Annotated in this window: 52 protein-coding genes and 1 pseudogene (1 of these 53 running past the window's edge); 21 read left to right on the forward strand and 32 right to left on the reverse strand. The window is 62.4% G+C overall.

The window, feature by feature from the left end; all coding sequences use genetic code 11:
* On the forward strand, positions 1-2,556 hold the 3' portion of the coding sequence (gene mutS, locus AC2FMD_RS14610; RefSeq protein ID WP_496795168.1) for a DNA mismatch repair protein MutS. Its footprint begins 60 nt before the window's first position; only the last 2,556 of its 2,616 coding nucleotides appear in the window; its start codon lies beyond the left edge, outside the window; it ends in the stop codon at positions 2,554-2,556.
* 58 nt (positions 2,557-2,614) lie between these two features.
* On the opposite strand, the gene AC2FMD_RS14615 is transcribed toward mutS, so the two are convergent.
* Together AC2FMD_RS14615 and hrcA are read right to left on the reverse strand one after the other, a co-directional pair.
* Positions 2,615-3,178 (reverse strand): nucleotide exchange factor GrpE, encoded by a 564-nt coding sequence (locus AC2FMD_RS14615; RefSeq protein ID WP_496681609.1) that lies wholly within the window; start codon positions 3,176-3,178, stop codon positions 2,615-2,617.
* Between the two features lie 10 nt (positions 3,179-3,188).
* Positions 3,189-4,253, reverse strand: a complete 1,065-nt coding sequence (hrcA, locus tag AC2FMD_RS14620; protein WP_496681612.1) for a heat-inducible transcriptional repressor HrcA — start codon at positions 4,251-4,253, stop codon at positions 3,189-3,191.
* Between the two features lie 113 nt (positions 4,254-4,366).
* Here hrcA and rph point away from each other — a divergent pair, with 113 nt between their 5' ends.
* Genes rph through AC2FMD_RS14640 form a run of 4 tightly spaced genes read left to right on the forward strand, consistent with a single transcriptional unit; the run spans position 4,367 to position 7,191 of the window.
* Positions 4,367-5,080 (forward strand): ribonuclease PH, encoded by a 714-nt coding sequence (gene rph / locus AC2FMD_RS14625; RefSeq protein ID WP_496681615.1) that lies wholly within the window; start codon positions 4,367-4,369, stop codon positions 5,078-5,080.
* Positions 5,077-5,691 (forward strand): RdgB/HAM1 family non-canonical purine NTP pyrophosphatase, encoded by a 615-nt coding sequence (rdgB, locus tag AC2FMD_RS14630; protein WP_496742743.1) that lies wholly within the window; start codon positions 5,077-5,079, stop codon positions 5,689-5,691. The genes rph and rdgB overlap by 4 nt, the downstream gene beginning before the upstream one ends.
* On the forward strand, positions 5,681-6,835 hold the full coding sequence (gene hemW, locus AC2FMD_RS14635; RefSeq protein WP_496795155.1) for a radical SAM family heme chaperone HemW: 1,155 nt from the start codon (positions 5,681-5,683) through the stop codon (positions 6,833-6,835). Before rdgB ends, hemW begins: the two co-directional genes overlap by 11 nt.
* A gap of 2 nt (positions 6,836-6,837) precedes the next feature.
* On the forward strand, positions 6,838-7,191 hold the full coding sequence (locus AC2FMD_RS14640; protein WP_496681622.1) for a YbaN family protein: 354 nt from the start codon (positions 6,838-6,840) through the stop codon (positions 7,189-7,191).
* On the opposite strand, the gene AC2FMD_RS14645 is transcribed toward AC2FMD_RS14640, so the two are convergent.
* From AC2FMD_RS14645 to AC2FMD_RS14675, 7 genes are all read right to left on the reverse strand, one after another.
* Positions 7,181-8,077 (reverse strand): ParB/RepB/Spo0J family partition protein, encoded by an 897-nt coding sequence (locus tag AC2FMD_RS14645; protein WP_496681624.1) that lies wholly within the window; start codon positions 8,075-8,077, stop codon positions 7,181-7,183. The two genes, AC2FMD_RS14640 and AC2FMD_RS14645, sit on opposite strands and share 11 nt — an antisense overlap.
* A 20-nt stretch (positions 8,078-8,097) precedes the next feature.
* A complete protein-coding gene (locus AC2FMD_RS14650) occupies positions 8,098-8,901 on the reverse strand; it encodes a ParA family protein (RefSeq protein ID WP_490360036.1) in 804 nt (267 codons plus the stop codon).
* The gene (gene rsmG / locus AC2FMD_RS14655; protein ID WP_496742741.1) at positions 8,894-9,517 is read right to left on the reverse strand and encodes a 16S rRNA (guanine(527)-N(7))-methyltransferase RsmG; all 624 of its coding nucleotides are present in this window, start codon (positions 9,515-9,517) and stop codon (positions 8,894-8,896) included. Before rsmG ends, AC2FMD_RS14650 begins: the two co-directional genes overlap by 8 nt.
* Positions 9,514-11,382: a tRNA uridine-5-carboxymethylaminomethyl(34) synthesis enzyme MnmG gene (mnmG, locus tag AC2FMD_RS14660; RefSeq protein ID WP_496742740.1), complete on the reverse strand. Its 1,869-nt coding sequence runs from the start codon at positions 11,380-11,382 to the stop codon at positions 9,514-9,516. Before mnmG ends, rsmG begins: the two co-directional genes overlap by 4 nt.
* A 12-nt stretch (positions 11,383-11,394) precedes the next feature.
* Positions 11,395-12,681 carry a tRNA uridine-5-carboxymethylaminomethyl(34) synthesis GTPase MnmE gene (gene mnmE / locus AC2FMD_RS14665; RefSeq protein ID WP_496742739.1) on the reverse strand — a complete coding sequence of 429 codons (1,287 nt, stop codon included), beginning with the start codon at positions 12,679-12,681 and terminating at the stop codon, positions 11,395-11,397.
* Between the two features lie 30 nt (positions 12,682-12,711).
* On the reverse strand, positions 12,712-13,983 hold the full coding sequence (gene rho / locus AC2FMD_RS14670) for a transcription termination factor Rho (RefSeq protein WP_496711024.1): 1,272 nt from the start codon (positions 13,981-13,983) through the stop codon (positions 12,712-12,714).
* A 135-nt stretch (positions 13,984-14,118) separates the two neighbouring features.
* Complete coding sequence (locus AC2FMD_RS14675; RefSeq protein WP_170342619.1) at positions 14,119-14,568, reverse strand: CopD family protein; 450 nt, start codon at positions 14,566-14,568, stop codon at positions 14,119-14,121.
* A 403-nt stretch (positions 14,569-14,971) separates the two neighbouring features.
* Here AC2FMD_RS14675 and AC2FMD_RS14680 point away from each other — a divergent pair, with 403 nt between their 5' ends.
* From AC2FMD_RS14680 to dnaQ, 4 genes are read left to right on the forward strand one after another with little or no spacing between them, the layout of a single operon-like run.
* Entirely contained in the window at positions 14,972-15,571 is a 600-nt protein-coding gene (locus AC2FMD_RS14680; protein WP_496711025.1) for a Maf family protein, read from the forward strand.
* Positions 15,568-16,401 carry a shikimate dehydrogenase gene (locus AC2FMD_RS14685; RefSeq protein WP_496681639.1) on the forward strand — a complete coding sequence of 278 codons (834 nt, stop codon included), beginning with the start codon at positions 15,568-15,570 and terminating at the stop codon, positions 16,399-16,401. Before AC2FMD_RS14680 ends, AC2FMD_RS14685 begins: the two co-directional genes overlap by 4 nt.
* Positions 16,398-16,991, forward strand: a complete 594-nt coding sequence (gene coaE, locus AC2FMD_RS14690) for a dephospho-CoA kinase (RefSeq protein ID WP_496681641.1) — start codon at positions 16,398-16,400, stop codon at positions 16,989-16,991. Before AC2FMD_RS14685 ends, coaE begins: the two co-directional genes overlap by 4 nt.
* The gene (gene dnaQ / locus AC2FMD_RS14695; RefSeq protein ID WP_496687869.1) at positions 16,984-17,706 is read left to right on the forward strand and encodes a DNA polymerase III subunit epsilon; all 723 of its coding nucleotides are present in this window, start codon (positions 16,984-16,986) and stop codon (positions 17,704-17,706) included. Before coaE ends, dnaQ begins: the two co-directional genes overlap by 8 nt.
* Before the next feature lie 23 nt (positions 17,707-17,729).
* On the opposite strand, the gene secB is transcribed toward dnaQ, so the two are convergent.
* On the reverse strand, positions 17,730-18,230 hold the full coding sequence (gene secB / locus AC2FMD_RS14700) for a protein-export chaperone SecB (protein ID WP_496742738.1): 501 nt from the start codon (positions 18,228-18,230) through the stop codon (positions 17,730-17,732).
* A 54-nt stretch (positions 18,231-18,284) separates the two neighbouring features.
* Entirely contained in the window at positions 18,285-18,776 is a 492-nt protein-coding gene (locus AC2FMD_RS14705; RefSeq protein ID WP_496681654.1) for an FxsA family protein, read from the reverse strand.
* Positions 18,777-18,884: 108 nt separating this feature from the next.
* Between AC2FMD_RS14705 and AC2FMD_RS14710 the strand changes: the two genes are divergently transcribed.
* Genes AC2FMD_RS14710 through AC2FMD_RS14720 form a run of 3 tightly spaced genes read left to right on the forward strand, consistent with a single transcriptional unit; the run spans position 18,885 to position 21,168 of the window.
* Positions 18,885-19,544: a Tim44/TimA family putative adaptor protein gene (locus AC2FMD_RS14710; RefSeq protein ID WP_496687874.1), complete on the forward strand. Its 660-nt coding sequence runs from the start codon at positions 18,885-18,887 to the stop codon at positions 19,542-19,544.
* Positions 19,541-20,581: a murein transglycosylase A gene (mltA, locus tag AC2FMD_RS14715; RefSeq protein WP_496795156.1), complete on the forward strand. Its 1,041-nt coding sequence runs from the start codon at positions 19,541-19,543 to the stop codon at positions 20,579-20,581. Before AC2FMD_RS14710 ends, mltA begins: the two co-directional genes overlap by 4 nt.
* A complete protein-coding gene (locus AC2FMD_RS14720) occupies positions 20,581-21,168 on the forward strand; it encodes a Smr/MutS family protein (RefSeq protein WP_496795157.1) in 588 nt (195 codons plus the stop codon). The genes mltA and AC2FMD_RS14720 overlap by 1 nt, the downstream gene beginning before the upstream one ends.
* On the opposite strand, the gene AC2FMD_RS14725 is transcribed toward AC2FMD_RS14720, so the two are convergent.
* The 4 genes from AC2FMD_RS14725 to hslV all read right to left on the reverse strand — a co-directional run bounded on the left by AC2FMD_RS14725 (position 21,165) and on the right by hslV (position 25,515).
* Entirely contained in the window at positions 21,165-22,385 is a 1,221-nt protein-coding gene (locus tag AC2FMD_RS14725; RefSeq protein WP_496742736.1) for an MFS transporter, read from the reverse strand. The genes AC2FMD_RS14720 and AC2FMD_RS14725 overlap by 4 nt on opposite strands.
* Positions 22,382-23,479 (reverse strand): alpha/beta hydrolase, encoded by a 1,098-nt coding sequence (locus AC2FMD_RS14730; RefSeq protein ID WP_496742735.1) that lies wholly within the window; start codon positions 23,477-23,479, stop codon positions 22,382-22,384. The genes AC2FMD_RS14725 and AC2FMD_RS14730 overlap by 4 nt, the downstream gene beginning before the upstream one ends.
* Positions 23,480-23,581: 102 nt before the next feature.
* Positions 23,582-24,889, reverse strand: a complete 1,308-nt coding sequence (gene hslU / locus AC2FMD_RS14735; RefSeq protein ID WP_496795158.1) for an ATP-dependent protease ATPase subunit HslU — start codon at positions 24,887-24,889, stop codon at positions 23,582-23,584.
* 68 nt (positions 24,890-24,957) lie between these two features.
* Positions 24,958-25,515, reverse strand: coding sequence for an ATP-dependent protease subunit HslV (hslV, locus tag AC2FMD_RS14740; RefSeq protein WP_149774117.1), 558 nt, complete (start codon positions 25,513-25,515; stop codon positions 24,958-24,960).
* 197 nt (positions 25,516-25,712) lie between these two features.
* Between hslV and AC2FMD_RS14745 the strand changes: the two genes are divergently transcribed.
* On the forward strand, positions 25,713-25,907 hold the full coding sequence (locus tag AC2FMD_RS14745; protein ID WP_496687885.1) for a DUF1127 domain-containing protein: 195 nt from the start codon (positions 25,713-25,715) through the stop codon (positions 25,905-25,907).
* Positions 25,908-26,034: 127 nt separating this feature from the next.
* On the opposite strand, the gene trxA is transcribed toward AC2FMD_RS14745, so the two are convergent.
* The 8 genes from trxA to regB form a co-directional block, all read right to left on the reverse strand.
* Positions 26,035-26,355 (reverse strand): thioredoxin, encoded by a 321-nt coding sequence (gene trxA, locus AC2FMD_RS14750; protein WP_490361043.1) that lies wholly within the window; start codon positions 26,353-26,355, stop codon positions 26,035-26,037.
* Between the two features lie 60 nt (positions 26,356-26,415).
* On the reverse strand, positions 26,416-29,775 hold the full coding sequence (addA, locus tag AC2FMD_RS14755) for a double-strand break repair helicase AddA (protein ID WP_496795159.1): 3,360 nt from the start codon (positions 29,773-29,775) through the stop codon (positions 26,416-26,418).
* Positions 29,772-32,699, reverse strand: a complete 2,928-nt coding sequence (gene addB / locus AC2FMD_RS14760) for a double-strand break repair protein AddB (RefSeq protein WP_496795160.1) — start codon at positions 32,697-32,699, stop codon at positions 29,772-29,774. Before addB ends, addA begins: the two co-directional genes overlap by 4 nt.
* The gene (locus AC2FMD_RS14765; RefSeq protein WP_496795161.1) at positions 32,692-33,378 is read right to left on the reverse strand and encodes a nucleotidyltransferase family protein; all 687 of its coding nucleotides are present in this window, start codon (positions 33,376-33,378) and stop codon (positions 32,692-32,694) included. The genes addB and AC2FMD_RS14765 overlap by 8 nt, the downstream gene beginning before the upstream one ends.
* Positions 33,375-34,379, reverse strand: coding sequence for an aminoglycoside phosphotransferase family protein (locus AC2FMD_RS14770; protein ID WP_496711036.1), 1,005 nt, complete (start codon positions 34,377-34,379; stop codon positions 33,375-33,377). Before AC2FMD_RS14770 ends, AC2FMD_RS14765 begins: the two co-directional genes overlap by 4 nt.
* A complete protein-coding gene (gene tsaE / locus AC2FMD_RS14775; protein ID WP_496683638.1) occupies positions 34,376-34,846 on the reverse strand; it encodes a tRNA (adenosine(37)-N6)-threonylcarbamoyltransferase complex ATPase subunit type 1 TsaE in 471 nt (156 codons plus the stop codon). Before tsaE ends, AC2FMD_RS14770 begins: the two co-directional genes overlap by 4 nt.
* 41 nt (positions 34,847-34,887) lie before the next feature.
* The gene (locus tag AC2FMD_RS14780) at positions 34,888-36,396 is read right to left on the reverse strand and encodes a PAS-domain containing protein (protein WP_496711037.1); all 1,509 of its coding nucleotides are present in this window, start codon (positions 36,394-36,396) and stop codon (positions 34,888-34,890) included.
* Positions 36,397-36,462: 66 nt separating this feature from the next.
* A complete protein-coding gene (gene regB, locus AC2FMD_RS14785; protein ID WP_496687904.1) occupies positions 36,463-37,860 on the reverse strand; it encodes a sensor histidine kinase RegB in 1,398 nt (465 codons plus the stop codon).
* A gap of 90 nt (positions 37,861-37,950) precedes the next feature.
* On the opposite strand from regB, the gene AC2FMD_RS14790 reads away from it, so the two are divergent.
* Together AC2FMD_RS14790 and AC2FMD_RS14795 are read left to right on the forward strand one after the other, a co-directional pair.
* Complete coding sequence (locus tag AC2FMD_RS14790; protein ID WP_496742729.1) at positions 37,951-38,574, forward strand: SCO family protein; 624 nt, start codon at positions 37,951-37,953, stop codon at positions 38,572-38,574.
* Between the two features lie 79 nt (positions 38,575-38,653).
* Positions 38,654-39,208 (forward strand): ActR/PrrA/RegA family redox response regulator transcription factor, encoded by a 555-nt coding sequence (locus AC2FMD_RS14795; protein WP_496683628.1) that lies wholly within the window; start codon positions 38,654-38,656, stop codon positions 39,206-39,208.
* 101 nt (positions 39,209-39,309) lie between these two features.
* Here AC2FMD_RS14795 and AC2FMD_RS14800 read toward each other — a convergent pair whose 3' ends face one another.
* Both AC2FMD_RS14800 and AC2FMD_RS14805 read right to left on the reverse strand, forming a co-directional pair.
* Entirely contained in the window at positions 39,310-41,214 is a 1,905-nt protein-coding gene (locus tag AC2FMD_RS14800) for a DUF3604 domain-containing protein (RefSeq protein WP_496795162.1), read from the reverse strand.
* A 186-nt stretch (positions 41,215-41,400) separates the two neighbouring features.
* Positions 41,401-42,033: pseudogene (locus AC2FMD_RS14805) on the reverse strand (tyrosine-type recombinase/integrase).
* 370 nt (positions 42,034-42,403) lie between these two features.
* Between AC2FMD_RS14805 and AC2FMD_RS14810 the strand changes: the two are divergent.
* Complete coding sequence (locus AC2FMD_RS14810) at positions 42,404-43,435, forward strand: AraC family transcriptional regulator (protein WP_496795163.1); 1,032 nt, start codon at positions 42,404-42,406, stop codon at positions 43,433-43,435.
* A gap of 92 nt (positions 43,436-43,527) precedes the next feature.
* Positions 43,528-45,627 carry an alkyl/aryl-sulfatase gene (locus tag AC2FMD_RS14815; RefSeq protein WP_496795164.1) on the forward strand — a complete coding sequence of 700 codons (2,100 nt, stop codon included), beginning with the start codon at positions 43,528-43,530 and terminating at the stop codon, positions 45,625-45,627.
* A gap of 388 nt (positions 45,628-46,015) precedes the next feature.
* On the opposite strand, the gene AC2FMD_RS14820 is transcribed toward AC2FMD_RS14815, so the two are convergent.
* A complete protein-coding gene (locus AC2FMD_RS14820; RefSeq protein WP_496711042.1) occupies positions 46,016-46,609 on the reverse strand; it encodes an HD domain-containing protein in 594 nt (197 codons plus the stop codon).
* Between the two features lie 207 nt (positions 46,610-46,816).
* Between AC2FMD_RS14820 and AC2FMD_RS14825 the strand changes: the two genes are divergently transcribed.
* Both AC2FMD_RS14825 and ahcY read left to right on the forward strand, forming a co-directional pair.
* Positions 46,817-47,131 (forward strand): hypothetical protein, encoded by a 315-nt coding sequence (locus AC2FMD_RS14825; RefSeq protein ID WP_496684099.1) that lies wholly within the window; start codon positions 46,817-46,819, stop codon positions 47,129-47,131.
* Between the two features lie 96 nt (positions 47,132-47,227).
* Positions 47,228-48,616 carry an adenosylhomocysteinase gene (gene ahcY, locus AC2FMD_RS14830; protein ID WP_496684096.1) on the forward strand — a complete coding sequence of 463 codons (1,389 nt, stop codon included), beginning with the start codon at positions 47,228-47,230 and terminating at the stop codon, positions 48,614-48,616.
* Between the two features lie 55 nt (positions 48,617-48,671).
* On the opposite strand, the gene AC2FMD_RS14835 is transcribed toward ahcY, so the two are convergent.
* Positions 48,672-49,319: a DUF899 family protein gene (locus AC2FMD_RS14835; protein WP_496742725.1), complete on the reverse strand. Its 648-nt coding sequence runs from the start codon at positions 49,317-49,319 to the stop codon at positions 48,672-48,674.
* A gap of 187 nt (positions 49,320-49,506) precedes the next feature.
* Here AC2FMD_RS14835 and AC2FMD_RS14840 point away from each other — a divergent pair, with 187 nt between their 5' ends.
* Positions 49,507-49,848, forward strand: a complete 342-nt coding sequence (locus AC2FMD_RS14840) for a DUF2853 family protein (protein WP_149774134.1) — start codon at positions 49,507-49,509, stop codon at positions 49,846-49,848.
* A gap of 218 nt (positions 49,849-50,066) precedes the next feature.
* On the opposite strand, the gene AC2FMD_RS14845 is transcribed toward AC2FMD_RS14840, so the two are convergent.
* From AC2FMD_RS14845 to tsaD, 4 genes are read right to left on the reverse strand one after another with little or no spacing between them, the layout of a single operon-like run.
* Entirely contained in the window at positions 50,067-50,489 is a 423-nt protein-coding gene (locus AC2FMD_RS14845; protein WP_496684088.1) for an EVE domain-containing protein, read from the reverse strand.
* Positions 50,489-50,758 (reverse strand): YciI family protein, encoded by a 270-nt coding sequence (locus AC2FMD_RS14850; RefSeq protein WP_005979743.1) that lies wholly within the window; start codon positions 50,756-50,758, stop codon positions 50,489-50,491. Before AC2FMD_RS14850 ends, AC2FMD_RS14845 begins: the two co-directional genes overlap by 1 nt.
* A gap of 1 nt (position 50,759) precedes the next feature.
* Positions 50,760-51,722 carry an NAD(P)H-dependent glycerol-3-phosphate dehydrogenase gene (locus tag AC2FMD_RS14855; RefSeq protein ID WP_496742724.1) on the reverse strand — a complete coding sequence of 321 codons (963 nt, stop codon included), beginning with the start codon at positions 51,720-51,722 and terminating at the stop codon, positions 50,760-50,762.
* Positions 51,719-52,816 (reverse strand): tRNA (adenosine(37)-N6)-threonylcarbamoyltransferase complex transferase subunit TsaD, encoded by a 1,098-nt coding sequence (gene tsaD / locus AC2FMD_RS14860; RefSeq protein WP_496742723.1) that lies wholly within the window; start codon positions 52,814-52,816, stop codon positions 51,719-51,721. Before tsaD ends, AC2FMD_RS14855 begins: the two co-directional genes overlap by 4 nt.
* Positions 52,817-52,913: 97 nt before the next feature.
* Here tsaD and AC2FMD_RS14865 point away from each other — a divergent pair, with 97 nt between their 5' ends.
* Entirely contained in the window at positions 52,914-53,627 is a 714-nt protein-coding gene (locus tag AC2FMD_RS14865; RefSeq protein WP_496742722.1) for a uroporphyrinogen-III synthase, read from the forward strand.
* Here AC2FMD_RS14865 and AC2FMD_RS14870 read toward each other — a convergent pair.
* On the reverse strand, positions 53,624-53,921 hold a 298-nt coding region (locus tag AC2FMD_RS14870; protein ID WP_496795165.1), incomplete at its 5' end, for a hypothetical protein. The genes AC2FMD_RS14865 and AC2FMD_RS14870 overlap by 4 nt on opposite strands.

A 53,921-nucleotide genomic window follows, 5' to 3' on the forward strand; every position in this document is an offset into this window, starting at 1 on the left:
ATGGGCGATTTCTACGAAATGTTCTTTGAAGACGCCGTGAACGCCGCCGAGGCGCTGGACATCGCCCTGACCAAGCGCGGCAAGCATAATGGCGAAGACATCCCGATGTGCGGCGTGCCGGTACATTCGGCCGAGGGCTATCTGCTGACGCTGATCCGCAAGGGCTTTCGCGTCGCCGTCTGCGAACAGATGGAAAGCCCGGCCGAAGCCAAGAAAAGAGGCTCTAAGTCAGTGGTAAAGCGCGATGTGGTGCGCCTTGTCACCCCCGGCACCCTGACCGAAGACGCCCTGCTGGAGGCGCGCCGCCACAACTTTCTGGCCGCCTATGCCGAGGTGCGCGACGAGGCCGCGCTGGCCTGGGCCGACATCTCGACCGGGGCGTTTCACGTGATGCCGCTGACCTCGGTCCGGCTGAGCCCCGAGTTGGCCCGGCTGGCCCCGTCCGAGCTGATCGTGGCCGATGGCGCCGAGTTTAATCTGCGCGACACGGTCGAAGATCTTGGCATCGCGCTGACCCCCGTCGGGCGGGCCAGTTTCGACAGCACTGCGGCAGAAAAACGCATCTGCGGGTTGTTTCACGTGGGCACGCTGGACGCGTTCGGCAGCTTTGGCCGGGCCGAGATCTCGGCTATGGGCGCGCTGATCGACTATCTGGAAATCACGCAGAAGGGCAAACTGCCGCTGCTGCAGACCCCGATGAAGGAATCCGAGGATCGCGTCGTGCAGATCGACGCGGCCACCCGCCGCAACCTTGAACTGACACGGTCCTTGTCGGGCGGACGGGCCGGATCGCTGCTGTCAGTGGTGGATCGCACGGTGACCCCGGGCGGTGCGCGCCTCTTGGAACAACGCCTGTCCAGCCCCTCGCGCAATCTGGACGTGATCCACGCGCGGCTGGATGCCGTCGATTTTGCCGCCCAGGACAGCCTGATCGCCGCCGATCTGCGCGAAGCCTTGCGCAAGACGCCCGATCTGGACCGCGCCCTGTCGCGCCTGTCGCTGGAGCGCGGCGGCCCACGCGATCTGGCCGCAATCCGCAATGGGCTGACCCAGGCGCAGGCGATTGCCGAGATCTGCGCCGGTCAGGACCTGCCGGTGCTGCTGGCGACCGCGGTGCAGAACCTCGTGGGTTTCGACGACCTGCTCAACCTGCTGGATCAGGCGCTGGTCGCCGACCCGCCGTTGCTGGCGCGCGATGGCGGCTTCATCGCGCCGGGTTTCGACGCCGAACTGGACGAAGCCCGCACCCTGCGGGACGAGGGGCGCTCGGTTATTGCCGGGTTTCAACAGAAATACGCCGAACACACCGGCATCGCCTCGCTGAAGATCAAGCACAACAACGTGCTGGGCTATTTCATCGAAACCACGGCCACCCATGCCGAAAAGATGCTGAACCCGCCGTTCAGCGAGACCTATATCCACCGCCAGACCACCGCCAACCAGGTGCGGTTCACCACGGTTGAGCTCAGCGAGATCGAAACCCGCATCCTGAACGCCGGCAATTTGGCATTGGAGATCGAAAAGCGGCTCTATCAAAGGCTTTCTGACGAGATTCTGGCGCAGGCCGCCCGCATCAACCAGGCCGCGCGCGGGCTGGCCGAGCTGGACCTGACCACCGCGCTGGCCGATCTGGCGCGGGGCGAGAACTGGTGCCGCCCACAGGTGGACGGCTCGCGCGCCTTTGATATCGTCGCAGGCCGCCACCCGGTGGTGGAGCACGCGCTGCGCCAGCAGTCGGGCGATGCCTTCATCGCCAATGACTGCGACCTCAGCGCCGAGGGTGGCGCCGCCATCTGGCTGCTGACCGGCCCCAACATGGCCGGTAAATCGACCTTCCTGCGCCAGAATGCGCTGATTGCGCTGCTGGCACAAATGGGCAGTTTCGTTCCGGCCGAGCGCGCGCATATCGGGCTGGTCAGCCAGCTGTTCAGCCGCGTCGGCGCCTCCGACGATCTGGCGCGGGGGCGATCGACCTTCATGGTCGAGATGGTGGAAACCGCGGCCATCCTAAATCAGGCCGATGACCGGGCGCTGGTGATCCTCGACGAGATCGGTCGCGGCACCGCCACCTATGACGGCCTGTCCATCGCCTGGGCCACGCTGGAACATCTGCACGCCGCCAACCGCTGCCGCGCGTTGTTCGCCACGCATTACCACGAGCTGACCGCGCTGGCCGGCAAGCTGGAGGGCGTCGAAAACGCCACCGTCGCGGTCAAGGAATGGGAGGGCGAAGTGATCTTCCTGCACGAGGTCCACAAGGGCGCCGCCGACCGCTCCTACGGCGTGCAGGTCGCACAACTGGCGGGTCTGCCAGCTTCGGTCGTCGAGCGCGCGCGTGTGGTTCTGGACCAGTTGGAGAAGACCGAGCGCGAGGGCGGCAAGCAGAAGGCGCTGATCGATGATCTGCCGCTGTTTTCCGCCGCACCGCCCCCGCCGCCACCGTCTGCGAAGGCCTCACCGGTCACCGATATGCTGGACCAGATCCTGCCGGACGACCTAACCCCGCGCGAAGCGCTGGACCTGATCTACAAACTGAAAGAGGCGGCCAGATCCTGACCGCCCCTTCATCTTTTCCCAAATACTCTCGCCGAAGGCATGCGCCCTAGGGCTCGTTTCAGCTCGCCGGCGTGGAAGACACGCCAACCTGCGCCGGACGCAGCAGGCGGTCATGCAACATGAATCCTTCGGCTGAAACCTGGATGATCTCGCCCGCCTTGGTGCCCGGCACCGGGGCCTCGAACATGGCTTCGTGCACGTTCGGATCGAACTTGTCGCCAACCTCGGGCGCGATCACCTCGATCCCGTGTTTCTTGAACACGTCCTTGAGCATGCGCATCGTCAGCTCGACGCCTTCGATCAGACCGGCGGCAACTTCGCGCTGCTCGTCGCTCGCGGCCTCGAGCGCGCGCTTCATGCTGTCATAGACCGGCAGCATGTCACGCGCCAGCTTGGACCCGCCATACTGTTCCGCCTCGCGGCGGGCCTTGTCGCCGCGCTTGCGTGCGTTTTCCGCATCCGCCAAGGCGCGCATGAACTTGTCGCGCAGCTCGTCGCGCTCGGCCTTCAGGGCATCCAGTTCCAGCGCTTCCTCGCTGATCTCGGCCAATTCCTCGGCCAGTTCTTCCGCCTCGGCAGTTGCAATGTCGTCCAGAAATTCTTCGTTCTTCGGCTCTGCCATCTTTTATCCTCTAGCTCCGGTCGGAAATCAGCTTGCCGACCAGCTGCGCCGTATAGTCCACGATCGGCACGATCCGCCCATAGTTCAGACGGGTCGGCCCGATCACGCCAACGGCGCCGATTATCTTTCGATCAGCGTTCATATAAGGAGACACCACCAAAGAGGAACCCGAAAGTGAGAAAAGTTTGTTCTCGGAACCTATAAAAATGCGCACGCCTTCACCTTCTTCGGTCAATTCCAGGAATTCGGCGATATCGCGCTTGCGCTCAAGATCGTCGAATAGGACCCGAATCCGCTCCAGCTCTTCCTCCTGACCGGTATCGCCCAGCAGATTCGCCCGCCCGCGCACGATCAGCCGCGCCGAGTCCGTCTCGTCGCCCTCCCAGGCCGCAAGGCCGCTTTCGACCAACTCACGCGCCAGCACGTCGATCTCCTGGCGGCGCGCGGCAATCTCGGTCTGGATCATGCGGCGCACATCGGACAGCGTGCGGCCCTCGATCAGGGCGTTGAGGAAATTGGCCGCCTCGCGCATCGAGCTGGGCGTCTGCCCAGGTGGCGGCGTGAACAGACGGTTTTCCACGTGCCCGTCCGAGAACACCAGAACCACAAGCGCCCGGTCATGGCCCAAGGACACGAATTCGATATGCTTGATCTCGGCCTCGTGCTTGGGCGTCAGAACCAAAGACGCCCCGCGCGTCACGTTCGACAGCGCCGCGCCGACCCGGTCGAGCATGCCGCTGACGTCGCCGGCGTTGCTGCCCAGGGTTTCGTCCAGCTTCTGCCGGTCTTCCTCGCCCAGGTCGCTGACTTCCAGCAGCCCGTCCACGAACATGCGCAGCCCCATCTGGGTCGGCACCCGTCCGGCGCTGACATGGGGGCTGTCCAACAGGCCCAGAAATTCCAGATCCTGCATAACGTTGCGTACGGTTGCTGCGCTGACCTTCTCGCTCAGCGACCGGGTCAACGTCCGGCTTCCGACCGGCTCGCCGCTTTCGAGATAGTTCTCGACGATCAGCCGGAACACCTCGCGCGACCGGTCATTCATCTCGTCCAGAATTTTACTCGCTTCACTCATCGGCGATCCTTTTGCTGGATGGTCATTAAATAGCTGCCAACAGAAAGGTCAATCGGGGTTGCATCGCTGCCGCGCCGGGCGGTATCCCCAAGCCAGCAGACAAAGGATATCTCATGCGACCCTCTGGACGAGATTTAAGCGAAATGCGCCCGGTTTCAATCGAGACCGGGTTTACCAAACATGCCGAAGGTTCCTGCTTGATCAAGATCGGCGACACCCATGTTTTGTGCACCGCCACGATCGAAGATCGCGTGCCACCCTTTATCAAGGGGTCAGGCCTGGGCTGGGTCACCGCCGAATACGGTATGCTGCCCCGCGCGACCAACACCCGGATGCGGCGCGAGGCCGCCAGCGGCAAACAGGGTGGCCGGACCGTCGAGATCCAGCGCCTGATCGGCCGTGCCCTGCGCGCCGGGGTGGATCGCGTCGCCCTTGGCGAACGCCAGATCACCGTTGACTGTGACGTGCTGCAGGCCGATGGCGGGACCCGCTGCGCCTCGATCACCGGCGGTTGGGTCGCGCTGCGGCTGGCGGTCAACAAGCTGATGAAGGCCGGCGACGTGATCACGGACCCGCTGGTCGATCCGGTGGCGGCCGTATCCTGCGGAATCTATGCCGGCCAGCCGGTTCTGGATCTGGATTATCCAGAGGACAGCGAGGCTGGCGTCGACGGCAACTTCATCATGACCGGCTCCGGCAAGCTGATCGAGGTGCAGATGAGCGCCGAAGGTTCCGTCTTCAGCCGCACGCAGATGGACCATCTGATGGAATTGGCCGAAAAAGGCGTGTCCGAGCTGGTGGCCGCGCAACGGGCTGCCACCGCATGACCCGCCGGTTTGAAGGCGATCGGCTGCTGGTGGCCACGCACAACAAAGGCAAGCTCGAGGAGATGGCCCATCTGCTCGAGCCCTTTGGCGTGGCGGTCGTGGGCGCGGCTGAGATGAACCTGCCCGAACCCGAAGAAACCGAGGACACGTTCGTCGGCAACGCGCGCATCAAGGCCCACGCCGCCGCCCGGGCCACCGGCTTGCCCGCCCTGTCCGACGATTCCGGTATCACCATCGATGCGCTGGACGGCGCGCCGGGCGTGTACACGGCCGACTGGGCCGAAACCGGAAATGGCCGCGATTTCCTGATAGCCATGACCCGCGCCCATAACGAGCTTGAGGCGCGAAACGCACCGCATCCACGCACCGCCCAATTCCGCTGTACGCTGGTTCTGGCCTGGCCCGACGGCCATGACGAGGTGTTCGAGGGCGTAGCACCCGGTCATCTGGTCTGGCCGATCCGCGGCAAGGACGGGTTCGGCTATGACCCGATGTTCGTTCCTGAAGGATATGACCAGACCTTTGCCGAGATGGATCGGTGGGAAAAGAACAAGATCAGCCACCGCGCCCGCGCGGTCGAGCTGTTCGTGAAAGGCTGCTTTGGCGGATGATTGGCGCAACGGGGGCTTTGGCCTGTACGTGCACTGGCCCTTTTGCGAGGCCAAGTGCCCCTATTGCGATTTCAACAGCCATGTTTCCAGAAATATCGATCAAAAACAATGGCTTGACGCATACCTGTCCGAACTGAAGCGATCTGCGGCCGAAACCCCCGACCGGGTTCTGAATACGATCTTCTTTGGCGGTGGCACCCCGTCGCTGATGGCGCCCGAAACCGTCGCCGCCGTGATCGACACCGCCCGCAGCCTTTGGCGGCCCGCCAATGACATGGAAATCACGCTCGAGGCCAATCCCGGCTCGGTCGAGGCCGGACGGTTCGCCGCCTATCGCGATGCCGGTGTGAACCGGATCTCGATGGGCATTCAGGCGATGAATGACGAAGATCTGAGGCGGCTGGGCCGCATCCACAGCGTGGCCGAGGCACGTGCCGCCTTCGACATCGCCCGCACCTGTTTCGACCGGGTCAGCTTTGACCTGATCTATGCCCGCCAGTACCAGACGCTTGAAGCCTGGCGCGCCGAGCTGACCGAGGCACTGTCGATGGCGATCGACCATCTGTCGCTGTACCAACTGACCATCGAGGCAGGCACCGCATTCGGCGACCGCTATTCGGTCGGCAAGCTGCGTGGCCTGCCCGAGGACGATAACGCCGCCGACATGTATCTGGCCACGCAAGAGATCTGCGAGGCCCACGGCATGCCCGCCTACGAGGTGTCGAACCACGCCGCCCCCGGGGCCGAGTCGCGGCACAACCTGATCTATTGGCGCTATGGCGATTATGTCGGCATCGGACCGGGCGCCCATGGGCGGATCACGGTGAACGGCCAACGGATCGCAACCGAAACGCATCTGGCACCGACCGCGTGGCTGAATGCCGCCGAGCAGGGAAATGGCGAGAAGCTGCGGACCCCACTGACCGCTGAAGAACAAGCGAACGAATACCTCATGATGTTTCTTCGATTGACGGAAGGTCTAGATATGGACCGTTTTAGCCGTTTAGCCGGGCGCTCTTTGCCGCAGACCAAACTGGACTATCTGCAGGAGATCGGAATGATCACCCAACAGGAAAACCGTCTGGCTGCCACCGCGGACGGCCGCGCCGTTCTGAATGCGGTGATCCGAGAATTGCTGGAGTAGAGATGCACTATCTGTGGGCCACATTGGGATTGCTCTGCGTCGCGCTTGCGATGGTCGGGGTCGTCCTTCCCTTGGTGCCCACGGTTCCGTTCCTGCTGCTGGCGGCGTTTTTCTTCGCGCGGTCCTCAAGCCGGTTGCACACTTGGCTGCTGACGCATCGCACCTTCGGCCCGCTGATCGTCGACTGGCAGAGCTCGGGTGCGATCCGGCCGGCGGCAAAAAAGGCGGCAACCCTGTCGGTCGCCGCCGTCTTTGGCCTGTCCGTTCTGGTTTCGGTTCCGGTCCATGTCCTGATCATTCAGGCCGTGACCCTGGGCGCGGTCATGATCTTTATCTGGTCACGCCCTAGCGGCTGAGCTTGGCACAGAGATCATCCAGCTGGTCCAGGTTTTCATAGGTCAGCACGACCTGCCCCGTCTCGGTTCCCGGCTTGTGGTTGATGACCACCTTCATCGCCAGGATCGCGGACAGGTCCTTTTCCAGCGCCCGCGTGTCGGCATCCTTGCCCGCGTACAGGTTGCGGGAGCGCGGCGCGGGCTTGTCCGTGTTGCTCTGCTGTTGCTTTTTGACTAGGGCTTCGGTCGCCCGAACCGACAACCCCTCTTTGACCACGGTCTTCGCCAACTCGGACGGGTTTTCCGACGTAATCAGCGCGCGGGCATGTCCGGCCGACAATTTTCCTTCAACGACAAGGGCTTGAACGTCTCCGGGCAGTGACAGCAGTCGCAACAGGTTGGCAATGTGGCTACGGCTCTTTCCCAGGGCTTCGGCCAGTTTCTCTTGCGTGTGTCCAAACCGATCCATCAACTGTTTGTAGCCTGCGGCCTCTTCCACGGCATTCAGATCGGCGCGCTGGATGTTTTCAATGATGGCGACTTCCAGCACCTCGGTGTCGTCGAACTCGCGCACGATGACCGGAATGTCATGCAGTTGCGCCATCTGCGCGGCGCGCCACCGGCGTTCACCGGCGACGATCTCGTATTGGCCGCCCTCGACGGGACGCACGATCAGGGGCTGGATGATGCCCTTTTCCTTGACCGAGGCGGCCAGCTCGTCCAACTGCTCTTGCGAAAAGGTGCGGCGCGGCTGGTTGGGGTTGGCCCGCAGCTTTTCGATCGGAACTTTCATGTCCGGTCGACGCGGCGCGGCAGATACCTGCCCCTGCGGATCCTGCGTGACATCCGCCATCAAAGCGGACAACCCGCGCCCCAGCCCCCTGGGTTTTGCCTTTTTGGCGCTCACTTCGCCCTCCTGACAGCCGTTCAGACAGCCATTTTCTTGTTCTTCTGCATGATCTCGCGCGCCAGGTGTCGATAGGCCATGGCGCCCAAAGACCCCGAGTCATACTGCAACACCGGCATCGCAAAAGACGGTGCCTCGCTGACCCGGACGTTTCTGGGTATCTTGGTTTTAAATACCATCTCGCCCAAGTTGTCACGCGCGTCCTTTTCGACTTGCCGGGACAAGTTGTTGCGGTTGTCATACATGGTCAACACAACACCTTCGATTCTGAGATCGGGATTCGCGGTCTGACGAACCTCGCGGATCGTCAGCATAAGTTGCGACAGACCTTCCAACGCAAAGAACTCGCTCTGCAATGGGACCAGAACAGAATGCGCCGCGACCATCGCGTTAACCGTCAGAAGGTTCAGCGACGGCGGGCAGTCGATCAGGATGAAATCCAGCCCAAAAGCATCAATTGCTGGCTGGCGCAGAGCATCGTGCAGAAGATAGCTGCGTTTTTCATTCGAAATCAGTTCGATATCAGCCGAGCTCAGATCGACGGTCGCCGGAATGATGTACAGGTTTTCCAGCTCGGTTTCCTGCACAACCGCTTCCAGCGGCGCCTCATCGAGAATCAGGTCATAGGTCGTCCAATCCCGATCCTCCACACCCAGCCCCGTGGAAGCGTTGCCTTGGGGGTCCAGATCGACCACAAGAACCTTGCAACCCGCTTCGGCCAAGCCGGCTGCGAGATTGATTGCCGTCGTCGTCTTTCCCACCCCGCCTTTTTGGTTGGCCACGGCGATAATCCGAGGTCCGGCCGGGCGCGACAGATCAACCACGAGAGACTCCTTTGATCTTAAGGATGACAGCCTGAGCTTCAGTCAAACTTTTAATCGGCTCGGCGTCGAATTTCCATTCCCGCTGCGCATCCTCCAGCTCTTTTTTCCAGATGGCGCCTTTCGGGAACAGTGCAACGCCGTTTTTTTGCAAATGCCTGTCACAAAAAGACAAAAGCGTCGTCAGATCAGCCAAGGCCCGGGCCGAGAGGACATCGGCATTCAGCGGGTCCACCAACTCGATTCGCTTGCAGATGACCGAGCAGTTTGCACCCGTCTCGCGTATGACCGTGCGCAGAAAGGCCGATTTTCGTTGATCGCTTTCGACAAGGGTAAACCGTGCCTGGGGCTGAGTCTCAATGGCCATGACCGCGCAGACGAGGCCCGGAAAGCCCCCGCCGCTTCCAAGGTCCACCCAGTGGTCAAATTTGTCCACCTGACGAAAGACTTGAACCGAATCCAGAATGTGACGCGACCATGACTCTGCCAGTGTGCTGCGCGACACCAAGTTAATTCTGGGATTCCATTTTTTCAACAGATCGACATATAGGCGCAGCCGATCGAATGTTTCACGTGAAACACTCAAGCTGTCCGGCGTCGGTATGAAACTGGAGGTCATGCGTGCCGCGCTTTTTGATCCCGGCGGAGCTTTGCGAGAACCAAAGTCAAAGCAGCGGGCGTCATACCTTCGATCCGACTAGCCTGCGCAATGTTGGTTGGACGCGCATGAGACAACTTCTGCTTCATCTCAGAAGATAGCCCGTCTAGCGCGAAGTAGTCGAAATCCATTGGGATTTCATAGGCTTCATCCCGCTTCAATGCTTCAACATCCTTCTGCTGACGCGCGATGTAGTTCGCATACAGCGCGTCACGCTCAATCTGCCGCCTGATATCAGGTTCAACATCCTCCAGCCCATCGACCAAAGGCATCAGGTCTTCGAAACATACCGATGGGAAAGCAAGGATCGCCATACCGTCACGCCGATTTCCATCCTGGTTGACGTCAATTCCCACGGATTGAATTTGCTTTGGTGTGAAGGTTTGGCCGGAAAGCTTCTGCTTTACCGTGTCCAGTTTTTCCATCTTATCTTCAAATGCCGCCCGGCGCGTCTCGCTCACGCACCCGATCTCCAGACCAACAGGTGTTAACCGTTGATCGGCGTTGTCCGCGCGCAGCGACAAGCGGAACTCGGCCCGGGACGTGAACATCCGATAGGGCTCTGCAACACCGCGGGTGGTCAAATCATCGATCATCACGCCGATATAACTGTTGGAACGGGTGAAATGGACCGGCTCTCGCCCTTTGACGGCCAACGCGGCGTTCAGACCGGCAACCAGTCCTTGCGCCGCCGCCTCCTCATATCCTGTGGTACCATTGATCTGACCCGCAAGATATAGGCCTGGGATATCCGGCAGCGACAAAGATGCCGTCAATACGCGCGGGTCGATATAGTCATATTCGATCGCATAGCCGGGCTGAAGGATCTCGGCGCTTTCCAATCCTTTGATCGTCCGGACGTATTCAACCTGTACATCCTGAGGAAGCGACGTCGAAATCCCATTGGGGTAGATCGTGTGGTCGTTGACGCCTTCGGGCTCGAGAAAAATCTGATGCGAGTCCTTTTCCGCAAAACGCACGATTTTGTCCTCGATCGACGGGCAGTAGCGCGGGCCAACGCCTTCGATATGACCACCATACATGGCCGAGCGCTTCAGGTTTTTCTCGATGATGTCATGGGTGCGGCTGTTGGTATGGGTGATCCCGCACGCGATCTGCGGTGCTTCTACCGCCTTCGACAAGAAGGAAAACAAGGTTGGGTCGGGATCCCCTTCCTGGCGCTCCAGCCCGCTCCAGTCAATTGTACGCCCATCCAGGCGCGGCGGGGTTCCGGTCTTCAAACGGCCCATCGGAAGGTCATAGCTGTCAAGACGTTCGGCCAACCTGACCGAGGGCCGGTCGCCCATGCGTCCGCCAGGGCGCTGGACATCGCCGATATGAATCACCCCCCGAAGGAACGTGCCAGACGTCAGAATCACAGCTTTCGCCGGAATCTCCGAACCATCGCCCAGAACAACCCCGGCTACACGCGGTCCATCCATCCGGAAATCAACGACTTCGCCGGTCACGACGATCAGGTTTTGGCGCTTCCGTGTTTCCGTCTGCATGGCCGCCCGATACAATGCCCGGTCTGCCTGAGCGCGTGGCCCCTGAACGGCAGGCCCCTTGCGGCGGTTGAGCAGGCGAAACTGGATGCCGGCCCGGTCCGCGACGCGGCCCATGACTCCGTCCAAGGCATCGATCTCGCGGACCAGATGACCCTTGCCCAACCCTCCAATGGCCGGGTTGCACGACATTACACCGATATCCGTCTCGGACAGCGTGACCAGCGCTGTATTCGCGCCCATTCTCGCGGCGGCATGAGCGGCCTCGGCACCGGCGTGGCCGGCCCCGATTACCACGACATCAAACTGTGAATGTTTCACGTGAAACACTCCCTATTTCCCAAGACAGAAGCTGGCGAAAATCTCGTCCAGCAGGTTTTCGACATCGACCCGGCCCACAAGGGACTCCAGCGCGCGGATGGCAGTGCGCAATTCTTCCGCTGCAATATCATATAGGTCGGGACCCGATTCCAGAACCTTCAACGATTCGGTCAAAGCCGCAGAAGCGCGCTGCATGGCGCTTCGATGGCGTTCTCTTGTCGCGATGCCAGATGTTGCGGTTCGTTCGCGCAGAACACGCGATATCTGGTCTATCAACCGATCGACGCCCTGCCCGGTCTTGCCTGAAACACCGGACTCGGATTCGCCGCGCAGATCGGATTTCGGCAGAACATGGATATCTCCGGGCTGAAAAGCGATTCCCAGCTGATCGGGATCTTCGGTCAGAAAAACCCGCAGATCGGCCTTGTCCGCCCTGTCCCGCGCCAAAGCAATGCCCAGACTTTCGACATGATCCCGGGTTTCTCGCAAGCCGGCCGTGTCCAGCAAAGTCACCGGCAAGCCGGCCAGATCCATCCGAACCTCGATCACGTCGCGCGTGGTGCCGGCATATTCCGAGGTGATCGCCGCATCGCGTCCGGCCAAGGCATTCAAGAGCGTTGATTTACCGGCATTCGGCGGCCCCACGATCGCCACCTCGAAACCGGTCCGAATGCGCTCGGCAATTCTCACCCCACGCGACTCGCGGTCCAGATCCACCATCACCCCGGCAATCAACTGCCGCACTTCGGGCGTCACATCTGTGGGAACCTCCTCGTCGGCAAAATCGATCACCGCCTCAAGCAGCGAGGCCGCCCGGATCAGGTCACGCCGCCACCTTTCAGCGAGGCTCCCCAACTCTCCGGCCAGGATTGTCTGGGCCTGTTTGCGCTGCGCCTCGGTTTCCGCATCGATCAGATCGGCCAGGCCCTCCACCTGGGCCAGATCCAGTTTGCCGTTTTCGAGCGCACGCCGGGTGAACTCTCCGGGCTCGGCCATCCGCAACCCATCCATGTCGGCCAGTGTGCGCAACACGGCGTTGACCGCGGCCGTACTGCCGTGGATCTGAAGTTCGGCCACGTCTTCGCCGGTGAAACTGGCCGGCTCTTGAAAGGTCAGCACAAGGCCATCGTCCAGGCGCGAGCCGTCAGGCGCGCGAAACTCGCGCACCCGCATTCCGCGCGCCGGCAAGTCACCGCCCGACAGATCCGCCGCGGCCCGATGCGCCAATGGCCCGGACAGACGGATGACCGCCACACCTGCTTTGCCCTGCGCGCTGGCCAAGGCGAATATCGTATCCATTCAAAGGCCCCGCGTCGGTGACAGACCGTATCAGGTATTCATCGAGTCGAAGAACTCGGCATTGGTCTTGGTCTGTTTCAGCTTGGACAGCAGGAACTCGATCGCGTCGGTGGTGCCCATCGGGTTGAGGATCCGACGCAGAACGAAGGTCTTCTGCAGATCGGTCTTGTTGACCAGCAGGTCTTCTTTCCGGGTGCCCGACTTGAGAATGTCGATGGCCGGGAAGACGCGCTTGTCGGCGATCTTGCGATCCAGAACGATTTCCGAGTTGCCGGTGCCCTTGAACTCTTCGAAGATCACTTCGTCCATGCGGCTGCCGGTGTCGATCAGCGCGGTGGCGATGATGGTCAGCGAACCGCCCTCTTCGATGTTCCGGGCCGCACCGAAGAACCGCTTGGGCCGCTGCAGCGCGTTGGCGTCCACACCGCCGGTCAGAACCTTGCCCGAGGACGGCACCACGGTGTTGAAGGCCCTACCAAGTCTTGTGATCGAGTCGAGAAGAATAACAACATCTCGTTTATGCTCGACCAGACGCTTGGCTTTTTCGATCACCATTTCCGACACGGCGACGTGGCGCGATGCCGGTTCGTCAAAGGTCGACGACACCACCTCGCCCTTCACCGAGCGCTGCATGTCGGTCACCTCTTCCGGGCGCTCGTCGATCAGCAGGACGATCAGGTAGCATTCGGGGTGGTTCTTTTCGATCGAGTGCGCGATGTTCTGCAGGATCACCGTCTTACCGGTCCGCGGTGGCGCCACGATCAGCGAACGCTGGCCCTTGCCGATCGGCGCGACCAAGTCGATCACACGGGCGGATTTGTCCTTGATGGTCGGATCTTCGATCTCCATCTTCAACCGCTCGTCCGGATAGAGCGGCGTCAGGTTGTCGAACAGGATCTTGTGCTTGGCCTTTTCCGGGTCTTCGAAGTTGATCTTGGTCACCTTCGTCAGCGCGAAATAGCGCTCATTCTCGTCCGGAGCCTTTATCTCGCCCTCAACCGTGTCACCAGTGCGCAGCGAATGCTGGCGGATCATGTCAGGTGAGACATAGATGTCGTCCGGGCCGGGCAGATAGTTCGCCTCGGGCGAGCGCAGAAAGCCGAAGCCGTCCTGCAGCACCTCAAGCACGCCGTCACCGCCCACGGTCCAACCCTCGTCCGCGCGTTCGCGCAGGATTTGGAACATCATCTCGCCCTTGCGCATGGTCGAGGCGTTTTCGATCTCGAGCTCTTCGGCCATGGCCAGAAGGTCTTTAGGGCTTTTCGCCTTCAGATCGGACAGATTCAGGGATTCGGTTGTCATGATTATACGGACCTTGGCCGCAAGGGTGCGGCACAGCATTGAATTTCAAACAGGAAGATGCGCCATCCGGTCGGATGGGTTACCTCTTACATAAGGCCAGCTGCCACCCGAGTCAAACCCGTGCGGGAATGGCCCTCAGAACTTCAGAATGACCGCCAGAACGATGATGACCATCAAAACGGTCGGAACTTCGTTCATCATGCGGTACTGGCGCCCTGTGAGCGTATTGCGGCCCTCGACGAAATCCTTGCGCCGAGCCATCAGCCAGTGATGGAACCAGGTCATACCGATCACCGCCGCGCCCTTGACCCAGGGCCAGGACCAGTCCCACCCGACGATGCCGGGAGTGAACACCATAATGAGGCCGCAGACCCAGGCCACGATCATCGCCGGCCGCATGATCACACGCAGCAGCTTTTCTTCCATTTCAAAGAAGATCTCGGGCGCGCCGTCGACGGCCTGCGCCTTTTCGACGTGATAGACGAACAGGCGCGGCAGATAGAACAAACCCGCCATCCACGAAATCACCGCCATAATGTGTAGCGATTTCACCCAAGGGTACAACGTGAAGAGAAGATCGGTCATTGGGTTTCCCGGCACTGGTCGGGCCCTCCCTAATAAAAAAAATAGAAAAGAGAAAGGATGATGGTTTTGTAGGGTGGGCAAAATCCGTGGATTATTGTTTTGTCTGCCGGTTTTCCCCAGGTGGATGACTGTATCCCGATTATCCGTGATTCTGTTGAAACAAAGTTTTCACAAGCAAACTCAATGATTTGAAATGAATCCGCCTAACCTTTTCTGGGGATAACTAAAGGGACATCTTTTGATAAACAGGAAATCCCAAGGTCCCGAGTTATCCTTGTCCCGACCGGACAGACTTCGGGCGACTCAGGGAAGTTTCGGGCCGAAATCGCGGGCTTGCGTGTCAACCGGAAAACCATACAAACCGTTCAAGACCAATGATCCACTTGCCCACGGGGTTTTCCACATGACTGTCCCCATCGTACTTGCCTCGGGGTCCGAGATCCGCGCGCAGCTGCTGCGGAACGCCGGGGTGCCGTTTTCCGTCCAAGTCGCCCGAGTGGACGAAGATACCGCGAAACGCGCGCTTTTGGCCGAGGGCGCGCCACCCCGCGACATCGCCGATGCTCTGGCCGAGCTTAAGGCGCGCAAGATCAGTGACAAGACGCCCGGCGCGATGGTTCTGGGCTGTGACCAGGTTCTGGATTTCGATGGACGTCTGTTGTCCAAGCCCGAAACGCCCGAAGACGCGCTGGCGCAGTTAAAGGCGATGCGCGGCAAGCGTCACATGCTGCTGTCGGCGGCGGTGATCTATCAGGACGGCGAACCGGTCTGGCGCCATGTCGGACGGGTACGGTTGCGGATGCGCGCCAGTTCGGATGCCTATCTGAAGGGCTATGTCGCGCGCAACTGGGACAGCATTCGCCATGCAGTCGGGGCCTACAAGCTGGAAGAAGAAGGCGTGCGCCTGTTCAGCAGCATTGACGGCGACTATTTTAACGTCTTGGGTATGCCCCTGCTGGAGCTGCTCAATTTTCTTGCGGTCCGAGGGGTGATCGAACAATGACCGACAACCGCATTCCACTGGCCGGAGTCATCGGACACCCGATTGCCCATTCCCGATCGCCCGCCCTGCATGGCTATTGGCTGAAGACCTATGGTTTGCCGGGCCATTATGTGCCGATGGATGTTGCGCCTGCCGATCTTGAAACGGTCCTGCGCAGCTTGCCCAAGGCCGGGTTCGTCGGGGCTAATGTCACCGTTCCGCACAAAGAGGCCGCGTTGCGCTTGGCGGATCATGTGTCGGACCGTGCCTCGGTGATCGGGGCGGCGAATACGCTGGTGTTCCGGGCCGATGGCTCGATCCACGCAGACAATACCGACGGGTACGGGTTCATGCAGAACCTGCGCGCGGGTGCGCCGGATTGGGTGCCGCAGGATGGCCCGGCTGTGGTGTTCGGCGCAGGTGGAGCCGCTCGGGCGGTGCTGCAGGCGCTGGCCGAGGCCGGCGTGCCCGAGATCCTGCTGACCAACCGCACGCGGTCGCGCGCTGATCACCTGAAAGAGGAATTCGGCCAGCGCATCACCGTGATTGATTGGGTCAAGGCCGGAAACGTGATCGAAAACGCCGAGCTGGTGGTGAACACCACGTCACTGGGCATGCAGGGCCAACCCGAACTGCGCGTCCCGCTGGACGGGTTGCAGCCGGGAACGGTGGTGACCGATCTGGTCTATGCACCGCTGAAGACCCGCCTTCTGGAACAGGCCGAGGCTGCGGGCTGTAGCATCGTCGATGGGCTGGGCATGTTGCTGCATCAGGCGGTGCCGGGGTTCGAGCGATGGTTCGGCCTCCGCCCCGAGGTCACGGAAGAAACCCGCGCAGCGGTTCTGGCATGAGCTTTGCGTTGGGTCTGACCGGATCGATCGGCATGGGCAAAAGCACCACCGCCGACCTGTTCGCGCAGGAAGGTTGCGCCGTGTGGGATGCCGACGCCGCGGTGCATCGGCTGTATGCGGCAGGCGGCGCGGCGGTCGCGCCGATCCGCGCGGCATTTCCCGACGCGATCGAAGATGAAGCCGTCAGCCGCGACGCCCTGAAACGGATCATCGGCGCCGATCCGACCGCATTGAAACGGATCGAATCCATCGTCCACCCACTGGTTGCCCGGGATCGGGAAATGTTTCGCCAGGCGGCCAAGTCAGACATCCTTGTCTTTGACATCCCGCTGCTGTTCGAAACCGGCGGCGACGCGCAGATGGATGCGGTGGCCTGCGTTTCAATCTCCCCAGATGAGCAGAAGCACCGCGTCATGGCGCGTGGCACGATGACCGAGGCGCAGTTCGAGCAAATCCGCGCCAAACAGATGCCGAATGACGAGAAATGCGCGCGGTCGGATTTCGTGATCGTCACCGACACTCTGGACCATGCCCGCGCACAGGTGCAGGATGTGGTCAGGCAGATCAGGGCAGGATTGGCAGATGCGTGAAATCGTATTGGATACGGAAACCACCGGATTCGATCCCGAAAGCGGCGACCGGATCGTCGAGATCGGCGCCATCGAGCTGTGGAACCACGTTGCCACGGGCGAGACCTATCACGTTTATATCAACCCCGAACGTTCGATGCCGGCCGAGGCCTTCGGTGTGCACGGTATCGGCCCCGACCTGCTGGAGCCGCCGCAAAAACCTGAACCGGGACAGATCACCCTGAAGGACAAACCCGTTTTTGCCCAGATTGGGCAGGCCTTCCGCGATTTCGTGGGTGATGCGCGGCTGGTGATCCACAACGCCGCCTTCGACATGAAATTCCTCAATGCCGAGCTGGGATGGATAGGCCTGCCCCCGATCCCAATGGATCAGGCGCTGGATACACTGGCGATTGCGCGCAAGCGGTTTCCCGGCTCGCCCGCCTCGCTGGATGCGCTGTGCCGACGGTTCAACATCGACAACTCGAACCGCGTTCTGCACGGCGCGTTGCTCGACTCGGAAATCCTGGCCGAGGTCTATCTTGAGCTGATCGGCGGACGACAGCCCGATTTCGGCCTGTCCGCAGCCCGCTCGGAAACCAGCGGTGGCGGCGAGACCTGGCGCCCGGGCCCGCGGCCGACGCCCCTGCCCCCGCGGATCACCGCGGACGAGCGCACCGCGCATGAAGCTTTCGTGAAGAAACTGGGCGACAACGCCCTGTGGACCCGCGCCTGACCCGGTCAGGCGCGGGGTCCGTATCAGGCTTCGGTCTTGTTGGCCTGCTCGGCCTGACGGCGCATCAGCTCGTTGCGATACAGCGCGACGAAATCGATATTGTCCAGGTTCACCGGCGGGAAGCCGCCATCGCGGGTGATGTCGCTGACGATCCGGCGCAGGAACGGGAACAGCATGCGCGGGCATTCGATCAGCAGGAACGGGTGCAGTTGGTCCTCCGGCACGCCCTCCACGTGGAACAACCCGCAATAGTCGATTTCGCACAGGAACAGGACGTCCTCCATGCCCTTGGCCTTCGAGGTCAGCTTGAGCTTGATCGACACTTCGAACTGATGTTCGACCGGGCGTTTTTTCGCATCCAGGTTCACCTGAACCGAGATTTCGGGCTGCACGTCGCCCGAAACGCCTTTCTGCGCCATCACGTTTTCAAACGACATGTCCCGGATGAACTGGCCCAGGACCCGCATCTTGACTTGCGGGTTGGCGGGGGCTTCGGTGTTGCCTGCGGCGGTGTCTTCGGTCATGGAACGGCTCCAAAAATGAAATTCGCCACTGCTTAGCAAGTTGGGCGCGGCACCTCAATGCCGGTGGGGGCCTTCTACCCATTTCGAAGGACGCGGCGGGTTCGAACGGGGGCGGACCTCGGTGAATTCGCCGTCGATGATGTCGCCCGGCGCGAACGGGCCCTCGTGCCGCGTGGCGCCGCCCATCTGAAACTGCGTGACTGTGACGCGCGATTTCAGCCAGCGGAACACGCCGGCCCTGACCGCCGGGATCAGCAGCGCAAATCCCACCGCATCGGTGAAGAACCCCGGCGTCAGCAGCAGCACACCCGAGACAAGGATCATCGCCCCGCTGGCCAGCGGCTCGGTCGGGTCGTCCAGTTCGGCAAAGCTGCGCTGCAGTTTCTCCAGCGCCATCCGGCCCTGGTTGCGCACCATCACGGTGCCCAGAACCGCCGTCAGCACCACGATCGCTAGCGTTGGCCACAGGCCGATCAGCCCGCCAACCTGGATGAACAGGGCGATTTCGACGATCGGCACCAACAAAAATGCCAAGAACAGGTACATTTGCGCTATCCTTTCCCATAGGCCGGGCTGTGGACTTGCCACCAACAGTCACCTACATAGTGACCAGAGGCCGCGTGTACAAAGTCTCGGTGCTGAAAAGAGGACGAAATGAATTCACCCCTGATCCAGCTTCTGGTGCTGGCTGGCATTGCCATCTTCCTGATCCTGCGCCTGAAAAGCGTGTTGGGCACGCGGGAAGGTTTCGAGAAACCGCCCGTGCCGCAGCAACCTGCCCCCAGCAAGTCGCGCCGGGATTTCGAGGTGATCGAAGGCGGCCCCGATCGCGACATCACCGATCATGTCCCCGAAGACAGCGAAATCGCCCAGACCCTGGCCGCGATGAAGCGGGTCGAACCCAGCTTCTCGGTTAGCGAGTTCCTGCAGGGCGCACGCGGCGCCTACGAAATGATCGTGATGGGATTCGAGCGCGGCAACCTGGACGAAATTCAGCCCTTCCTGGCCGAAGATGTTTTTGAAACCTTCGTGTCCGTCGTGGCCGATCGCGAAGACAAGGGCCTGACCATCGAGGCCGAGTTCATCGGCGTGCGCGAGATCGCGCTGGTGGACGCGCAGTTTGACAAGGACACCAACCGGGCCGAGATCACCGTGCGCTTTGTCGGTGAACTGACCTCGGTCGTGCGCGACCGCGACGGCAACATCGTCGAGGGCAACCCCAACACGATCAAGCGCCAGAAGGACAGCTGGACATTTGCCCGCGTCATGGGCGCGGACGATCCGAACTGGCTGCTTGTCGCCACCGACGCATGACGGGACGACTCCGGTCGCTGATTGTGGCGGCGATTCTGGCCGCCGCTCCCGCCGCCGGGGCCGAGACCACGCGGTCGATCCTGACCTTCGATGACCTGCACGGCTGGGCGGAAGACGATCATGCCGCGGCCCTGTCGGTATTCCTCGAGACCTGCGGCGATCTGGACGACCCCGACTGGCGGGCGCTGTGCGCCACCGCGCGCAGCCACAAGCCCGAGGCCGCGCGGGCCTTCTTCGAATTGTTCTTCCGCCCGGTTCTGATCAAGGACGGCAAGCCGCCCCTGTTCACCGGCTATTTCGAACCCGAACTCGATGGCGCGCGCCATCGCACCGACCGGTTCCGCTTTCCGGTCTACCGGATGCCGCCCGAGGCCCGCGGTGACGGCCCCTGGTTGACCCGGCAAGAGCTGCTGACCGGCGATGTCATGCAGGGCCGCGGACTCGAGATCGCCTGGGTCGATGACCCGGTCGAGCTGTTCTTTCTGCAGATCCAGGGCTCAGGCCGGATCCGCCTGCCCGACGGGACCGCGTTACGGGTGGGGTATGGCGGCGCGAACGGCCATCCCTATCGCTCGATCGGGGTCGAGATGGTGCGGCGGGGTCTGCTGGGCGCGCATGAGGTCAGCGCCCGGATGATCCGCGCCTGGGTCCGCAAGAACCCCGAAGCCGGGGCTGAACTGCTGATGCACAACCCGTCCTACGTGTTCTTCCGCGAGGTTTCGCGCGTGGCACCTGACCGGGGCCCGCTGGGAGCGATGAACCGGTCGATCACCGCGATGCGCAGCGTGGCGGTCGACCCGGCCTTTGTGCCGCTGGGTGCGCCGGTCTGGGTCGAGAAAGACGGGGCCGCGCCCCTGCGCCGCCTGATGATTGCGCAGGACACCGGCGCCGCGATCAAGGGCGCACAGCGGGCCGACATCTTTTTCGGCACGGGGGACGCAGCGGGCCAGGCGGCCGGACGGCTGAAGGATCTGGGCCGCATGGTGGTGCTGCTGCCGATCCAGCGCGCCTATGCCATGTTGCCGGACGAATTCTGATGACCCGGCGCAAACTGACCGCTGACGAGATCGAACTGTGGCGCAAGGTGGCCCGCCAGACCGAACGGCTGCACCCTGAACTGCCGCAGTCGGTGCATCCGACCACCCTGCCCAAGCCCACGCCCAAGAAACCGCCCAAACCGCGGATCGAGCCGTTCCAGCTGGGTCAGAACCGACCTGCGCCCGCGCCGGACCATCGTCTGAAGCCTTCGGTGGCCGAGGGGTTGCGGGCTGCGCCCGTGCAGATGGACAGCAAGGCCTTCGCCCGGATGAAGCGCGGCAAGCTGAAACCCGAGGGCAAGCTGGACCTGCACGGCATGCGGGTCGACACGGCGCACCCGGCGCTGATCAGGTTCATCCTGTCGGCGCAGGCCTCGGGAAAGCGGCTGGTTCTGATCGTGACGGGCAAGGGCAAACACCGCGACGAGCCCGGCCCGATTCCGACTCCGCGCGGGGTGCTGCGCAATCAGGTGCCTCAATGGCTCGCGTTGCCGCCGCTGGCGCAGGCGGTGCTGCAGGTGGCGCCGGCCCATGTCAGCCATGGCGGCGAAGGGGCCTATTACGTCTACCTGCGCCGGATCCGCTAGAACAGCCGCTGCGCCCGGTGGATCCCGGCCCAAACCAGCGCGCTGGCCAGCATGAAAAACCCGGCGATCCATTGAAACTGGGTGGTCAACGAAACGCCCTTGTCGATCAGTGCCCCGGTCAGGCCCGGTCCGATGGCTGATCCCAGCACCATGACCGCAGCAGCCATGGCCTTGATCGCGCCGATGTGGCGGGTGCCGTAGAACTCGGCCCAGAAGGCCGCGGGCAGCGTGCTGTTGGCCCCAACCGACAGCGCCAGACACGCCAGTGCCACCACCGCGCCGGGGATTGTGTGCACGACGGAAAATAGGCCAAACCCGATCGCCAGCGGCAGTTGATAGAACGGCATCATCCGGGCGGTGCCCCACCTGTCCAGCGCCCAGCCCGAGGCGAACATCGCCAAAATCGACACCCCGGTATAGATCGGAAACAGCGCCACAAGCTGCAGATGCGCCCAACCCTTGATCTGCGCCAGATGAACCTGGTGAAAGAAAAAGGCGGTGATGAAGGCCGACGGCCCCAGAAGCGCCGGCGCCATGAACCAGAACAGCGGGGTCCGCAGGGTTTCGGACCGGGTCCAGTGACGGCCCGCCATCCCGGTGGCCGAATGCTGCTGCGCAAGGCTTTGGGGGGTGCGTTCGTTCCTGAGCATCCGCATCAAGGCGGGTATGCCCAACAGCGTCACGGCGGCCGAGGCGACCCACAGCAAGCGCCAGTCAATCAGCGCCATCGCGGCCACGAACAGCATCGGCAAAACCGCCTCGCCCACGGCAAAGCCCAGCGTCGCGATCGACAGCGCCTTCCCGCGCGAGGCGGTGAACCATCGGGTCATCGCCACCATTGCGATGTGGCTGCACATGCCCTGGCCGAACAGCCGCAACAAAAAGATCACAACCGGCAGCAGAAGCACCCAGCGGTTGACCGCCATCGCCATCGCCGCCACGGCCAGGCCTCCCAGCACCGCAGCCCCCAGCGCGCGCACGCGGTAGCGGTCGGTCAGCCCTCCGGCCCAGATCATGACCCCGGCCGAAACCAGAGTACCCAGCGCATAGAGGCTGCCCCAGGCGCCGTGGCTCAGGCCGAACTCGGCCCGGATCTGGCCCGCGAAGATTGAGATGAAAAACGTCTGCCCGAAACTGGACAGAAAGGTCAGCAGTACCCCCGCACCCAGCCATGGCGCATTCCCGGCCAGAAAATGGCGCAGCCCCCGCCCAGTCACGGAGAACTGACCCGGACCTGCCCGGTTTCCGTCAGAACCACTTCGGTCGCGCCGTTGTCGTTTCGAACCGCCGGAGGAACCAGCAGGTCGATCCCTCCGTTGTCCTTGCCGAAAGTCCGGCTGACGCGGCGGAGCGCGCCCAGAATCGACAGCAGCGCCGGCGAGGTCGCGGCCACGAAATGCGAGGATTCGGCATCGCGGTTGAACACGGTCGTGTCGATGATGCTGATCGGGTATTCGGCGATCCGGCCGGTCGACCGGATATTGCCCAGCCGTTCACTCTTGGCGGTGCCGCGCAGCCGGGCCGAGATGCCTAGAATCCGGTCTTTCTTTGACACCATCACCAAGAACGGATCGGGCGGGTCCTGAATGCTGGCCATCTGCGACCGAAACACATCGACATCCAGGTCGGGCGAGATCAGCAGAACACCTTCCAGGTTGCGCCGTGACCAGCCGGGCTCGCGCAGCTCGGCCTGGCGCATCATCTCCATGGTCAGCGCGGCCCCCATCGAATGCGCCACGATCAGTATGCGCGGAACGCCGATGGATTTAAGCTTTGCCACCGTTTGCTGCAGCCCGTTGCGCGCAAACAGCATGCTGTCCAGATCATAGGCATAACCCGTGCCGCTGCCCCGGCTGGGCCAGGAATAGATCAGGGTCCGCCCCGGCAGCCCGATGTCATGGGCCAGCTGGGCCGCACGAAACGCGGTTTCGGTCTGGGTGGCGTTGAAGCCGTGCACAAAAATCGTGACCTCCTGCGCGCCATTCAGCCGCGCCTTTAGGTCCCGCGGCCCGTCAAATTCTTTCAGCCCGGCCAGCACGAACTGTTTTGCGGGATCAGGGTCGGAATAGGAAAAATCAAGCGTTCCCGGCCGGTGGCTCGGCGGAATCGACACGGTCAGTTCCAGAAACCTCAGATCCTCGGCCCGCCCATAGCCATAGCTGCCGTCCGGTTCGCGCGCACGCGTGGTCGCGGCAAAGACGGTCTGCGCAGTGCCAACCTCGAGCGCCTGCGGCAGGATCACCGAAACGGACCTGTCGACACAGGCACCCAATGTGGCGACCCAGACAAGAAGGATCAGAATGCGCAGCACGGAACGGGCCTCGGAACAAAGGAACGGCCTACGCATAACGGAACCAGCGGCAGGGTCCAGAGACTTGGGTGGCGACAGACCGCCGATCTTCGGTGGGACCTGTTACAGAACGTAACGGCTGAGATCGGCGGATTTGGTCAATTCGCCCAAATTGTCATCCACGAATTGCGCGTCCACCACGATCTCGGCGCCGGCCTTGTCGGGGGCGGCAAAAGACAGGTCTTCGAACACGCGCTCCATCACCGTGTACAGACGCCGCGCCCCGATATTCTCGACGCTGCGGTTCACCTCGGCCGCGATCCGGGCCAGCGCCGCGATGCCGTCATCGGTGAACGAGACACTCACGTCCTCGGTGCCCATCAGCGCGGCATATTGCCGGGTCAGGGCGTTGTCGGTCTCGGTCAGGATGCGCACGAAATCCTCCTCGGTCAGCGCGCGCAACTCGACCCGGATCGGCAGCCGGCCCTGAAGTTCGGGCAGCAGGTCCGAGGGCTTGGCGATGTGGAAGGCACCCGACGCGATGAACAGGATATGGTCGGTCTTGACCGGGCCGTGCTTGGTGGACACGGTCGTGCCCTCGATCAGCGGCAGCAGGTCGCGCTGCACGCCTTCGCGGCTGACATCGGCACCGCGCGCATCGGCCCGGGCACAGACCTTGTCGATTTCGTCAAGGAAGACGATGCCGTTCTGCTCGACCGCTTCAAGCGCGGTCCGGGTGACGGTTTCGTCGTCCAGCAGCTTGTCGGCCTCTTCCCCGATCAGGATGTCATAGCTTTCGGCCACGGTCATCCGGCGCTTGACCGTCCGCCCACCAAAGGCCTTGCCGAAGATGTCGCCCAGATTCATCATGCCCATCTGGCTGCCGGGCTGGCCGGGTATGTCGAACATCGGCATGGGGTTGGAATGGTCGGCCACCTCAAGCTCGATCACCGTGTCGTCCAGCTCGCCCGATTTCAGCTTCTTGCGGAACATCTCGCGGGTGCTCTCGCGCGCGTCCGAGCCGGCGATGGCCTCGATCACCCGGTCCTCGGCGGCCTGGTGCGCCTTGGCCTTGACCTCTTCGCGCATGTATTCGCGGGTCTGGACGATCGCGGCGTCGGTCAGGTCGCGGATGATCTGTTCGACATCGCGGCCGACATAGCCGACTTCGGTGAACTTGGTCGCCTCGACCTTGATGAAGGGCGCGCGGGCCAGCTTGGCCAGGCGGCGGCTGATCTCGGTCTTGCCGACGCCGGTGGGGCCTATCATCAGGATGTTCTTGGGATAGACCTCGTCGCGGATGTCATCGGGCAGCTGCTTGCGCCGCCAGCGGTTGCGCAGGGCCACGGCCACGGCGCGCTTGGCATCCTTCTGGCCGATGATGAAGCGATCCAGCTCGCTGACGATTTCGCGCGGGGTCAGGTCGGTCATGTGCTTTCAAATCCCGTTGTTTCGCGGGCAACCTAAGCATGGGGTGCGGAAACACAAGGCGGAGCCCGTTATTTCGTGATCCGCTCCACGGTGAGGTTGCCGTTGGTGTAGACGCAAATATCGGCGGCGATCGCCATTGCGTCGCGGGCCACCTGTTCGGCGCTCTTGTCGCTGTCCATCATCGCCCGCGCCGCCGCCAAAGCGAAATTGCCGCCCGACCCGATCGCGGCCACGTCATGTTCGGGCTCCAGCACGTCGCCCGCCCCAGTGATCACGAACATGTCCGCCCCGTCGGTGACGATCAGCATCGCCTCGAGCTTTTGCAGATACTTGTCGGTGCGCCAGTCCTTGGCCAGCTCGACCGAGGCGCGGGCCAACTGGCCCGGTGTCGCCTCAAGCTTGGCCTCGAGCCGTTCCAGCAGGGTGAAGGCATCCGCCGTCGATCCGGCGAAGCCGGCGACGATCTCGAACCCGCCGGGCGACAGGCGGCGCACCTTGCGGGCGGTGCCCTTGATCACGGTCTGGCCCAAGCTGACCTGCCCGTCACCCGCAATGACGACCTCGCCGCCCTTCTTGACGCCGATGATCGTGGTGCCATGCCATCCGGGAAAGTCGTTCTCAGCCATACAAGCCTCCGTATCCGTTGCCGACCTATATGGGCCGGGCGGGCGATCCGCGCAACCCGTTCTCAAACTGCCTAAAAGATATGCAATCTATGCATCACGGGGTTGTCGGACCAGCAATTGTGAGTCGCCCCCGGCAGGACTAGATGGGGCCTGCAACCGACATTGGGTCGGCTGCTTCAGTTGAAGGAATGCGCAAAATGGCAACCACCGCAAACATCCATGCGCCGCTCGGAGCAGCTACCATCCTGCACGTAGTGGACGCTTTCATCCGCGTCTATGACTCGGTTGTTGAATGGAACACCAGCCGCAAGACCCGCAAACTGTTGTCGCGCCTGAGCGACGAACAGCTGGACGACATCGGCCTGACCCGCGCCGACATCGCCAAGATCTGAGCGGCACGCAAAGTTATCTCCCCAGAAAGGGCCGTCCGAAATTGCGGGCGGTCTTTTCTTTTGTCCGGTATGGCCGCAAAAAAGGCGCCCTTGGCGGGGCGCCTTATGTCCTTGGGATCCGGTGCGATCAGATCGATTCTTCGATCCAGCTTTGCAGGGCGGCCTTGGGCGCGGCGCCTGCGCGGTTTGAAACCACCTGACCATTCTTGAAGATGAACAGCGCCGGAATGCCGCGCACGCCCATGGCCGCGGCCGAGTTGGGGTTGCTGTCTACGTCGACCTTGGCGATCTTGATCTTGTCGCCGTATTCGGCCGCCAGCTCTTCCAAGGCGGGGCCGATCTGCTTGCAGGGGCCGCACCACTCGGCCCAGAAATCCACCACGACGGGGACGTCCGAGTTCTTGACTTCGGCGTCAAAGGTTTCGTCGGTTACGGCTACGGTCGACATATTCTGTCTCCTGAATGACATGCGCTTGGGAGTAGAACGTAGGTGTCCCCAAGAGGGAGGTCAAGATATCTGGGCACGCCCCAAGGCCTCCGTCACAAGATCGTGTGGCAGCCACATCAGACGTGCCGTCCGGGTCCACAGGATCGCGGTGCGGATCTCGCGACCGGGATAGATCTGCGACAGCGCGGCGGCATAGGCGCCCATCTGGCGCAGCAGGCCCTCGGGGCAGGTCTCGGCCCGATCGGGAACCGTAGCGTTCGATTTGAAATCAATGACTTGCACCACGTCATCCGTCACGATCAACCGATCGATCACCCCGTGGATCCGACGACCGTCCAGAGTGGCCGAGACGGGCACCTCTGCCAACGCGGCCGGGGCAAAGACGGGGGCCAGGTCCGGCGCCGTCAGCACGCCCGACGCCTCGGCCAGAAGGTCGCGGCGGTCGCCTTCCTGCATATCGGGCAGAAGCCGGGCGCAGAGCTGATCCCACCGGTCGCGCGGCGCCTCGGCCAGATGTTCGAGCAGCAGGTGCAGGTGGGTGCCGCGCAGCTTGGCGGCCTCTTCCTCAAGCCCGGTCTCGCCCGGCAGGGCCTTGGCCCCGCCCAGATCGGACGGGCTGAGCGTTTCGGGATCGGGTATCGGCTCGGATGCGGGCCGGTGAAACAGGTCCGGTAGGATCTCCTGCGCCGGTTCCGGGGTCGGGCGATGGTCCAGTGGCAGACCCTCCCAATCGCCATGCGCCAGACGGCGGATGCCGGTGCCGGGGATCTCGGTGGCCCCTGCCCGGCCCATCGCCTCTTCGACCAGTTGGTACCAGCTGGACCCGTCCTTGCCCAGATCGCCGGCAGCCGCCACGATCAGCCATTTCTCGGCCCGGGTCAGCGCGACGTACAGCAAACGCAGCCGCTCGTTTTCCTCGCGTTGGCGCGCGTCTTCGCGGGCACGGGCAATCAGGTTCGGCGACAGGTCGGCGGGCACCTTCCACAGCGGCGTTCCGTCGGCGACCATGATCTCGGCATCGCGGGGCGGCTGCCGCTTGCCGGTGTCCGGCAGGATCACGACCGGCGCCTCCAATCCTTTCGAGCCATGTACCGTCATCACCCGGATCATGTCGCCCACGCCGGTCATCTGGCGCTTGATCTCCAGGTCATCGGTCTGCATCCAGACCAGGAAACCGGTAAGGCTGGGAATGTCCGACCGCTCATAAGCCAGCGCCTGCGACAGCAGCGCGTTGATGCCGTCCTCGGCCTCGGCGCCCAAACGGCCCAACAGTTTGCGGCGGCCGTCATGGCGGGTCAGCACCCGTTCGATCAGGTCATAGGGGCGCAGAAAGTCCACCTGCCCGCGCAGATCGTTCAACACAGCCAGCGTTTCGGGAAAATCCCCGGCGCGTTGGCGCAGCGCCGCCCACAGGTACCTTTCCTGTCGGCGATGAGCAAGGTCGAACAGCATCTGCTCGGACCAGCCGAACAGCGGCGATTTCAGTACCGTGGCCAGCGACAGGTCATCCTCGGGCGTGGCAAGGAAACTCAGCAGTGCGGCCAAATCCTTGACCGCAAGTTCCGCGCCCACCTTCAGCCGGTCGGCCCCCGCGATCGGCAGACCCTGGGCCTTGCAGGCGCGGATAATCTCGGCGAACAGGTCCGAGCGGCGCTGCACCAGGATCAGAAAATCCCCCGGCCGCACCTTCCGGCGCACGAATGTACCGCGCGTGGGGCCGTCTTCGGGGATGGTTTCGCCGGCGTCGATCATGGCCTTGATGCGCGCGGCGATCTGGTTGGCCAGGATCACCGTGTGATGCTGCGCCGCGGGCCGATCGACCGGGTCGGTCCAGTCGCCCTCGTCCGCGTCCTCGACCTTTTCCACCACCGGCCACAGATCGACCCGGCCCGGCAGATCGGCCTTGAAGGCGCGGTGCTGGGACTCTTTCTGAAACCCCGCCTCGGCGCGGTTTTCGAACAGGATATCGACCAGCGATAGGATGGCGCTGGAGGAGCGGAACGAATATTCCAGCGTCCAATCCCACAGTTTAGAGCCTGATTCCTGCAATTTCCGCCCAAACTCGGCTTGCATCCGGTCAAAGGCCTGCGGGTCGGCCCCCTGAAAGGAATAGATCGATTGTTTCTTGTCGCCGACCACGAAGATCGTGCGCTCGACCCCGGAACGCGCGCCCTCGCCGCTGGTGAATTCCTGTGCCAGTTTCTCGACCACATCCCATTGATCAGGGCTGGTGTCCTGCGCCTCGTCCACAAGGATGTGGTCGATCCCGCCATCCAGCCGGTACAGCACCCAAGCGGCCACCGCCGGGTCGTTCAGCAACAGGCGCGCGCGCAGGATCAGGTCGTCGAAATCCAGCCAGCCGCGCAGTTGCTTGCGGCGCTCGTATTCCGGCAGGAACGCCGCCGCGAAGCGGTGCAGCACCATGGATTTGCGCGCGGCTGCCAGCGCCAGACGCCCTTCCCGCGCGGCCTCGACCCGCCGCATCAGTGCCTCGAGCGGATCCATCTGCCCCGCCAGAACCCCCTCGCGCAGCGCCTTGGTAGGAAAGCTGTTGATCTTGGCGGTAAAGGGCTCTTTGGCGGATTTTCCGGTCAGGAACACGTCTTCCAGCACCGGCAACTGACCCAAGGCGGGTTCGGTGAAGCCCGACAGTTTCTCGGCCGCCTTGGCGTCGGTCTTGCTGCCGCCCGCCAGCGCCGGAAGGATCGACCGGATCAGCTCGGCCTCGCCGCCCAGAAACACCTGCGCCAGCAGCGCGTCCTCGTCGAACCTCTCGGGCAGGCCAAAACGGGCCAGCAGGTCGGGCCATTGCAGCGCGGGCGTGAACAGGGTGCGTTTCTGGGCGATCGCGGCGGTCAGCTTGTCAAAGCCGGTATCGGTGATGTGGCGGGCCACATCCTCGATCAGGCGGGCCTGTGGGCCTTCGGCAAAATCCTCGACGATTTCCCCGCGCAGCAGGGCCGCGGCGCGGTCTTCCATTTCGGAAAACTGCGGGCTGACCCCGGCCTCCAGCGGGAACCGCCGCAGCAGCGAGGCGCAGAACGAGTGGATCGTCTGGATCTTCAACCCGCCCGGCGTTTCGATGGCACGCGCGAACAGGGTGCGGGCACGGGCCAGGCGGTCGGGGTCGATTACCCCTTCGACGCCCAGTTCGGTCAGTTGCCGCAGCAACGCCGCGTCGTCCAGCATCGCCCATTCGCCCAGCCGCTTGAACAGGCGGTTCTGCATCTCGCTGGCGGCGGCCTTGGTGTAGGTCAGGCACAGGATGTGCTGCGGCTGTACACCATCCAGCAGCAGCCGCGCCACGCGATCGGTCAGAACCCGCGTCTTGCCCGAGCCCGCATTGGCCGCCAGCCAGGTCGAAGCATCGGGCCGCGCCGCCTGAACCTGCCGTTCGGTTGCTTCGTCGCGCGGCGTCATGTCAGATCCTCGGGCTTGGTTTCGGCGGTGCGGTCCCATTCGCCGAACCGCGCCAGGTGGTCATAATCGCCCACGTCGCTGTCCTTGTGCATCATCCGGCGCGAAGAAAACCCCTGATCAGGCTCTAAATAAGCAGAAATCAGCTCTTTCAGCTCGGCCAGAACCTTGTCGGGCGGCTCTTTTTCCAAGGGTGCCGGGACCTCTTTGTAGGTGCCGCCCATACCGATGAACACGGCGCTGGCCACGGCCATCGGGTCAAAGCCGTCGATCCCGCCCTGCTCGGCCATCGCGGCCTCGATCAGCAGCTGTTTGTCGAACTTGGCCTGCTGCGATTCCGAGGGTGGCGTGCCGGTCTTGTAGTCGATGATGGTCAGGGCGCCGCGGCTGTTGCGGTCGATTCGGTCGGCGCGGCCATTCAGAGTGAAACCAAGCGGTTCCAGCGTCAGGCGCATCTTGGCCTCGAACGCGATCGGGCCGCCGTCGCTGCGGCGGCTGATCTCGGCGCGCAGAAAGTCGTCTGCGATCCGCTCCAGCCGCGCCAGCCACAGTTTTCGGGCGGTAGGCCAGGCGACATGCTGATCCAGAAGCGCCTCGGCCCGTTTCAGGAAATTGTCGCGGGTCAGCAGCGCGCCTTCCAGCACGCTGTCCTTGACGAAATGTTCCAGGATCTCGTGGATCACGATACCGCGCAGCAGGGCGTCGGGCGCCTGCACCAGCGGGTCCAGCGGTTTCAGGCGCAGGACGTGCTTGGCATAAATCGCATAGGGGTCGCGGATCAGCTTCTTGATCTCGGTCACCGACAGGCGGCGCGGGCGCGCGGCCGCCGGCGGGCGCGGTGAAGGACGCGGTGCGGCGGCGATCCGGGGCGCCTGTTCCAGCATCTCGGACCAGCGCAGCCATGTCTTGCCCCGGTCGCGCATCTGTTCAAGCGCCGCGCGGCCGCCCTGATCCGGCAGGCCCTGCAACAGGTTGGTCAACCGGTTCAGCCAGCGTGACGGCACGGTTTCGGCATCATCCGAGCGCACCGCGCGGGTCAGCCAGACCTCGGGCGCGCCGATGGCCTGCTGGAAATCATGGGCCGACAGGCCGATGCGCCGTTCCGGCAGCAGCAGGCCGGCACGGTCGCGCATCTGGCGGTTCAACCAGGGGTCGGGCGTGGGGGCCTCGGGCCAGCTGCCCTCGTTCAGCCCGCCCAGAATCAGCAGGTCGGCACCCTGCACGCGCGCTTCGAGCGTGCCCCAGATCATGATCCGCGGGTGGGGGGCGTCGCGGTCGCGGACCTCTTGCCCGGCCAGCAGCGCACCCAACAGATCGGCGAAATCCAGCGCCGTCATCTCGCCGCCGTGCTCGGCCTCGTCCGCAAGGCCCGAGATCACCGCCAGAGCCGCTTGGCCTGCATTCTTGTCCCACAGCTCGCCCGCGCCGGCGGTTCCGGCGCCAGCAATCGCTTCGGCCAGATCGCGCAGGCGCTGCACCCAGTCGGTGAGCGGCAGGGTGCCGCTGATCTGCTGGTCGCAGAAATTGCGGATCAGCCACTGGGCCCACGCATCGGGTACTTCTTTTTCGACGGCAAAACCTGTCAGGCTGGCGCGGTCGGGGAAGGGCGGGCCATTGCGGCGCAGGTGCAGTTCTAGATCGCGGCTGTGCAGCAGATGGGCACCGCGGTCGCCCGCGCTGTGGCACAAGGGGTGTTTCAGCAAGGTCAGCAGCGCCTCGGCATCCAGACGGCGCGCGAACAGCCCGGCCACATGACGCAGGAACCGGCCCGGCGGCGACAGTTGCAGCGGCAGGCCGGCACTGTCGTCGGGCAGGATGTTCCAGCGGTCCAGAGCAGCGCTGACCTGGCGGGTCAGCATCCGGTCGGGGGTGATCAGGGCAGCGGTCTGTCCGGTCTCGGCCGCCTGCCGCAGGCGCAGGGCGATGGCCAGCGCCTCGGCCCGCGGCGATTGCGCCTCGACCAGGGTGATGTCGCGCGTCGCGGCATCAAGATCGCGCAGCCGCGGGCCTTCGCTCATCCAGGCATCGGTAATCGGGGCCGGACGCAACGCCAATGAAACCAGACGGTTGCGCGCGGGCGAGGGGGGCTGGTCCGGGGTCCAGGCTGCGATCTGATCCGGCTCCAAGCCCAGTTCTGTCATCAGCTTGCGGAACCGGTATTGCGGGTGATCTTCCGAGGTCATTGTCGAATCCAACCGCTCCCAGACATGGGCGGGCTGGTCGAAATCGTACCCCGGCAGGATCAGCGCCCCCTGCGGCAGCCGCGCCACCGCTTGCATCAGCATCAGCGTGGTCCCGCGCGAGCCGGTGGACCCGGCCAGGATCACCGGGTGTTGCGGCGGCGCGTCCTGCCAGCGGGCGATCAGGTTTTCGACCACGCGGCGTTGGCGGGCCTGCACGTCCAGGCTGCCATCCTCGGTCTTCAGGAACTGGTCGGCGATGCCGATGAAGGCCTGCGCCCGTGCCCAATGGCCCGACAGGTCGGTCACGTCCAGCTGCCGGATCGCCTCGGGCGAGACGCCTTCGCCCTGCATCTCTTCGATCAGGGCGGCGAGGCTGTCGGACAGGTCGAACAGCGACGACCGTGCAGCCAGGTCCGGTTGCTGGTCGAGCAGGCGGGACACCAGTTGCGTCAGTTCCAGCCGTCGCCGCAAGGGCGGCACGGCGGGCGGCACCTGATCCAGATCGACGCTTTCGCCCAGATCAGTCACCAGCGAAATGCGGGGCAACAGGCAGGGCGGGCCCTGATCGAACAGCTCGCGCACGCGGCGGGCCATGCGGCGGGTGTTCAGCACCAGTTGTACGCGGGCCAGTGCCTCGGGCGGGCGGCCGTCGCAGCGCGCCCGCAGCCCGCGCACCAGTGCCTGCGGAAAATCCGCGCCGGGCGGCACTGCAAAGACCCGGGGGGTGGCGCCGGGTTCAAACATCGGCCAGCATCTCCTCGGCCAGAGCGATGCCTTCGGGGCGGCCGACATCGCACCAGCGCCCGGGATACTGTAGCCCGTACAGCCGTCCATCGCGCTGCATCCGGTCCCACAAAACATTGAGTGAGAACGCTTTTTCTGGAATGTCCGCCAGACCGTTGGTCTTGAGGATCTGAATGCCGCCATAGACGTGACCCGGCCCGCGTGCAAGCCGGTCTTGGGGGTCGATCTTGAAGTCTCCGGGGCCTGCATGTCCGATCGTCTGTGCGATCGGCACGCAGATCAACAGCGCGTCCATCCGCGCCGGGTCCCAGGCCGCCTGCAGCAACTCCAAAGGGTTGGGCCCGGACCAGATCGCATCGGTATTCATCGTGAATACCGGCCCCGGACCCAGCAGTGGCAAGGCTGCCCGCAACCCGCCGCCGGTTTCCAGGATTTCCGGCTGTTCGTGTGACAGCAGAACACCACGCGGCGCCAAATGATCGGTCAGTTGATCGGCCATGTAGTGTAGGTTCGCGACCACACGGCGCGGCCTCACCGCATCCGTCAACTCCAGCGTATGGTCGATCAGCGGCCGTCCGGCCACCGGGATCAGCGGCTTGGGCCGGGTGCGGGTCAACGCGCCCATCCGGGTGCCGAAACCGGCGGCAAACAGCATCACGGCCTGCGGTCTTGCGGTCATGCGCCCCTCAGACGTGCCAGGTTTTCCGGGGTGGGTTCGGGCAGGGCCGAGCGCAGCAGGTCGGCCAGGGAAATCAACGCGGGATGTTCCAGATCGCGCATCAGATGCGCCCAGGTGGCTGGGATCAGATCGATGTAATGCGGCTTGCCATAGTCCATGGCCAGCCGGGCGAACACGCCGAGAATACGCAGGTTCCGTTGGACGCCCAGAACGCTGTAGGCAGTGCGGAAGTCATGATCGTCCACGCCGGTGGACGCGATGTAGCGCTGGATCATCTGCATCTCGACTCCTGCCGGCACGGCGCGCCGGACATCCTGCAGCAGCGACACCAGATCATAGGCCGGATGGCACAGCATCGCGCATTGGAAATCCAGCAGGCCGACCCGGCGGACCCCATCGCGATCCTGCAGCCAGATCAGGTTCTCGGCGTGGTAGTCCCTGAGCGTCACCACCCGTGTGCCCGAAGTTTCCTGATGCAGGATGTCGGCAAAGCGGTGTTCGAACCGCGCCCGGGCGTCGGCATCGTGCCTGCCCAGAATTCCTTCCGCATATTTGGTGAAGGCCAGTGCCGACAGTTCGGTCATCAGGGATGGATCATAGCTGTCCAGCGCGGGCAAGGAGGCGGCGTGCAAATGCACCAGAACGTCGGTGGCGGCGTCGTACAACGCGCGCTCTTTCGCGGGCGCGCGTTCCAGCACCCGGGCGAACAGCTCATCACCGAAATCTTCCAGCAGCAGAAAGCCGTGCTCGGCATCCTCGGCCAGGATTTCAGGCGCACTCAGACCGATGGAATTCAGGTAGCGGGCGACCTTGACAAAGGGCCGGACGTCCTCGCCCTTGTCCGGGGGCGCATCCATCAATACAACCGTCCTTCCCGTGTCGGGATCGGTCAGCCGCTCGTAGCGGCGGTTGGACGCGTCGCCGGCCAGCGGTTGGCGTCGTGCTCCGGACCACGGGGTCCGCCCCAGGAACGCCTGGATCAGGTCTGCACGGTTGGTCATACGGAAAACTCCAGCTTGTCAGCCCATTTCGGATCGGACCAGGACAGTGTCAGATGTCGCGTTTCCTCGTGGGCCGCGTCGGTTTTAAACGTGACCAACAAGGCCGACTCCGGCCGCAGATCGCCCAGCTTTTCTGGCCATTCGACCAGACAGATCGCTGTGTCGAACGCCTCGGTCAGGCCCAGTTCGACGATCTCGTCGGCCGAGGTCAGGCGATACAGGTCGGAATGCCATATCTCTCCGGTGGCGCCGTCATAGACCTGAACTAGGGTGAAGGTCGGTGACGGAACATCCTCGGGGACCGGCAGGACCGACCGGATCAGGCTGCGGGCGAAATGGGTCTTGCCACTGCCTATGGGTCCGTCGAGCAGCACCACGTCGCCGGGGGCCAGCCGTTGGCCCAGTTCCGCCGCCAGGCGCGACGTCTTTTCGGGCGAGTCCAGGGTTATCGAAACAGGCGAATTCATGGCGCCACAATGGACGCGCCGCACCCCCGCTGCAACCCGGTTCAGGCCGGGATCTGCATCATTCCTCTGGCCGGGTTTTCAGCCGGTTCGACCGAGAAACGGACGATGGTCGCGCCGTTCTGGATCGGGGTCACCGTGCAGGATACGGGCGTCCCGTCCGACTTGCGGATTTCCGCGCTCCACTCGGCCCGGTCATTGCGCATTTCGATGAAGTCGCGAATTTCGCCCAGAACCGGAGTCGCCTGGCATTTTTCCTGCCAGCTGCGGATGAGGTCCAACACGGTGGCGGGCTGAAAACCCTCTTCGTCCGGGTCGTTCCAAAGCTGGTGATAAGCATGGTTGGTGAAGGCCAGAGTCCCGTCATCGGCGAAAACGGCGATCGCGTCGGCCAGCTTGTCGAAGACCGACTGCATCAGGTCCATCTCGGACCGGAAGCGCCGGGTCAGGGTGATCTCGGCGGTGATGTCCTCGAACAGAAAAGCAACGGCGCCGTCGGGATGCGGGCGGCCGCTGACCGAATAGACCGATCCCGAGGGCAGCGACCAGGTTTCCTGATAGTTGCCGCCTTCGGCCGCTTCGAGCAGGTCGTTCATCTGGCTGCGCCAGCTTCGATAGTTCTTGGGTTCGGGCATCATGTGCTGGTCGCGCAGCCTGTCGAAAAAGCTGGAAAGGCTGGGGCGGCAGCTGAGAAAGTCGGGCGGCAGCGCCGTCAGGTCGATCAGTGCTGGGTTGAACAGCGCCAGCTGCCGGTTGCGGTCGAAGATCGCCAACCCGATCGACAACTGCGCGAAGGTCTTGGTCATGGTCTGGACGAATTTGCGCTGGGCGGTTTCGGCCTCGACGATCGCGTTTACGTCGACAGCATAATGCAGCATGCCCTCGTCCAGTTCGATCTGCGTCAGATCGAACCACAGCCTGTTGTCGTTGCCTTTGACCGGAATGGAAACGCGGGTCTTCCGTCCGGGCCGGGTTTCACCCGCGAGATCGGGAAACATGGGGTCGGTCAGGTCAGTATCGGGCCCCCGCACCTTGCGGGCCAGCGTTACATACGCAGCGTTGCACCAGCTGACCCTGTTCGACCGGTTCAGAAGCCATACCGGATAGGGCGCCTTGTCCATGGCCAGGCGGATCGGGTCGCTGGGGTCGCGGCGAATGGGCTCGGGTGCACCGGCCCGGTCGCGCAGGCGCACCCGTACAATCCCGTCGATCCATTCGCACAGAACTTCTCGCTCGACCGTGCAGTCGATGGCAGACACCACCATGCTGCCCTGCTCGCGCACCAGTTCAGGAGACTCGGGAAAGGCGGGAAAGTCCCTCTGCAACAGGCGACTGAGATCGTTCCAGTCATTCACCGACTCGAATCCGGACAGGGCGATGTCGGAATGGCTGATCAGGCGATCGCCATCGAACAGAAACACCGCATCCAAAAGGGATTCGGGCGCCGACAGGCCAAAGCTGTCATCGCGGGGCCGGCGCCGCGGCAACAGCCACTGCAGCGCCAGGCTTGACGAGACCAGGCTGATCGCGGCCAGAATGATCCAGTCTGCCATATCCCGTGCACCCGAAAACCCAAACCAGACCCAACTATCGACGCCAATGGTTAACGGTGTCTTAACTCAGACCCGGAACGGCTTGTTGGCACCCGAGGGAACCGGCGACTCACCGCTCTGGGCGTCGATCAGTTTCCGCGGCCAGGACACCAGAACGATGGCGCCCCGGCGCTCGGGGTCGTCGGTGAGGTCCTGATACGGATCGGATCCGTTGGCGAAGGAGAGTTCCGCACCGCTGCGCTCGAGCAGCGTCTTGGCGATGAACAGACCCAGGCCCATGCCCTCGTATTCGGGCCGCGTGCGCAGGTCGGTTTCGGCGCGTTTGCGGCGCATGAACGGATCGCCGATGCGCCCGATGATCTGGGCCGGATATCCGCGTCCGTCATCCATGATGCTGACGGTGATGCGGTCGGGGGTCCATTCGGCCTCGACCCAGACCTGCGCGCGGGCGAAATCGACCGCGTTCTGGATCAGGTTGCGCAGCCCGTGGATGATCTCGGGTTTGCGCAGGATCGAGGGCTGCTGAACGTCGCCATCCGGCCCCGGCCCTTCGGCGAAATGCACCTGTTTGCCGCGGTGGATATGCGGCTCGGCGGCTTCGTGGATCACGGTGGACAGTGGCGCCTGCCGCAGGTGCAGGTCGTCCTTTCCGGCCCGGCCCATGTCGCGCAGGATGTCGCGGCAGCGGTCGGCCTGCTCGCGGATCAGGGCGGCGTCTTCCTTCAGGTCCGGGCGGTCGTCCAATTCCTCGATCAGCTCGGCGCTGGTCAGCTTGATGGTGGCCAGAGGCGTGCCCAGCTCATGCGCGGCGGCGGCCACGACCCCGCCCAGGTCGGTCAGTTTCTGTTCGCGGGCAAGTGCCATCTGGGTAGCGGCCAGCGCCTCGGACATCGACTGGACCTCGGCGCTGATGCGGTGCGAGTAGGCGCCGATGAACACGATCGCGATCACGATGGCGGCCCAGTTTCCGAACAGCAGGATCTCGGGGATGTCCAGCACCAGCCCCAGATTGGTGCGCAGCGGCAGGTGGAACCGGGCCAGCAGCGTCGCCACGATGATCGCCGCCCCGCCGATGATCAGGGTCGAGCGGGTGCTCATGACGTTGGCGGCGATGGTCACCGGCCCCAGCAGCAGAAGTGAAAAGGGATTGTTCAGCCCGCCGGTGAGGTACAGCAGAATGGCTAGCTGCAGCAGGTCGAACAGTACCATCAGGAAGTTCTCGAACTCGGTCAGGCGCTTGTTCTGTGGGAACAGCAGCATAGCCGTCAGGTTGCCCATCACCGACACGCCGATGGCCAGATAGCACAGGCCCAGTTCCAGCTGAACGTGATAGACCTGCTGCGCCACGGTGATGGCGGTCAGCTGGCCGATGATGGCCACCCATCGCAGCAGGATCAGCGTGCGCAGCCGGATCCAACTGCTGCGTTCCTGTCCGCGCCAGAGGCTGGTGTTGGAATCCGTCATCGCGCGATTATGTCCTGTTGCGGCGGCTGGTCAACTTGATAGGTGTCGCGGCCGATCCGATCAACAACCCCTTGCGTCAGGAAATACGCCATGGTCCGTCTTTTTGCCATTCTCGCAACCGTCGTTCTGGCCCTTGGCGTAGGCGCCATGTGGCTGATGACGCGTGGCGGGCCCGAGGACAAGTTCGCCCAATGCCGGACCAGCCAGATCGCCGGCGGTTCCGCGGCCATCGGCGGCCCGTTCGAGCTGATCAACTCCAAGGGTGAAACCTTGACCGACAAGGATGTGATCACCGAGCCGTCGCTGATCTATTTCGGCTATACCTTCTGCCCCGATGTCTGCCCGCTGGACACCACCCGCAATGCCGAGGCCGTCGATATCCTGACCGAGCGCGGTTATTCGGTGACGCCGATCTTCATCTCGATCGACCCCGATCGCGACACCCCCGAGGCGGTCGGCGATTTTGCCTACAACCTGCATGAAAAGATGATCGGGCTGACCGGAACGCCCGAACAGGTCAAAGCTGCGAGCCAAGCCTACAAGACTTATTACAAGGCCCAGGACAAGAGCGACGAGTATTACCTGGTCGATCATTCCACCTTTACCTATTTCGTCACGCCGCAGGACGGATTCCTGGAGTTCTTCAAGCGGGACGACACGGCCGAGCAGATTGCCGACCGGGTCGCCTGTTTCCTGGACCAGGCAGGGAAATAGAGGGTGGTTTGACCTTTGGTGTGGCGCTGCTATTACTCAACACCAAGCCTATCGGCAGGACATAGCAGAAAGAACCCACATGGCAGACAGTGCGCAGCTTGAAATCGGCCCCGACAAATCCCTGCTTCTGGTGGATGATGACGAGCCGTTTCTGAGGCGTCTGGCCAAGGCGATGGAAAAGCGCGGGTTCGAGGTGGAAACCGCCGGATCGGTCGCCGCCGGCCGCGCCATCGCCACCGCTCGCCCACCTGCTTTTGCCGTCGTGGATCTGCGGCTTGAGGATGGCAACGGTTTGGACGTGGTCGAGGTGCTGCGGGAAAAGCGCCCCGACAGCCGGGTGGTGGTTCTGACTGGCTATGGCGCGATCGCGACTGCCGTGGCGGCCGTGAAAATCGGCGCCACAGACTATCTGTCGAAACCCGCCGACGCCACCGACATCACCAACGCGCTTCTGGCCAAGGGCGACGAACTGCCCCCGCCCCCCGAAAACCCCATGAGCGCCGACCGCGTACGGTGGGAGCATATCCAGCGGGTCTATGAACTGTGCGACCGAAACGTCTCGGAAACCGCGCGACGGCTGAACATGCACCGCCGGACCTTGCAGCGGATTCTGGCGAAGCGCAGCCCGCGGTAATACCGGGTCGCGCTACGCCTGTTCGAAGTTCAAGTACATTTGAAAGCGAGCTGGAATGGCCGCAATGCGGGACAAATGCGACATTGCTGCTGGCTTTCAAGTTAGTTTTCTTGCGTGTACCAGATTGGCGAAGTGTAGGCGCGCTCCTGATGGATCATTACGGCATCCTCTGGCAGGTCGAGGTTGCCGTAAAAAGCCTCGTCATAGGCCAGCCAGGTCGGCGTCGGGATTTCAAGCACCCGGACATAATAGTATGCACGCTGAGCCGGATCGAACTCTGGGTCCACCCAGTGCGCGCCAAGTGCGGCTGAACCAATGGTATTGGTGTAGTTCGCACCGTCCACCGTGTTGCCAACGGGTGGCAGTTTGCCGTCGGCGCCCGGATTCCGGTCTCCCGCCCACGCGGCGTCAAATACCTTGGTCTGCGGTTCGCCATTTGCATCGACCCAGCCCTTTATGATCTGGATGCGATCTAGGTTCGCGCCGTCCGGGTCGCGCAGCGCACGCACCATGAAGGTGGGGGCTGCTCCCTCTGGCCCGGCGAAGAGGTCCGCGCCCATGGGCACGCCCCGGGCATAACCCTCGACGGCGAAATCGGGACGGTGGACCTCGTCGGGTTCAAAGTCCCACCCCGCAAACACGCGGACAGTCATGCGCGGGCCGGTGGTGGCATAAACCTCCTTGCGCTTGAATGCGTCCCAGATCGCCTCTCGCGTGTTCTCCCGCGCCCATGCAGCGGCAAGACCGGACGCGAGGGTTTCATATGTGCGGATCGCGACGTCTTCACCCAGAAAATCAGGCTGGATGATGAACTCATCGTAGCGGTGATCGCCGCCGCCGGGTTCTGCCAGGGAAGCCTTGCCAAAGAAGTTGTCCTCGCGGGCGGTTGCCAGCGACGTGTGGCTGTCGGTCGCGCCGATCATCCCGAATTTGTAAGGGTTCGTGCCTATGTCTTCTTCGTATTTCAGACCGCGCGCCAGTGCCTCACGAGCGTATTCGCGTGGTAGCATGTCCGGTGTCTTAAGTGCACTGCCGAAATTTCCGCGATCCCAGCGATAATAGTCCGCGAACTCGTCATTTGGTGAGAGCATCGGGTGGGTTTCCCCGTCGCCTTTAATCTGCGTGACTTCGTATAGCGGTTCCCACCGCATCCGGCGTTCGGCGTAGGCCTGATCTATCGGTTCGCCGTTCTGACGGACATCGTCGAACATCGTGCCATTCGACAGGTTGCCGTTGTGGGCAAACGCCATGACCTGACCGCCTGTTCGGGTTTCATACGCTTCCATCCAGTCCCAAAGATCCTCCGGATCGGAACTGTCGTAGTTGGAAAATGGCACGAGGTCCGCGACTTCGTCTGCGCCATCTCGAAACATGACGATCCGATGCAGGTTGTTCAGGTCCTTGATTGAAGTCCATTCAAAGCCGTGCAGAGATGTGAACACGCCAGGTTCATTGTACCGCTCAGCTGCATCGACAATGCGCCTCCAAAATGTACGGGTCAGATCGTCGTCGTCAATCGGGTCCGTTACCGCGCCCATCGCGTCGCCCCACATTACGTATGCGCCGAGCGGGTCGCCACCGCGCACAAGATCGTGGATCTTGCGACCCCAGCTATTGGCCAGAAGCTGCGGGTTCGATTCCGCGATCATCGGCGCGAGGCCAAGGTTCTCGGCGTGGTCGGCAACAACCAGAAAATCGAGCGGACGCACAAGCTGCGCGAACTCACCGAGGGAGGCCCGCACCTTCTCGCCACGCGCGAAACGGAAAGCTTCGTCAGGACCGAGCACATTGCCGACCATCCCGGCGTCGGTCGAGTAGGAGGTGTGCAGGTGGGTATCGCCCCAGAACACTCTGTTTGGAAAAGACTGATCGACAAATGGAGAATAGCCGCGCTGACCAAGTCGGACATCTTCGGGGTTTATCGCAAGGTCGCCAGAGTATCCTTGGGCAAGTGCCGCGCCGGTGAACAATGCACTCAAGCTCACGCTCATGAATATCTTCTTCATTGCCGTCCTCCCATCAGTCAACAACGCAGAATTATTATAGCGCATGCTCGAAAGGCTGACTTGATTTGGATCAGCCGCTCATCATTGACTGCAGAATGAATGGCCGCTGTGGGCTCTTTCGCGCCGCTGACCTTTGTATCAGCGAAGAACAGGTCTTGGACGGCGCGTGCCGCTCGCCGTTTTGATTCAGATGTCGATTTTTTCGGCGATTCTCACTGCATCTTCAAGCTCGACGCCCAGGTACCGTACCGTGCTGTAGACCTTGGTGTGACCCAGCAAAAGTTGTACAGCCCGGAGATTGCCAGTCTTTCGATAGATCTCCGAGGCCTTGGTCCGGCGCAAAGAATGTGTGCCGTAGCCGCTCGGTTCCAGGCCGATGGCCGATACCCAGTCTCGAACAAGCCTCGCGTACTGCCCGGTCGAGATGTGCGGTGACGCGTGGAAGTGGCTCGGAAACAGATGTCTGCATCCCAGCATCTCGGGTTGGTCGAGCTAGGCAGCGATCGTTTCGCGCGTATTCTCAGACACTTCGAACTGGATCGGCCGATTGGTCTTGCTCCGAACAATGGTGACGCGCTCACGGATTCGGTCTTCGACGACGAGATCGCTAATCTGGAGTCCGACGAGGTCACAGCCGCGCAACTTGCTGTCTATGGCGAGGTTGAAGAGCGCAAGATCACGAAGATTGCCCGCGAGTTCGAGCCGGGCACGAATGGCCCATACCTGCGTCGGGAGCAGCGGGCGTTTCTGACCGATCAGGCAGCCCTTGTTCCGGGTCTTGCGTTTCGGTTTTGCGGCGGGAAGTTGGATTCTGGGCATAACTTAGCCTCCATCCGTCCCTCCCGGCCCACACATCAACACCGCGTTGACCATTGATTGTAAGATCAAGCGTCAACGACTGGTCTCGATGACGGGCTGCTAGCGACCGATGCCGCGCCGCCACAAGGCGGTTTCGAGCCCTTTAACGACCTTGATCTGAGGCGCAGCAGTCGTCGCTGTGGGCTGAAACCGGTCATTCTGTACAGGTCTTCCGGCGCCTTCAAGCCATTGAAGGCGAGTGGCACTCCAGGCTCAACGTCATGGAAAGAATGTGATATCGTTTGTATGGGAAATGAGGGGGTTTGCGTTGAAAGCCTTAGCGATGACAAGAATCCGGGGATGGGGCCCCTTTCCCGAACTTGTTCGTGACATGGCCGGAGATCGCGCGCTTAACCGCATCCTGAAACGCCACGATCTTCCCCTAAGCGTTCTCGATGCGCCAGAGCATCGGGTCCCTTTGGCCAAGATGATCCGCGTAATGGAGGCGGCTGCGCGTACGATCGGTGACGCGGAATTCGGTGTAAGCCTTGGCAGCAAAACCACTGCGCTCGATTACGGAAATTGGGCCGGATATGCTTATTGTGCTCCAACGCTTGGCCAAGCCCTCCAGCGTGTTTGCAGGACACTGTGGGCGCACGAAAGCGGCACAGAGATGTACTTGTCCTTGCGCGAACATCACGTTGTCTGGTGCTACAAATCAGGTCTGGCAGGCTATGAAAACACACGTCATTTCTCGGACCACCTCTTTGAAACGATGTTCGTTTTCTTTCGCGGGTTCCTGGGCGAGGGGTGGCGACCCGATTGGGTGGAAGTCGACTACGAAAAGCCGGCGAGAACGGAAAAATTAAGTGCCCTTGTTCAAAATGAAATCCGTTTCGGCCGTCCAAATTACGGTGTGGCGGTCAGGAAAGCGGACCTGAGTACAAGGCTCTCTGGGCCGCTTCCGTTCGATCGACCCATTACGTCACTTGATTTGGTAGCACCACCCGACGGGCGGCAAACCGCGTTCCTTGATGATATCCTGAAACTCATTGACCTTCGATTGATGGATCGCACCGTCGACCTCGATGGATTTGCAAGGGCCGCGGATCTGGGTCCGAGAACTGTCCAACGGAAGCTGAGCAAGCTCGGGTACACCTACAAACATCTCCTTGAAATTGCACGCAGCAGGCGTGCGATGGCGTTCCTTTTAGAAACCGATCTGCCTGTGAAAAACATAGCCGCCGAGTTGTGCTATGACGCACCGGAAAATTTCACACGCGCTTTCCGCGCGTGGCAAGGGGTCTCTCCGTCTGAATTCCGGGCAAAGGCCCAGGGAAGTCAGAAAAAGGATCCTGTGTACCTAGGCGATTGTCGCGAAATGATAGGTCGCGTGAGTAGATCGGACTTTTGCCAACGGTAAACTTTTGAGTGGAAACGGAGCGGCAAACTCACGGGTCTGCCATAGCCGGACTTTTCGGGCCTCCGTAATGTCATTTTCAGGAGGGAATTGAAATGACCACACGTCGTAATTTCATCAAGTCGGCCCCGGCGCTCGGAGCGGCATTCGCAGTGGCGCCAACATTCATTTCAGAGGAGGGGGCGGCGTATGCGCAGAGTGCGACGCCAGCCGAAGGGCATTTCCACCCGAAGGGCAAGGCGCCTTCGGAACACACTTTGAAAATTCTTGCCGAAGCGCGGGAAACGCTGCCGTTCTCAGATACGCGTGATTTTGATGAACAAGCTCGCGGGTTTATCGCGCCGATGCCCGAAGATACGATCATGGCGGATGCAGGCAACATCGCCTGGGACATGGCCAGTTTCCGCTTCTTCGACGAAGACAAGGACTGGCCAAGCATTCATCCGTCTTTGCAGAGGGTCTCGCGACTGAACCAGAACTACGGACTGTATGAAGTCATTCCCGGAATTTACCAAGTGCGGGGCTTCGATCTGTCTGACGTTTCCTTTGTGCGCGGCGAAAATGGTTGGATCGTAATCGATCCACTGATCAGTGCGGAAACAGCGCGCGCAGCATGGAAGCTATTTCAAGAGCACGTCGGTGATGGGCTGCCGGCAACCGCAGTGATCTATTCGCATTCCCATGGTGACCATTGGGGTGGTGTACGCGGCATAATCGACGAAGCTGATGTGCGTTCAGGCAAAGTGGAAATCATTGCACCGCGTGATTTCATGGAGTTCACGATTTCCGAGAATGTCTATGCTGGCAACGCTATGAACCGGCGATTGTCTTACCAGTATGGCCAACAGCTTCCGATCAACCCGTACGGTTTTGCTGGGCAGGGGCTGGGTCACCGGGTGTCTCTTGGTTCCGTTGGCCTTATTGCCCCCACCCGGATCATCGAAGAAGACATCGAATATCTCGAGGTGGATGGCGTGCGTATGGTGTTTCAGAACACGCCAGGCACTGAAGCGCCGTCCAACATGAACACTTACATTCCGGGAATGAAGGCATTGTGGATGGCCGAGAACATTACCGGCACATTACATAATATTTACACCCTGCGCGGAGCTCCGGTGCGCGATCCTCTGCGCTGGTCTAAATACATCTCGCGGGCGCTGCATCTCTTTGGCGAGGAAGCAGAAGTGATGTTCCAGTCTCACCACTGGCCGCGCTGGGGCAATGACCGTATTCAAGAGGTGATGCGGGCGCAGCGTGACATGTATGCGCATTTTAATAACCAGGTGCTGCACTTCGCCAATCAAGGCGTGACGATCAACCAGATCCAGAACGTCTATGAAATGCCCAAGAGCCTGCAAAATGAATGGCACTGCCGGGGCTATCACGGTTCACCCGAGCACAACAGTCGAGGAGTGATCCAGCGATACCTTGGTTTTTGGGATGCCAATCCAGCAACCCTGATCCCGCCATCACCCGAAGCATCGGCGCCCCTATACGTCGAGATGATGGGCGGGTCGGACAAGATCATGGCCAAAGGACAAGAGCTTTTCTCGGTTGGTGAGTACAAGATGGCCGTCGAAATCCTAAACAAACTCTTTCTCGCTGAGAACGACAACCAGCCAGCACGTGATCTGCTTGCGGACTGTTATGAGCAGCTTGGTTACCAGCAGGAAAACCCGGGACTGCGAAATAGTTACTTGTCGGGTGCCTACGAACTGCGTTCTGGTATTTCCGACGCTCCAACGGTGAGCTCAACCAGTTCTGATGTGATCCGGGCGATGTCCACGGAATTGTTCCTGAACTTCCTCGGCATCAAGATGGACAGCCGCAAAGCCGAAGGCATGCGGTTCACCATCAATCTGGTAACGCCGGACAATGGCGAGAAGTTCATCATCGAAATGGAGAACGCGACCCTGACCAATATCGAGGGATATCAGGCGGACAACCCGGACCTGACATTGGTCATAAACCGTTCGGATCTGGAAATGACTATGATGGGCGCGATTGAACTAGAGCAGCAGATCGCCGATGGCACCGCCAAGATTGAAGGTGATCCCACCGTTCTTGCGCAACTCGCCTCGACCATGGTCGATTTCGACCCGCTGTTTGAGATCCTGCCCGGCACTGCCATTCAGCACGAGGTTGCGCAATCCAATGCCTACGAAGCAGTTCCGGGTGCCACTATCCCAGAGTGACAGAAACCGCGGGGCAAGGTTCTGACCGGCACCTTGGCCCAATACCCACCCCTCATGAAAATAGTGCGATTTGAGTAACCACTTCGTCCGCGCGGAAGGCCTCCAAGGACAGCGTCGTTCCGCAAGCCCGCGAATCTTGGCTTCGACAAACTGCTGTGCAGCATCGGACCGATTGGCCGAACGGCAGGAAAGGGTCGGTCACACTCCATAGAGCCATTCGCCCTGAGGCCCGCGACCCGGTCATTGCGGATCGCAATCTCGCTGCGTTCTGCCTGAACGTCCGCATTTCCTTCTGTCATGCAGCGGGTAGTCTTGCTGCGAGCGCTCGCAGCGTAAATTCTTCACTTCTGCAGAGGGTTCTAAAGCAGATCTCGGCCTAAGTCATGTGCTACAATAACGCCAACAGCTCCGCATGCCGCGCCGTATACGCCTGCCGAGCCTCAACCGGTGGCCTTAGAGTGATTTGCAACCCCTCCATCACCGCCGCGTCCGGTCGGCCAAAGAACTTGGTTGCCTCAGCCTCGGAAAACCCCGCGATCTGGGTGGCCTCCATCCAGGCGCTGATCCGGTCGGCTTTCTTGATCTGACGTTTCACCGTTTTCGGCACCGCGGCGGGCAGGCCAAAGCGGATGTGGATAGCCGCCGCCAACCGGTCGTCCAGCGCGCCATAGCCCGGGCCGACCGCGGCCTTCACCGGCGAGATCATGTCGCCGATCACATATTCTGGCGCATCGTGCAGAAGCGCCGCCAACCGCCATTTCACCTGCGCCTTGGGGGCGATCCGGCCGAACAGCTCTTCGACCAGCAGAGAATGCTCGGCCACGGAATAGGCGAAATCACCCGCCGTCTGGCCGTTCCAGCGGGCCACGAATGCCAGCCCATGGGCGATATCCTCGATCTCGATATCCACCGGGGTCGGGTCCAGCAGGTCCAGCCTGCGGCCCGACAGCATCCGTTGCCATGCCCTGGGTTGTGTTGCCATTCTGCCATGCCCCCTTTTGCACCGAATGTGCCTGAAACGCGGTTTCGTGCTATGCTTAAGCCATCCTGATCACCGGCTGCCAACAGTTTCTTGAGCAATCGTGCTTTGAACCGGCACGTGGGGATCACGACATCAAGGCTGAGGGGGGCGCGCGTTCCTCCCGGCGTGCCCCTCTCGGATCGAAACCCGAACCGAAAGGAGCTTGTCATGTTCAAGCGTTTGTTGGGAATGGCCCTTGTCTTTGGCATGGCTGCGGCCGCGCCGCCCGCATCGGCCCAGAACTGCGCCCTGCGCGGTGATGTCATCGCCAAGCTGCAGCAGATCTATTCCGAAGAGCTGGCCTTTGGCGGATTGCAGAACACGCGGAGCGGTCAGACGGTCATGGAGGTATGGGCCTCACGCGCCACCGGCACCTATACCGTGTTGATGACCCACGCCAACGGCATCAGTTGCATTGTCGCCGCTGGCACCGATTTCTTCGAAGTGACGCCTAGGGCCGCTGCCGAAGGGGCGCCCAGTTGAATTAACGCCCGCGCCCCAATCGCCATCCACATTGCGACTTTTCCTCAACGGTGTTAGGGCCTGCCCAAACCGTTGTTGATCGGAATGGAGCATCTGATGGCCGGCGACTACATCGTCAAAGACATTTCACTGGCCGGGTTCGGCCGCAAGGAACTGGATATCGCGGAAACCGAAATGCCGGGCCTGATGGCTCTGCGCGCGGAATACGGCGACAGCAAGCCGCTGAAAGGGGCGCGCATCGTCGGGTCGTTGCACATGACGATCCAGACCGCTGTTCTGATCGAAACGCTGGTCGCGCTGGGCGCGGACGTGCGCTGGGCGTCGTGCAACATCTTCTCGACTCAGGACCACGCGGCGGCAGCCATCGCTAAGGCGGGCATTCCGGTCTTTGCCATCAAGGGCCAGACGCTGGAAGAGCATTGGGACTATCTCGACAAGTCGTTTCAGTTCGAAGACGGCCCCAACATGATCCTGGATGATGGCGGCGACGCCACGCTGTACATCCTGCTGGGCGCGCGCGCCGAAGCGGGTGAGGACATCATCCCCGTCCCGGCTTCGGAAGAGGAAGAGGTCATCAAAGCGCAGATCAAGAAGCGGATGGCGGCAAGCCCGGGCTGGTTCACCAAGGTGCGCGATCAGATCAAGGGCGTGTCCGAGGAAACCACCACCGGCGTCAACCGCCTGTATCAGTTGGTCAAGGACGGCCATCTGCCGTTCCCGGCGATCAACGTGAACGACAGCGTCACCAAGTCGAAATTCGACAACAAGTACGGCTGCAAGGAATCGCTGGTCGACGGCATCCGTCGCGCCACCGACACGATGATGGCCGGCAAGGTCGCCGTGGTCTGCGGTTATGGCGACGTGGGCAAGGGCTCGGCCGCGTCGCTGCGTGGCGCCGGCGCCCGCGTGAAGGTGACCGAGGTCGACCCGATCTGTGCACTGCAGGCCGCGATGGACGGGTATGAGGTGGTTCTGCTGGAAGATGTGGTTTCGACCGCCGACATCTTCATCACCACCACCGGCAACAAGGACGTGATCCGCATCGAGCACATGCGCGAGATGAAGGACATGGCCATCGTCGGCAATATCGGCCATTTCGACAACGAAATTCAGGTGGCCAGCCTGCGCAACCACAAATGGACCAACATCAAGGACCAGGTGGACATGATCGAAATGCCCTCGGGCAACCGTATCATCCTGCTGTCCGAAGGCCGTCTGCTGAACCTGGGCAATGCCACCGGGCATCCGTCCTTCGTGATGTCGGCCTCGTTCACCAACCAGGTTCTGGCCCAGATCGAACTGTGGACCCGCGGCGACCAGTACGAGAACAAGGTCTATATCCTGCCCAAGCATCTGGACGAGAAGGTCGCGCGCCTGCATTTGGACCGGATCGGCGTCAAGCTGACCAAGCTGAACAAGGAGCAGGCGGATTACATCGGTGTCACGCCCGAAGGCCCGTTCAAGCCCGAGCATTACCGGTATTGATCTGTCAGAAATTCGAGGAAAAGGCGGCCATCTGGGCCGCCTTTTTTTGTTGCGGTCAGCGGAGCGACGGCACGAAATCTCCGCGGCCCTGCGGTGTCAGGTCCAGAATGTTCCACAGGGGCCAGGCCGCATCGACATGGCGCGGATGCCAGTCGCTGGGTTCAAAAAACAGCTCGGAGCTCCAGAAATGGTGGATGCCATCCGCATCGCGTTGAAACACGTTCAGGATCGGCAACTGGTTTCCGTCCTCGGTCTCAGCCAGATAGTCTTGCTGGTACGTCGTAACCAACGCGGAAAAAAGCGGCAGATCCTGCCAGCCCATGCGCCGGCGCAGCGCGGCCAGGGCATCCGGCGTATTCTGCGCCACGACCGCAAAGGCGGCTTTTCGGGTCAGATGCGCGACCTGCCCGGTCAGACCGTCCAGAAAGGCCGAGCACATGGGGCAGGGGTCCTGCGCCTTGGGGCCGAACATCAGCGAATACACGACCAGAGTGTCATGATCACCGAAAAGGCTTGAAATCGGGGCAATATCGCCGCTGAGGTTCCGAAAGACGTAATCCTGTGGGATTTGGCCGCCTTTGGGCAAGGTCCGGCGCAGCGCGGCCACTTCCTCGACCCGCGCACGCAGATCGACTTCAGCGGCCAGCAGGGCATTTCGGGCGTTTCGGTACGCGGCGCTTTCGTTGGGAAGGGCGACGGGCATGACGAGTCTCCTTGGATCGTTAATTAACGTTTATGTTAAATAAAGAATCCGAACACATCAAGGCGCGGGCTGCACGGCGTGGTCTACGGGGAACATGCCCGATTTTTCCCTTTGTGCTTTTCCTGCCAGCCGCTACCGTTCAGCCAGCGCCAAAAAGGCCGTACCCCAACCCATACAGGAGAGGACAATGGGAAAACGTGACGAGTTGATCGCAAAATATGCGGATGATCTGAAAAACAAATGCGGTATGGACCCCGACATGGACCTGCTGACCAAAGTGACGATCGGTTGCGGGCCGTCGATCTATGACGCGGATGCCGCAACCGTGGCCGCCAGCCAGGAAGGTGAGCTGGAGACGGTCAAGAACAACTTTCTGATCAAGAAGCTGGGCCTGTCGGATGGCCCGGAACTGATGGAAGCGATCAACAAGGTCATCGAAACCTACGGCAAGTCCGAGCGCAACAAATACCGCGCGGTGGTCTATTACATGCTGACCAAGCATTTCGGCAAAGAGTCCGTCTACGGCTGATCCTGCCGCGACATTTGGAAACGCCCGCCCGGTCGGAGCGGCGGGCGTTTTGCATTTGAATCATAATCTATTGATTCAACGTTTGAAAAACAGACGCTCCCTCGGCTATATTCAACCCGTGACCAGGACGGTCAGAACCAGAGATTTCTTTGCGTGTGGTGAGTAGGGAGCACGCGGGGTAGGGAAGGTTCTGCATCGTCAGGGCCTTCCCTTTTTTCTCAATCCGCCGCGGTCTGGCCCAGTTCGCAGATCACCGCCCATTCGGCCTCGGAGACGGGCTGCACCGACAGGCGCGAGTTCTTGACCAGCACCATGTCGGTCAGCCGTGAATCGGCCTTGATCTGGTCCAGCGTGACCGGTTTGGCAAAGGGGCGCACCGCCTTGATGTCCACGCAGTCCCACCGGTCGTCATCGGTGGTGCTGTCGGGGTGGGCCTCGGCGCAGACCTCGACGATGCCGACGATCGCCTTGTCTTTCTGCGAATGATAGAAAAACCCTCGGTCGCCCAGCTTCATCTGCCGCATGAAATTGCGGGCCTGATAATTGCGCACCCCGTCCCATTCCTCGCCCGCGTCGCCCTTGGCGACCTGCTGGTCCCAGCTCCAGGTCGAGGGTTCGGATTTGAACAGCCAATACGCCATCAGCCGATGACCTTCTTCCACGGGATCAGTTCGACCGACTTGAACAGACCGGCCTTGGCATAGGGGTCGTTGTCGGCCCAGGCCTGTGCGGCGGACAGATCCTCGACATCCAGGATGACCAGCGACCCGATCATGGCATCGCCGTCCAGCAGCGGCCCGGCCTGTGCGACTACGCCTGTTTCTTCGATATAGGCCAGGTGCGCGGCGCGGTTGTCCAGCCGGGTCTGCAGGGCGCCGTCCTTGTCGCGCGCGATCAGGGCGATAAGCATATCATTCCTCCTTGAGTGGGCGATTGAGCAGGGATTGCAAGGCCTCGGCGACACTGTAGGCGCCGCGGCTGAGTTGCGCCACCGTCTGGCAGATGGGCATGTCCAGCCCCTCGGTCGCGGCGATGGTGGCCATGGCATTTGCCGTGGCCACGCCTTCGACGGTGGTCGCGGCGTCAAAGGACTCGTTGCGGCCCAGCGACAGACCGAACCGGAAGTTACGCGACAGGTCGGACGAGCAGGTCAGGACCAGATCGCCCAAACCCGACAGGCCCATAAGGGTCTCGGGCCGGGCGCCGCGCATCGCGGCAAAGCGCTGCATCTCGGCAAAACCGCGCGTCATCAGGGCCGCGCGGGCGCTGTCCCCCAGACCCGCGCCGATGCAGGCCCCGCAGGCGATGGCCATCACGTTCTTCAACGCCCCGCCCAACTCGGCCCCGGTCACGTCGGTGGTCCGGTAGAGCCGCAGGTTGGCGGTGGTCAGCGTCTGTTGCAGCCGGGCGCCCAATTCTGCGTCGGCGCAGGCCAGGGTCAGCGCCGTGGGCAACCCGCGCGCGATGTCATCGGCAAAGCTGGGCCCGGTCAGCAAGGCAGTGCGGGCGTTGGGCAGCACCTGTTCGATCACGGCGATCGGACCGAGGCCAGTGGATAGCTCGATGCCCTTGCAACAGGCCACCAGGATACGACCCTTCAGGTCCGCCCCATGCACCGAAAGAACATCGCGCAGCTTTTGCATGGGCACCGCCAGCAGCAACACGTCGCTCTGACAGGCCAGGGTGATTTCGGCGGTCACGGTGATGGCGTCGGGCAGGGCGATCCCCGGCAGGCGGGTGTCATTGCGGCGGGTCGCCTGCATCGTCTGCGCCTGTTCGCCCGACCGGGCCCACAAGGTGACCGGACCCTTGCCCGCCAGCGAGATCGCCAGCGCGGTGCCGAAGGCGCCCGACCCAAGGACCGAGACACTCATGCCTTGGCCCCCTTGCGCCCACCGCCCAGCATGGCCGGGCTGGTTTGATCCAGCGGCCAGCGGGGTCGGGCGGTCAGGTCCAGCCCGTCGCGCGCGCCCAGCCGGAACCGTTCCAACCCTGCATAGGCGATCATTGCCGCATTGTCGGTGCACAGGTGTAGCGGCGGGGCGGTAAACCGCGCGCCGGCATCCGCCGAAACAGACTCTAACGCAGTCCGAATTGCGGTGTTGGCGGCAACGCCCCCGGCCACGGCAATCACCGGCTCGGCAGGGTTGGTTTCAAGATACAGGGCGACGGCGCGGCGGGTCTTTTCGGCCAGCGTATCCACGACCGCCTGCTGGAACCCGGCGCACAGATCGGCGCGGTCCTGACGCGTCAGCCCGCCCTTTTCGGCCACGATCTGATCGCGCATCCGCATCAAGGCGGTCTTGAGCCCGGAAAAGGACAGATCGCATCCGGGCCGGTCCAGCAGCGGTCGCGGGAAGCGAAAGCGTTTGGGGTTGCCATTGCGCGCCTCGGCCTCGACCGAGGGGCCGCCGGGCTGGGGCAGGCCAAGCAGGCGCGCAGTCTTGTCGAATGCCTCGCCGGGGGCGTCGTCGATAGTGCCGCCCAGCCGCGTGAACTGCTCGGGGCCGTGGGCGATCAGGTATTGGCAGTGCCCGCCGGACACCAGCAGCATCAGGTAGGGAAAGGCGACCCCGTCCGTCAAGCGCGGGGTCAGCGCGTGGCCGGCCAGGTGGTTGACGCCGATCAGCGGCAGGCCGGTGGCCGCGCTGATCCCCTTGGCGCACATCACACCCGACATGACCCCGCCGATCAGTCCTGGCCCGGCGGTCACAGCCACGGCGTCCATATCCTGCAAAGTCAGGCCCGCCTGCTCCAACGCCTGCTGCACGCAGACATCCAGCTTTTCGGCATGCGCGCGCGCCGCAATCTCGGGCACCACGCCGCCGAAGGCGCTGTGCAGGTCCGTCTGGCCATGCACGACCGAAGAAAGAACCTGCGCCGGTTCGCCCTCGGTATGCCGCACCACGGCCGCCGCCGTGTCATCGCAGCTGCTTTCCAATCCCAGAACGGTAAGTGTTTGCACCATCGGCCTGAACCATTGCATCATGATCTCGTCGCGGGGTATCACCCCACGCTGCAGCAAACAATCCTCAAGGCCCGAACGCTCGCCCGTGTACCTGTTGATGACCCGCCCCCGCGCCGCCTCGGAAAGGTTCGTGGCGCAGCTTCCCGAACGGATACGGTCGCGGGTCCAGGTGATTTATTCCCCGCTGCTGGATATCCGACCGATGGAACAGGCGGTGGACACGACCGGAATCCGGGGCCTGATCTTCACCTCGGCCAATGGCGTGGCGGCCGCCGCGGCGCAGAATGTGCGCCGGGATCTGCCCGCCTATTGCGTGGGGCCGGCCACCACCGAAACGGCCCGCCAAGTCGGGTGGGTGGCCCGGATGGCCGGCGAAACCGCCGAGGAACTGGTGGCCAAACTGCTGAAAGAGCGCCCGGACAGCCCACTGCTGCATCTGCGCGGCGAACACAGCCGGGGCAACATCGCGAACCGGCTGACCGAACTGGGCCTGACCGTGCGGGAACAGGCGGTCTATCGCCAGTATTTGCTGCCCCTGACGCCCGAGGCCCAAGACGCGGCGTCTGGATCTGCCCCGGTGATTGCGCCCTTGTTCTCGCCGCGGACCGCGCGACAATTTGCCGACCTTTGGCCTGGACCGGCGCCGCTTTTGGTCGCTGCGATGAGCGGACCGACAGCTGAGCCCCTTGAAAACTTGGCTATTGCCCGTTTGCGGATTGCCAAACGCCCGACGCCCAAGAAAATGCGGAAAGCCGTGAAAAAACTCGTGAAATACGCGATCCGGCTTGAGGGTGCGATGGGCGCGGATTAACTTGGACGCGTCTGCGCGTTAGGTTTTATGGGAATCGACAGGGGGAAGTGACGGTGGCTGCCAAGAAAGACACGGACCAGAAACCGGTGGACGACCCCAAGGCCGACGCGGTGACCGAAGCGGTCGACAAAAACGTCGATGCCGAAGCCCTTGACCCAGAGGATCGGGTTGAGCAGGCCCCTTCCGAAGCCGAAGCCGAAGCCGAAGCCGAAGCCGAAGCCGAAGCCGAAGCCGAAGCCGAAGCCGAAGCCGAAGCCGAAGCCGAAGCCGAAGCCGAAGCCGAAGCCGAAGCCG

The organism is Ruegeria sp. BHSC276 (assembly GCF_059612945.1).

Coding starts and splice junctions, on each gene's coding strand:
- AC2FMD_RS14615 (WP_496681609.1), bottom strand. CDS start 3,178: ATGGCAGAGCCGAAGAACGAAGAATTTCTGGACGACATTGCAACTGCC.
- hrcA (WP_496681612.1), bottom strand. CDS start 4,253: ATGAGTGAAGCGAGTAAAATTCTGGACGAGATGAATGACCGGTCGCGC.
- rph (WP_496681615.1), top strand. CDS start 4,367: ATGCGACCCTCTGGACGAGATTTAAGCGAAATGCGCCCGGTTTCAATC.
- rdgB (WP_496742743.1), top strand. CDS start 5,077: ATGACCCGCCGGTTTGAAGGCGATCGGCTGCTGGTGGCCACGCACAAC.
- AC2FMD_RS14640 (WP_496681622.1), top strand. CDS start 6,838: ATGCACTATCTGTGGGCCACATTGGGATTGCTCTGCGTCGCGCTTGCG.
- rsmG (WP_496742741.1), bottom strand. CDS start 9,517: ATGACCTCCAGTTTCATACCGACGCCGGACAGCTTGAGTGTTTCACGT.
- mnmE (WP_496742739.1), bottom strand. CDS start 12,681: ATGGATACGATATTCGCCTTGGCCAGCGCGCAGGGCAAAGCAGGTGTG.
- rho (WP_496711024.1), bottom strand. CDS start 13,983: ATGACAACCGAATCCCTGAATCTGTCCGATCTGAAGGCGAAAAGCCCT.
- AC2FMD_RS14675 (WP_170342619.1), bottom strand. CDS start 14,568: ATGACCGATCTTCTCTTCACGTTGTACCCTTGGGTGAAATCGCTACAC.
- AC2FMD_RS14680 (WP_496711025.1), top strand. CDS start 14,972: ATGACTGTCCCCATCGTACTTGCCTCGGGGTCCGAGATCCGCGCGCAG.
- AC2FMD_RS14685 (WP_496681639.1), top strand. CDS start 15,568: ATGACCGACAACCGCATTCCACTGGCCGGAGTCATCGGACACCCGATT.
- coaE (WP_496681641.1), top strand. CDS start 16,398: ATGAGCTTTGCGTTGGGTCTGACCGGATCGATCGGCATGGGCAAAAGC.
- dnaQ (WP_496687869.1), top strand. CDS start 16,984: ATGCGTGAAATCGTATTGGATACGGAAACCACCGGATTCGATCCCGAA.
- secB (WP_496742738.1), bottom strand. CDS start 18,230: ATGACCGAAGACACCGCCGCAGGCAACACCGAAGCCCCCGCCAACCCG.
- AC2FMD_RS14705 (WP_496681654.1), bottom strand. CDS start 18,776: ATGTACCTGTTCTTGGCATTTTTGTTGGTGCCGATCGTCGAAATCGCC.
- AC2FMD_RS14710 (WP_496687874.1), top strand. CDS start 18,885: ATGAATTCACCCCTGATCCAGCTTCTGGTGCTGGCTGGCATTGCCATC.
- mltA (WP_496795156.1), top strand. CDS start 19,541: ATGACGGGACGACTCCGGTCGCTGATTGTGGCGGCGATTCTGGCCGCC.
- AC2FMD_RS14720 (WP_496795157.1), top strand. CDS start 20,581: ATGACCCGGCGCAAACTGACCGCTGACGAGATCGAACTGTGGCGCAAG.
- hslU (WP_496795158.1), bottom strand. CDS start 24,889: ATGACCGACCTGACCCCGCGCGAAATCGTCAGCGAGCTGGATCGCTTC.
- hslV (WP_149774117.1), bottom strand. CDS start 25,515: ATGGCTGAGAACGACTTTCCCGGATGGCATGGCACCACGATCATCGGC.
- AC2FMD_RS14745 (WP_496687885.1), top strand. CDS start 25,713: ATGGCAACCACCGCAAACATCCATGCGCCGCTCGGAGCAGCTACCATC.
- trxA (WP_490361043.1), bottom strand. CDS start 26,355: ATGTCGACCGTAGCCGTAACCGACGAAACCTTTGACGCCGAAGTCAAG.
- addA (WP_496795159.1), bottom strand. CDS start 29,775: ATGACGCCGCGCGACGAAGCAACCGAACGGCAGGTTCAGGCGGCGCGG.
- addB (WP_496795160.1), bottom strand. CDS start 32,699: ATGTTTGAACCCGGCGCCACCCCCCGGGTCTTTGCAGTGCCGCCCGGC.
- AC2FMD_RS14765 (WP_496795161.1), bottom strand. CDS start 33,378: ATGACCGCAAGACCGCAGGCCGTGATGCTGTTTGCCGCCGGTTTCGGC.
- AC2FMD_RS14770 (WP_496711036.1), bottom strand. CDS start 34,379: ATGACCAACCGTGCAGACCTGATCCAGGCGTTCCTGGGGCGGACCCCG.
- tsaE (WP_496683638.1), bottom strand. CDS start 34,846: ATGAATTCGCCTGTTTCGATAACCCTGGACTCGCCCGAAAAGACGTCG.
- AC2FMD_RS14780 (WP_496711037.1), bottom strand. CDS start 36,396: ATGGCAGACTGGATCATTCTGGCCGCGATCAGCCTGGTCTCGTCAAGC.
- regB (WP_496687904.1), bottom strand. CDS start 37,860: ATGACGGATTCCAACACCAGCCTCTGGCGCGGACAGGAACGCAGCAGT.
- AC2FMD_RS14790 (WP_496742729.1), top strand. CDS start 37,951: ATGGTCCGTCTTTTTGCCATTCTCGCAACCGTCGTTCTGGCCCTTGGC.
- AC2FMD_RS14795 (WP_496683628.1), top strand. CDS start 38,654: ATGGCAGACAGTGCGCAGCTTGAAATCGGCCCCGACAAATCCCTGCTT.
- AC2FMD_RS14800 (WP_496795162.1), bottom strand. CDS start 41,214: ATGAAGAAGATATTCATGAGCGTGAGCTTGAGTGCATTGTTCACCGGC.
- AC2FMD_RS14810 (WP_496795163.1), top strand. CDS start 42,404: ATGGCCGGAGATCGCGCGCTTAACCGCATCCTGAAACGCCACGATCTT.
- AC2FMD_RS14815 (WP_496795164.1), top strand. CDS start 43,528: ATGACCACACGTCGTAATTTCATCAAGTCGGCCCCGGCGCTCGGAGCG.
- AC2FMD_RS14820 (WP_496711042.1), bottom strand. CDS start 46,609: ATGGCAACACAACCCAGGGCATGGCAACGGATGCTGTCGGGCCGCAGG.
- AC2FMD_RS14825 (WP_496684099.1), top strand. CDS start 46,817: ATGTTCAAGCGTTTGTTGGGAATGGCCCTTGTCTTTGGCATGGCTGCG.
- ahcY (WP_496684096.1), top strand. CDS start 47,228: ATGGCCGGCGACTACATCGTCAAAGACATTTCACTGGCCGGGTTCGGC.
- AC2FMD_RS14835 (WP_496742725.1), bottom strand. CDS start 49,319: ATGCCCGTCGCCCTTCCCAACGAAAGCGCCGCGTACCGAAACGCCCGA.
- AC2FMD_RS14840 (WP_149774134.1), top strand. CDS start 49,507: ATGGGAAAACGTGACGAGTTGATCGCAAAATATGCGGATGATCTGAAA.
- AC2FMD_RS14845 (WP_496684088.1), bottom strand. CDS start 50,489: ATGGCGTATTGGCTGTTCAAATCCGAACCCTCGACCTGGAGCTGGGAC.
- AC2FMD_RS14850 (WP_005979743.1), bottom strand. CDS start 50,758: ATGCTTATCGCCCTGATCGCGCGCGACAAGGACGGCGCCCTGCAGACC.
- AC2FMD_RS14855 (WP_496742724.1), bottom strand. CDS start 51,722: ATGAGTGTCTCGGTCCTTGGGTCGGGCGCCTTCGGCACCGCGCTGGCG.
- tsaD (WP_496742723.1), bottom strand. CDS start 52,816: ATGGTGCAAACACTTACCGTTCTGGGATTGGAAAGCAGCTGCGATGAC.
- AC2FMD_RS14865 (WP_496742722.1), top strand. CDS start 52,914: ATGACCCGCCCCCGCGCCGCCTCGGAAAGGTTCGTGGCGCAGCTTCCC.